This window comes from Streptomyces sp. NRRL F-2664, assembly GCF_000719345.1.
GTDB lineage: Bacteria > Actinomycetota > Actinomycetes > Streptomycetales > Streptomycetaceae > Streptomyces.
On the sequence record NZ_JOFX01000002.1, the window covers coordinates 111,330 to 169,000 of the forward strand.

At 72.3% G+C, this 57,671-nt stretch carries 47 protein-coding genes and 1 tRNA gene (2 of these 48 cut by a window edge); 18 read left to right on the forward strand and 30 right to left on the reverse strand.

Annotation, left to right across the window (positions count from 1 at the left end):
• Nucleotides 1-553 carry the 3' portion of a LacI family DNA-binding transcriptional regulator gene (locus tag IF89_RS0102800; protein WP_030760507.1) on the forward strand. Its footprint begins 491 nt before the window's first position, so 553 of the gene's 1,044 nt are visible here — the last part of the coding sequence; its start codon lies off the left edge, out of view; the stop codon is at nt 551-553.
• Between the two features lie 110 nt (nt 554-663).
• Here the strand turns inward: IF89_RS0102800 and IF89_RS0102805 are convergent.
• From IF89_RS0102805 to IF89_RS44430, 4 genes are all read right to left on the reverse strand, one after another.
• Nucleotides 664-736, reverse strand: a tRNA-His gene (locus tag IF89_RS0102805).
• 104 nt (nt 737-840) lie between these two features.
• Complete coding sequence (orn, locus tag IF89_RS0102810) at nt 841-1,443, reverse strand: oligoribonuclease (RefSeq protein ID WP_030760509.1); 603 nt, start codon at nt 1,441-1,443, stop codon at nt 841-843.
• Nucleotides 1,444-1,548: 105 nt separating this feature from the next.
• Nucleotides 1,549-2,721 carry a helix-turn-helix domain-containing protein gene (locus IF89_RS0102815; protein ID WP_030760512.1) on the reverse strand — a complete coding sequence of 391 codons (1,173 nt, stop codon included), beginning with the start codon at nt 2,719-2,721 and terminating at the stop codon, nt 1,549-1,551.
• 396 nt (nt 2,722-3,117) lie between these two features.
• Nucleotides 3,118-3,543: a hypothetical protein gene (locus tag IF89_RS44430; protein WP_324605292.1), complete on the reverse strand. Its 426-nt coding sequence runs from the start codon at nt 3,541-3,543 to the stop codon at nt 3,118-3,120.
• Nucleotides 3,544-3,866: 323 nt separating this feature from the next.
• Between IF89_RS44430 and IF89_RS0102825 the strand changes: the two genes are divergently transcribed.
• Nucleotides 3,867-4,400, forward strand: coding sequence for a universal stress protein (locus IF89_RS0102825; protein WP_030655530.1), 534 nt, complete (start codon nt 3,867-3,869; stop codon nt 4,398-4,400).
• Between the two features lie 98 nt (nt 4,401-4,498).
• Nucleotides 4,499-5,068: a GPR1/FUN34/YaaH family transporter gene (locus tag IF89_RS0102830; RefSeq protein ID WP_030760518.1), complete on the forward strand. Its 570-nt coding sequence runs from the start codon at nt 4,499-4,501 to the stop codon at nt 5,066-5,068.
• 71 nt (nt 5,069-5,139) lie between these two features.
• Here IF89_RS0102830 and glmS read toward each other — a convergent pair whose 3' ends face one another.
• The 3 genes from glmS to IF89_RS0102845 form a co-directional block, all read right to left on the reverse strand.
• On the reverse strand, nt 5,140-6,957 hold the full coding sequence (glmS, locus tag IF89_RS0102835; protein ID WP_030760521.1) for a glutamine--fructose-6-phosphate transaminase (isomerizing): 1,818 nt from the start codon (nt 6,955-6,957) through the stop codon (nt 5,140-5,142).
• Nucleotides 6,958-7,025: 68 nt separating this feature from the next.
• On the reverse strand, nt 7,026-7,301 hold the full coding sequence (locus IF89_RS0102840; RefSeq protein ID WP_030025937.1) for a hypothetical protein: 276 nt from the start codon (nt 7,299-7,301) through the stop codon (nt 7,026-7,028).
• A gap of 97 nt (nt 7,302-7,398) precedes the next feature.
• The gene (locus tag IF89_RS0102845) at nt 7,399-8,286 is read right to left on the reverse strand and encodes a DUF4429 domain-containing protein (RefSeq protein ID WP_030760529.1); all 888 of its coding nucleotides are present in this window, start codon (nt 8,284-8,286) and stop codon (nt 7,399-7,401) included.
• 51 nt (nt 8,287-8,337) lie between these two features.
• On the opposite strand from IF89_RS0102845, the gene IF89_RS0102850 reads away from it, so the two are divergent.
• A complete protein-coding gene (locus tag IF89_RS0102850; RefSeq protein WP_030760532.1) occupies nt 8,338-9,930 on the forward strand; it encodes a beta-N-acetylhexosaminidase in 1,593 nt (530 codons plus the stop codon).
• Between the two features lie 129 nt (nt 9,931-10,059).
• Here the strand turns inward: IF89_RS0102850 and IF89_RS0102855 are convergent, their stop codons facing one another.
• The 10 genes from IF89_RS0102855 to IF89_RS0102900 all read right to left on the reverse strand — a co-directional run bounded on the left by IF89_RS0102855 (nt 10,060) and on the right by IF89_RS0102900 (nt 23,322).
• Nucleotides 10,060-11,841, reverse strand: a complete 1,782-nt coding sequence (locus IF89_RS0102855; RefSeq protein WP_030760533.1) for an IucA/IucC family protein — start codon at nt 11,839-11,841, stop codon at nt 10,060-10,062.
• Complete coding sequence (locus tag IF89_RS0102860; protein ID WP_030760534.1) at nt 11,838-12,425, reverse strand: GNAT family N-acetyltransferase; 588 nt, start codon at nt 12,423-12,425, stop codon at nt 11,838-11,840. The genes IF89_RS0102855 and IF89_RS0102860 overlap by 4 nt, the downstream gene beginning before the upstream one ends.
• The gene (locus tag IF89_RS0102865; RefSeq protein ID WP_030760540.1) at nt 12,422-13,723 is read right to left on the reverse strand and encodes a lysine N(6)-hydroxylase/L-ornithine N(5)-oxygenase family protein; all 1,302 of its coding nucleotides are present in this window, start codon (nt 13,721-13,723) and stop codon (nt 12,422-12,424) included. Before IF89_RS0102865 ends, IF89_RS0102860 begins: the two co-directional genes overlap by 4 nt.
• Nucleotides 13,707-15,197, reverse strand: a complete 1,491-nt coding sequence (locus IF89_RS0102870; protein WP_030760545.1) for a pyridoxal phosphate-dependent decarboxylase family protein — start codon at nt 15,195-15,197, stop codon at nt 13,707-13,709. The genes IF89_RS0102865 and IF89_RS0102870 overlap by 17 nt, the downstream gene beginning before the upstream one ends.
• A 146-nt stretch (nt 15,198-15,343) precedes the next feature.
• Nucleotides 15,344-16,243, reverse strand: coding sequence for a siderophore-interacting protein (locus IF89_RS0102875; protein ID WP_030760548.1), 900 nt, complete (start codon nt 16,241-16,243; stop codon nt 15,344-15,346).
• 108 nt (nt 16,244-16,351) lie between these two features.
• Complete coding sequence (locus IF89_RS0102880; RefSeq protein WP_030760550.1) at nt 16,352-17,389, reverse strand: ABC transporter substrate-binding protein; 1,038 nt, start codon at nt 17,387-17,389, stop codon at nt 16,352-16,354.
• Between the two features lie 148 nt (nt 17,390-17,537).
• Complete coding sequence (locus IF89_RS0102885) at nt 17,538-18,698, reverse strand: acyl-CoA dehydrogenase family protein (protein WP_030760556.1); 1,161 nt, start codon at nt 18,696-18,698, stop codon at nt 17,538-17,540.
• A gap of 7 nt (nt 18,699-18,705) precedes the next feature.
• Nucleotides 18,706-19,623, reverse strand: a complete 918-nt coding sequence (locus IF89_RS0102890) for a hydroxymethylglutaryl-CoA lyase (RefSeq protein ID WP_030760559.1) — start codon at nt 19,621-19,623, stop codon at nt 18,706-18,708.
• Between the two features lie 11 nt (nt 19,624-19,634).
• A complete protein-coding gene (locus IF89_RS0102895; protein ID WP_030760562.1) occupies nt 19,635-21,671 on the reverse strand; it encodes an acetyl-CoA carboxylase biotin carboxylase subunit in 2,037 nt (678 codons plus the stop codon).
• Nucleotides 21,672-21,705: 34 nt separating this feature from the next.
• Nucleotides 21,706-23,322 (reverse strand): carboxyl transferase domain-containing protein, encoded by a 1,617-nt coding sequence (locus tag IF89_RS0102900; RefSeq protein WP_030760565.1) that lies wholly within the window; start codon nt 23,320-23,322, stop codon nt 21,706-21,708.
• 112 nt (nt 23,323-23,434) lie between these two features.
• On the opposite strand from IF89_RS0102900, the gene IF89_RS0102905 reads away from it, so the two are divergent.
• Both IF89_RS0102905 and IF89_RS0102910 read left to right on the forward strand, forming a co-directional pair.
• Nucleotides 23,435-24,013: a TetR/AcrR family transcriptional regulator gene (locus IF89_RS0102905; RefSeq protein ID WP_030760569.1), complete on the forward strand. Its 579-nt coding sequence runs from the start codon at nt 23,435-23,437 to the stop codon at nt 24,011-24,013.
• A gap of 56 nt (nt 24,014-24,069) precedes the next feature.
• Complete coding sequence (locus IF89_RS0102910) at nt 24,070-24,876, forward strand: phosphatase (RefSeq protein ID WP_030760571.1); 807 nt, start codon at nt 24,070-24,072, stop codon at nt 24,874-24,876.
• Between the two features lie 185 nt (nt 24,877-25,061).
• On the opposite strand, the gene IF89_RS45790 is transcribed toward IF89_RS0102910, so the two are convergent.
• From IF89_RS45790 to IF89_RS0102935, 4 genes are all read right to left on the reverse strand, one after another.
• On the reverse strand, nt 25,062-25,475 hold the full coding sequence (locus IF89_RS45790) for a hypothetical protein (protein ID WP_158717789.1): 414 nt from the start codon (nt 25,473-25,475) through the stop codon (nt 25,062-25,064).
• A 321-nt stretch (nt 25,476-25,796) separates the two neighbouring features.
• Nucleotides 25,797-26,672, reverse strand: a complete 876-nt coding sequence (gene tesB, locus IF89_RS0102925) for an acyl-CoA thioesterase II (RefSeq protein ID WP_030760574.1) — start codon at nt 26,670-26,672, stop codon at nt 25,797-25,799.
• Nucleotides 26,673-26,678: 6 nt separating this feature from the next.
• A complete protein-coding gene (locus IF89_RS0102930) occupies nt 26,679-27,836 on the reverse strand; it encodes an acyl-CoA dehydrogenase family protein (protein WP_030760576.1) in 1,158 nt (385 codons plus the stop codon).
• Nucleotides 27,837-27,963: 127 nt separating this feature from the next.
• On the reverse strand, nt 27,964-29,334 hold the full coding sequence (locus tag IF89_RS0102935) for a PucR family transcriptional regulator (RefSeq protein WP_030760579.1): 1,371 nt from the start codon (nt 29,332-29,334) through the stop codon (nt 27,964-27,966).
• Nucleotides 29,335-29,451: 117 nt separating this feature from the next.
• On the opposite strand from IF89_RS0102935, the gene speB reads away from it, so the two are divergent.
• The 3 genes from speB (at nt 29,452) to IF89_RS0102950 (ending at nt 36,137) form a co-directional block, all read left to right on the forward strand.
• Nucleotides 29,452-30,414: an agmatinase gene (gene speB / locus IF89_RS0102940; protein ID WP_030760582.1), complete on the forward strand. Its 963-nt coding sequence runs from the start codon at nt 29,452-29,454 to the stop codon at nt 30,412-30,414.
• Between the two features lie 18 nt (nt 30,415-30,432).
• Nucleotides 30,433-32,118, forward strand: coding sequence for a thiamine pyrophosphate-binding protein (locus IF89_RS0102945; RefSeq protein WP_030760589.1), 1,686 nt, complete (start codon nt 30,433-30,435; stop codon nt 32,116-32,118).
• Between the two features lie 164 nt (nt 32,119-32,282).
• Nucleotides 32,283-36,137 (forward strand): ABC transporter ATP-binding protein, encoded by a 3,855-nt coding sequence (locus IF89_RS0102950; protein WP_030760592.1) that lies wholly within the window; start codon nt 32,283-32,285, stop codon nt 36,135-36,137.
• Between the two features lie 40 nt (nt 36,138-36,177).
• Here the strand turns inward: IF89_RS0102950 and IF89_RS0102955 are convergent, their stop codons facing one another.
• On the reverse strand, nt 36,178-36,732 hold the full coding sequence (locus IF89_RS0102955) for an EF-hand domain-containing protein (protein WP_030760594.1): 555 nt from the start codon (nt 36,730-36,732) through the stop codon (nt 36,178-36,180).
• Nucleotides 36,733-37,128: 396 nt separating this feature from the next.
• On the opposite strand from IF89_RS0102955, the gene IF89_RS47435 reads away from it, so the two are divergent.
• Together IF89_RS47435 and IF89_RS0102965 are read left to right on the forward strand one after the other, a co-directional pair.
• Nucleotides 37,129-37,383 carry a hypothetical protein gene (locus IF89_RS47435; protein WP_234327644.1) on the forward strand — a complete coding sequence of 85 codons (255 nt, stop codon included), beginning with the start codon at nt 37,129-37,131 and terminating at the stop codon, nt 37,381-37,383.
• A gap of 84 nt (nt 37,384-37,467) precedes the next feature.
• On the forward strand, nt 37,468-38,901 hold the full coding sequence (locus IF89_RS0102965) for a S28 family serine protease (protein ID WP_030760600.1): 1,434 nt from the start codon (nt 37,468-37,470) through the stop codon (nt 38,899-38,901).
• 81 nt (nt 38,902-38,982) lie between these two features.
• On the opposite strand, the gene IF89_RS0102970 is transcribed toward IF89_RS0102965, so the two are convergent.
• Both IF89_RS0102970 and IF89_RS0102975 read right to left on the reverse strand, forming a co-directional pair.
• Nucleotides 38,983-40,806 carry a glycoside hydrolase family 3 protein gene (locus IF89_RS0102970; RefSeq protein WP_030760604.1) on the reverse strand — a complete coding sequence of 608 codons (1,824 nt, stop codon included), beginning with the start codon at nt 40,804-40,806 and terminating at the stop codon, nt 38,983-38,985.
• Between the two features lie 75 nt (nt 40,807-40,881).
• Nucleotides 40,882-41,820: a LysR family transcriptional regulator gene (locus tag IF89_RS0102975; protein WP_051806739.1), complete on the reverse strand. Its 939-nt coding sequence runs from the start codon at nt 41,818-41,820 to the stop codon at nt 40,882-40,884.
• A gap of 88 nt (nt 41,821-41,908) precedes the next feature.
• Here IF89_RS0102975 and IF89_RS0102980 point away from each other — a divergent pair, with 88 nt between their 5' ends.
• Entirely contained in the window at nt 41,909-42,883 is a 975-nt protein-coding gene (locus tag IF89_RS0102980) for an EamA family transporter (RefSeq protein ID WP_051806740.1), read from the forward strand.
• Between the two features lie 37 nt (nt 42,884-42,920).
• On the opposite strand, the gene IF89_RS0102985 is transcribed toward IF89_RS0102980, so the two are convergent.
• Nucleotides 42,921-43,430 (reverse strand): DUF937 domain-containing protein, encoded by a 510-nt coding sequence (locus tag IF89_RS0102985; protein ID WP_043192755.1) that lies wholly within the window; start codon nt 43,428-43,430, stop codon nt 42,921-42,923.
• A 265-nt stretch (nt 43,431-43,695) separates the two neighbouring features.
• Between IF89_RS0102985 and IF89_RS0102990 the strand changes: the two genes are divergently transcribed.
• On the forward strand, nt 43,696-45,966 hold the full coding sequence (locus IF89_RS0102990) for an ATP-dependent RecD-like DNA helicase (RefSeq protein WP_051806741.1): 2,271 nt from the start codon (nt 43,696-43,698) through the stop codon (nt 45,964-45,966).
• Nucleotides 45,967-46,148: 182 nt separating this feature from the next.
• Nucleotides 46,149-47,438, forward strand: a complete 1,290-nt coding sequence (locus IF89_RS0102995; RefSeq protein WP_030760619.1) for a citrate synthase — start codon at nt 46,149-46,151, stop codon at nt 47,436-47,438.
• 383 nt (nt 47,439-47,821) lie between these two features.
• Here IF89_RS0102995 and IF89_RS0103000 read toward each other — a convergent pair whose 3' ends face one another.
• The 5 genes from IF89_RS0103000 to IF89_RS0103020 form a co-directional block, all read right to left on the reverse strand.
• A complete protein-coding gene (locus tag IF89_RS0103000) occupies nt 47,822-50,083 on the reverse strand; it encodes a heavy metal translocating P-type ATPase (protein ID WP_030760630.1) in 2,262 nt (753 codons plus the stop codon).
• A 115-nt stretch (nt 50,084-50,198) separates the two neighbouring features.
• Nucleotides 50,199-50,432: a heavy-metal-associated domain-containing protein gene (locus tag IF89_RS0103005; RefSeq protein ID WP_030760633.1), complete on the reverse strand. Its 234-nt coding sequence runs from the start codon at nt 50,430-50,432 to the stop codon at nt 50,199-50,201.
• Between the two features lie 141 nt (nt 50,433-50,573).
• A complete protein-coding gene (locus IF89_RS0103010; RefSeq protein ID WP_030760636.1) occupies nt 50,574-50,774 on the reverse strand; it encodes a helix-turn-helix transcriptional regulator in 201 nt (66 codons plus the stop codon).
• Nucleotides 50,775-51,015: 241 nt separating this feature from the next.
• Nucleotides 51,016-52,029, reverse strand: coding sequence for a Gfo/Idh/MocA family protein (locus IF89_RS0103015; RefSeq protein ID WP_030760639.1), 1,014 nt, complete (start codon nt 52,027-52,029; stop codon nt 51,016-51,018).
• A gap of 19 nt (nt 52,030-52,048) precedes the next feature.
• Nucleotides 52,049-52,963, reverse strand: a complete 915-nt coding sequence (locus IF89_RS0103020; protein ID WP_030760642.1) for a sugar phosphate isomerase/epimerase family protein — start codon at nt 52,961-52,963, stop codon at nt 52,049-52,051.
• Between the two features lie 26 nt (nt 52,964-52,989).
• On the opposite strand from IF89_RS0103020, the gene iolC reads away from it, so the two are divergent.
• The 4 genes in view from iolC to IF89_RS0103040 are tightly spaced (at most 13 nt apart) and all read left to right on the forward strand, a layout consistent with a single transcriptional unit that may run on beyond the window.
• The gene (gene iolC, locus IF89_RS0103025; RefSeq protein WP_267882085.1) at nt 52,990-53,976 is read left to right on the forward strand and encodes a 5-dehydro-2-deoxygluconokinase; all 987 of its coding nucleotides are present in this window, start codon (nt 52,990-52,992) and stop codon (nt 53,974-53,976) included.
• A gap of 7 nt (nt 53,977-53,983) precedes the next feature.
• Nucleotides 53,984-54,940, forward strand: a complete 957-nt coding sequence (gene iolB, locus IF89_RS0103030) for a 5-deoxy-glucuronate isomerase (protein ID WP_030760648.1) — start codon at nt 53,984-53,986, stop codon at nt 54,938-54,940.
• Complete coding sequence (iolD, locus tag IF89_RS0103035) at nt 54,937-56,820, forward strand: 3D-(3,5/4)-trihydroxycyclohexane-1,2-dione acylhydrolase (decyclizing) (protein WP_030760650.1); 1,884 nt, start codon at nt 54,937-54,939, stop codon at nt 56,818-56,820. Before iolB ends, iolD begins: the two co-directional genes overlap by 4 nt.
• Before the next feature lie 13 nt (nt 56,821-56,833).
• On the forward strand, nt 56,834-57,671 hold the 5' portion of the coding sequence (locus IF89_RS0103040; RefSeq protein WP_030760652.1) for a CoA-acylating methylmalonate-semialdehyde dehydrogenase. It continues 662 nt past the right edge of the window; 838 of the gene's 1,500 nt are visible here — the first part of the coding sequence; its start codon is at nt 56,834-56,836; its stop codon lies off the right edge, out of view.

The following is a 57,671-nucleotide window of genomic DNA, read 5'->3' on the forward strand; positions in this document are numbered from 1 at the left end:
GACGCTGCCCTGCGTGGACTCCGACAACCTGGAGGGCGCCGCAGAGGCCGTACGCCACCTGCTCGACCGGGGGCGCCGTACGATCGCCACGATCACCGGCCCGCTGGACGTGTACGGGGCCCACTGCCGGCTCGACGGCTACCGGCAGGCCCTGGCCGCCGCGGGCCGGCCCGTCGACGAGCGGCTGGTCGCGGTCGCCGACTTCACCGAGGAGGGCGGCCGCCGGGCCATGCGCGAGCTGCTGGAACGCAGCCCCTCCCTCGACGCGGTCTTCGCCTCCTCGGACGTCATGGCGGCGGGGGCCCGGCGGGAGCTGCGTGCGGCCGGCCGAAGGATCCCGCAGGACGTGGCCCTGGTCGGCTTCGACGACTCGGTGCTGGCCCGGCACATGGACCCGCCGCTGACCAGCGTCCGCCAGCCGATCGAGGAGATGGGCCGGACCATGGCGAGGATGCTGCTGGAGCGCGTCGCGGGGCGGCGGGGGAGCTCCGCCGGCGCGGGCGGGCCCGCGGTCGTCCTGCAGAACAGACTGGTGGTCCGGGAGTCGTCCTGACCGTAGCGGCGCCGGACTCGCGGCAGGCGACCACTCCCCGGCCCGCGGACGGCAACCCCCGACATGCAGAAGGCCCCGGTCCGCTTTCGCGTACCGGGGCCTTCCCGCAGGGTGAGTGACGGGACTTGAACCCGCGGCCACCTGGACCACAACCAGGTGCTCTACCAGCTGAGCTACACCCACCATGTCCGGTCGGAAACCGACCGGCCGAAGAAAAGGGTACAGGGTCCGGGAGGGTGCTCGCTCCACCCTTTCCCGCACCCCCTCCGGATGGACGGCGGGCGGAGCTACGCGCCCGGCGCCGTGTGCTTGGCGGCGATGCTGCGGGCGGTGTCCGAATCGGGCCCCGGCTGCGGCACGAAGACCGCCTCCCGGTAGTAGCGCAGCTCGGTGATGGAGTCCTTGATGTCCGCCAGCGCCCGGTGGTTGCCGTTCTTCGGGGGGCTGTTGAAATACGCCCGCGGGTACCAGCGGCGCGCCAGCTCCTTGACCGAGGACACGTCCACGATCCGGTAGTGCAGATAGCTCTCCAGCGCGGCCATGTCGCGGAGCAGGAAGCCGCGGTCGGTGCCGACCGAGTTCCCGCAGAGCGGCGCCTTGCGCGGCTCCTTCACGTGCTCCCGCACGTAGGCCAGGACCTGCGCCTCGGCATCCGCGAGGGTGGTCCCGCCGGCCAGCTCGTCGAGCAGGCCGGAGGCGGTGTGCATCTCGCGCACCACGTCGGGCATGGTCTCCAGGGCCGCGTCCGGCGGGCGGATCACGATGTCCACGCCCTCGCCGAGCACGTTGAGTTCCGAGTCGGTGACCAGCGCGGCCACCTCGATAAGTGCGTCGTCCGTCAACGAGAGCCCGGTCATCTCGCAGTCGATCCACACCATGCGATCGTTCATGTGTCCCACCTTATGCGGTCCCCTGCGGAGCGGACCGCATATGCGGAAGGTCCCCCATCGGCGGTGACCGGTGGGGGACCTTCGCTGTCGTACCCGTGGTGCGCCCTACGCGTGTTCCCGCAGGACCCGGCCCGGGGAGTAGAGCTCCGTCACCGTCGGACCCGCCGCCGCCAGGGCCGCCGCGGCCCGGTGCGGCTGCGGAGTGCGCTGGTGCGGGACCGGTCCGCCCGAGATCTCCGAGACCTGCGCCACGTCGGCCTGCGGGCGGCGCGCACGGTAGGCGGAGCGGTAGGCGGCCGGGGAGGACCCCAGCTGCCGCCGGAAGTGGCCGCGCAGGGCGACCGGCGAGCGGAACCCGCAGCGGCCGGCGACCTCGTCGACCGAGTAGTCGGAGGTCTCCAGCAGCCGCTGTGCCTGGAGCACCCGCTGGGTGATCAGCCACTGCAGCGGCGCGCTGCCGGTGAGCGAGCGGAACCGCCGGTCGAAGGTGCGCCTGCTCATGTACGCGCGGGCGGCGAGGGTCTCCACGTCGAACTGCTCGTGGAGGTGTTCCAGCGCCCAGGCGACCACCTCGGCCAGCGGGTCGGCGCCGATCTCCTCCGGCAGCGACCGGTCGAGGTAGCGCTCCTGGCCGCCCGTACGGCGCGGCGGTACGACGAGCCTGCGGGCCAGGGCCCCGGCCGCCTCGCTGCCGTGGTCGGTGCGCACGATGTGCAGGCACAGGTCGATGCCGGCCGCCGTGCCCGCGGAGGTGAGCACGTCGCCGTCGTCGACGAACAGTTCGCGCGGGTCGACATGGACGGACGGGTAGCGCTTGGCCAGCGTCGGCGCGTACATCCAGTGCGTCGTCGCGGGCCGGCCGTCCAGCAGACCGGCGGCCGCGAGCACGAAGGCCCCGGTGCACAGTCCGACGATCCGGGCCCCCTCCTCGTGCGCCAGACGCAGTGCGTCCAGCGCCTCGGGAGGCGGCGGTGAAGTGATGGAGCGCCAGGCGGGAACGACGACCGTGCCTGCCCGGGCGATCGCCTCCAACCCGTACGGCGCGGTCAGTTCGAGTCCGCCGGTGGTCCTCAGCGGACCGTCCTCACCGGCGCACACGAGCAGTCGGTAGCGTGGAACTCCCGCGTCCTGCCGGTCGATGCCGAACACGGAGAGTGGAATGGAACTCTCGAAGATCGGTCCGCCGCTGAAGAGCAGCACCGCGACGATCTCCCTGCGGCGACGCCCCGCGAGCTTCCTGCCGGCGTCCGCGACGACGGCGGTGGAATCCTGGCTCATGGCGCTAAGCCCCCCTTGGGTGTCGCGACTCCTTGGTCTGGTCGCACCTGCACGTTTCCCCTCGGCCTTGCACGTGGATCCCCCGCCGTAAATACATGATCGAATCTACTGCGTCCCGTGGTGTCGGCGTGACAAGTTCAGCACGCAGCGCTATGTCGACTTCTCAACTTGGCGAAAAGCATTCGATCAGGAAGGGTTCCACTCCGCTACCCGGGTGGGAAGCGCGGAGCGCGGCTGTGGCCAGTACCCGTAGGGCCGGAACGCCCCCCGTCGAATGTCGTCGCTGGTGGTGGGCGGGTCGGGGGAACATTCCGGCAAGGAGGCCACCCTGCCGGGAAGTTGGCTGAAAACGAGCGGGTGTGGGTGTGCGAATGAGTCAGCCGTGCGGGGCCCGGGTCACTCGTGCGGGGAGGCGGACCCGGAGGTGCGGCAGCCGTGGCGGCCCCCGCCCGCTGCGCGCGAGTGCCGGCGGCGGTGCGCCGACAGGGGCCGCTCCTGCGCCCGGACCCGGGCCGCGGCCCGTTCCGAATGGCGCAGGAGGACCAGGCAGGCCGCCGTGACGACGAACAGGCCGAGGGTGGCGACCGCCGCCCCGCCGAGGGACGTCCCGTAGACGACGAGGACGACCGGTACGAGCAGGCAGCTGAAGGCGGCCCAGCGCACGACGTCGCCCGCGGGGTCGTCGTCGGGGCGCCCCGAGGGCCGCACGGACGGGTGAAGCGACCGGCGCGCAGGGGCGGCGAAGCGCGGGCCCGGGTCGGGGAAGTGGACGGACTGGGTCGGCTGAGCTGGCTGGTCGGGGTGAACCGGATGGCCGGACACGGCGTACTCCCTGCGGGCTCTTCCTGAACGGTCGGACGCGTGTCCAACGCCGCTCGAAGGGCCTCGGTCACTGCGCGCACGGGTGGCAACGGGGCGCTGCCGTCACTGGCTGTAGGGGACAGCCGACATTGCCAAGGCGCGCTCGCTCCGGCATGCTCCCTGGGACGCTCTCCAAGTGCGGCAAGCCCTGGGCAGGACAGGAGTGTCGCCGTACCCTGGTGGGTAAGGGCTTGGGAAGATGCTTCCCGGACAGAGCTCGGTCACCCTGCGTCGCTGATTTCGCCCCTGTTGCTTCCTCCAAGGACCTCCTCGCCGAGACACCCATGGCCGGTCACGAATTCTCCGAACCCGCGGACCGCAAGCGCAAACGCCTCGCCGACCCCGCGTCGGCCGCCGAGCTGCGCGCGGTGGAACAGACACGCTCGCCCTGCGACCCGGCCTTCCGGCACGGCGTCGTGGTGGGATTCGACGGCTCGACGTCCAGCGAGCGCGCGCTCGCCTACGCGATCGGCATGGCCCGCCGCTCCGGATCGGGGCTGATCATCGTCCATGTGGCCAACCGGCTGCCCACCACCGTGTGGGCCGGCTGCGAGCCGCCCGTCTTCGTGGACGTGCCGGACCACCGCACCGAAGTGCTCGGGCTGGAGCTGGCCTGCGCCGACTACCTGGCGGAAGTGCCGTGGATCCTCGTCGAGCGCGGTGGTGACATCTGCCATGAGCTGGAGGAGGTCGGCCGGGAGTATTCGGCCGACGCCATCGTGGTCGGCTCCACCCACGGGATCGTGGGCCGGATCTTCGGCTCGGTGGCCGGCCGGCTCGCCAAGCGCGCACAGCGACCGGTCGTTGTCATTCCGTGACCGGTTGTCACGTCGATTGTGCGGTTGTGCCCTCGTGTAAAGGGTAGATAAATGCTGCTGGGATGCAGCAAACAACTGCAGATCGAAGGGAGCCCGCCGTGGACAATGGTGTCTCTGCGGGAAGCACGGCATCGACTTCGACCCTTGGGAACATCGCCCTGGGTCTCACCCTTCTCGCATTCGGTATCGGCCACACCGGTGTCATCGACGGCGTGTCCGCTGCCGGCTCCGTGTCGCTCGCCATGTACGTGGGCGGCGCCGCCCTCTTCCTCCTCGGCCTCCTGGAGTACCGCGGCGGCAACGGATTCAACGGCACCGCGTTCGCGGGCCTCGGCGTCTTCTGGTTCACGTGGGCCAAGGGGGCGGGCGGTTCGGCCTCCGACGAGGCCGCCGGAACGTTTCTGGTCCTGTTCGCCATGCTCGCGCTGACCCTCACGGTCGCCGCCGCGAGCGGCGTGTTCGGCCAGGGGCTGTACGGCCTGCTGACCCTCTCCCTCGTCCTGCTGGCCATCGCGTCCTTCGTGGACAACGGCATGCTGGCCAAGGCGGGCGGCTGGGTCGCCGCGGTCGCCGGTCTGCTGGCCTGGTACGGCGCCACCGCCGCTCTGGCCCACTGGCCGATGGCCTTCGGCCGGGCCCGGCGCAGCGACGCGGTCGCCGCGGGCTGAGCACCACGCGAAGAGCCCCCGTGCGCGGTGCGCACGGGGGCTCTTCGCTGTCCGGCGGCAGCCCGGGGCTGCTACTCGACGGTGACCGACTTCGCCAGGTTGCGCGGCTTGTCGATGTCCCGGCCCATGGCCAGGGCGGTGTGGTAGGCGAGCAGCTGGAGCGGGATGCCCATGAGGATCGGGTCCAGCTCGTCCTCGTTCTTCGGAACCACGATGGTGTGGTCCGCCTTCTCCTGCTCGCGGTGGGCGACGGCGAGGATCCGGCCGCTGCGCGCCTTGATCTCCTCGAGCGCGGCGCGGTTCTTCTCCAGCAGGTCGTCGTCCGGGACGATCGCGACGGTCGGCAGCGACGGCTCGATCAGGGCCAGCGGACCGTGCTTCAGCTCGGAGGCCGGGTAGGCCTCGGCGTGGATGTAGGAGATCTCCTTGAGCTTGAGGGAGGCCTCCAGCGCCACCGGGTAGCCGCGCACCCGGCCGATGAACATCATCGACTTGGCCTCGGCGAACTCGGCGGCGAGCTTCTTGATGTCCTCCTCGCCGTCGAGGATCTCCTGGATCTGCGCGGGCAGCTTGCGCAGGCCCTCGATGATGCGCTTCCCGTCGGTGACCGACAGGTCCCGGATGCGGCCCAGGTGCACGGCGAGCAGGGCGAACGCCACGACCGTGTTGGTGAAGCACTTGGTGGAGACGACGCAGACCTCGGGGCCGGCGTGGACGTAGACGCCGCCGTCGGCCTCGCGGGCGATCGCGGAGCCGACCACGTTGACGACGCCGAGGACGCGGGCGCCCTTGCGCTTGAGCTCCTGCACGGCCGCGAGCACGTCGTAGGTCTCACCCGACTGGGAGACCGCGATGTAGAGGGTGTCGGGGTCCACGACGGGGTTGCGGTAGCGGAACTCCGAGGCCGGCTCGGCGTCCGCGGGGATGCGGGCCATGCCCTCGATGAGGCCGGCGCCGATCAGGCCGGCGTGGTACGAGGTACCGCAGCCCAGGATCTTGACGCGGCGGATGCCGCGGGCTTCCCGCGGGTCGAGGTTCAGGCCGCCGAGGTGGACGGTGCTGAAGCGGTCGTCGATCCGGCCGCGCAGCACGCGGTCGACCGCGTCGGGCTGCTCGGAGATCTCCTTGTGCATGTAGGTGTCGTGACCGCCCATGTCGTAGGAGGCGGCCTCCCACTCCACGGTCTCCGGGGTGGCGTTCGTCGTCGTACCGCTGGTGGTGTACGTGCGGAAGTCGTCGGCCTTGAGGGTGGCCATCTCGCCGTCGTTCAGGGTGACGACCTGGCGGGTGTGGGCGATGAGCGCGGCGACGTCGGACGCGACGAGCATCTCCTTCTCGCCGATGCCGAGGATGACGGGCGAGCCGTTGCGGGCGACGACGATGCGGTCGGTGAAGTCGGCGTGCATGACGGCGATGCCGTACGTGCCCTCGATCACCTTCAGGGCCTCGCGGACCTTCTCCTCCAGGGAGTCGGCCTGGGAGCGGGCGATCAGGTGGGTGATGACCTCGGTGTCGGTCTCGGAGGCGAAGACCACGCCGTCGGCCTCCAGCTTGGCGCGGAGCTCGGCGGCGTTGTCGACGATGCCGTTGTGGACGACGGCGACCTTGTTCTCCGGGTCCAGGTGCGGATGCGAGTTGACGTCGCTCGGGGCGCCGTGCGTGGCCCAGCGGGTGTGGGCGATGCCGGTGGTGCCGGCGAAGCGCTTCGGGACGCGGGCCTCCAGGTCGCGGACGCGGCCCTTGGCCTTGACCATCTTGAGCGCGCCGGCCTTCGGGCTGTTCACGACGATGCCCGCGGAGTCGTACCCGCGGTATTCCAGCCGTGCCAGGCCCTCCAGCAGCAGCGGTGCGACATCACGCTTTCCGATGTATCCGACGATTCCGCACATACGGTCCTGCCCCTCCTGAAGTTCGGTTCCTGTACCCGTTCCCGCCCGGCCGCGCCTGCGGCGGCCGGTCAGCCGTAGACGATGCGGCGCAACTGCCGGAGCGAGAGCTCCGGGGGCGCCACGGCGCGGTGCGGCAGCTCGGCCGCGATCCGCTCGAAGATCTCCGCGTTCACGGCTCCGCCGGCCTGCAGTTCGCGGTGGCGGCGGCGGACGAAGTCCTCCGTCGTCTCGTCGAAGTAGGCGAGCACGTCGAGGACCACCCGGGCCGCTTCCCCCCGCTGCAGCGAGGTGCTGCGCACCAGGTGTTCGACGAGGTCGTCATAGGACGGGCGGCGGTCGAGCACCCGTAGATATTGACTGCTCCCGCCGCCCAAAGCAAAGATCCTGCCCGATTCCGGGCAGGATCCCTCAGGTCTGGACCAGCGGAATGGATGCATCCGGTCAGAATCTACGCAAAACGGCCTGCTTGGCCGCGGCGAACTCGTCGGCCGTGAGCACCCCCGTCTGGTGCAGCTCCCCCAGTTCCCGCAGCCGCCGCAGCAGGGCGTCGTGGTCCTCCGCGACGCCGGCGCCCGGCCCGGCGAGCTCCTTCGGCGGCGCGTCCTCGACGGCCCGGTCCTGCACCGGCGCGGCCGGGTGCGGCAGCCGCACCGCCACGGCCGCGGCGACCAGCGCCATCAGCGGGTCCTTCTTGAAGCCGAACAGCTCCACCGTGTACGGGTCGTACTTGGGCGCGGCGGGCTGGGAGGAGCCGGCCAGGCCGAAGCGCAGCCAGCCGTTGTCGAGTCCCTTGGCGGGGGCCCACTCCACGGCGCGCAGATCCGTGACCCGGAACTCGCGCGGCCCGCCCGAGCGCTTGGCCTCCTCGGTCGTCCAGTTCCACTCCAGCGCGATGCGGTCGCCGTCGAAGGTGACGGTCCCGTCACCCGCGCCCACCGCTATCGGCACGCTCGGGCCCGGCAGCAGATAGCTCTCCGACGGGCCCGGGTCCACCTGGTCCAGCAGCAGGGCGTTGCGCACCTCGTCCACGAAGTACTCCGCCACCCCCGTCCGGTCCGGCTCCACGCTCAGCCGGTACGGGTCGGACGCCTCCGGCAGCCGTCCCCCCGTCACCTGGGTCAGCGGGTCGGCGCCCTCCCGCAGGCGCAGCCGGAGCCGTCCCGCCTTGCGGCCCGGCTCGTGGCTGATGCCCGCGAGCGCGCCCAACGGCACGACGACCTCGCCCAGGGTCTGTCGCAGCAGCCCCACCCCCTTGTCGCGGCCGGGCACGATGCGCACCGCGTCGCCGTCGAACGTCCAGGTTCCGTCCTTCTGGATGATTTCCGCCATTCGGCGATTCTCCCACCGCGCAGCACGGGCCAGTTGGCCTATACCTGGCACATGAGAGTCCTGCGACGCGCGCTCGGCACCCTCCTCGTCCTCGGTGCGGTCTCCTGCACCACCGCCCACGGCGACGACGCGAGCGCCGGCGACGACCCGCCCGCCGCCCTCGCCCCCTTCGAACGCCTCCTGCCGGCGCCGCTCTCCGCACGCGCCGAAGGCCCCGGCTACTCCTTCGGGCCCGGCACGGTCATCCGTACGGGACCGGGCGCGGACGGGGAGGTCCGCCGGCAGGTCCGCCGGGTCGCAGAGCTCCTCGCGGAGCAGCTGCGCGGCCCCAGTGGGCTGCCGCTGCCGGTCGTCGACGGCGCGCGGGGTGAGGGGATCCGGCTCCGGATCGACGCGGCGGCCGAGGGGGTGGGCGAGGAGGGCTACCGGCTGCAGTCCGGGCCGAGCGGGGTCGACCTCGTGGCGCGGACCCCGGCGGGCCTCTTCCGCGGCGGGCAGACCCTGCGCCAGCTGGTGCCCGTGGCCGGTCCCGGGACGGTGCCGGGCGGCACGGTCACCGACCGGCCGCGCTTCGCCCACCGGGGCGCCATGGTCGACATCGCCCGGCACTTCTTCACCGTGGAACAGGTGAAGAGGTACGTGGACCAGCTCGCCCAGTACAAGGTCAACACGCTGCACGTGCACCTCACCGACGACCAGGGCTGGCGCCTGGTGATCGACTCCTGGCCCCGGCTGGCGCAGTACGGGGGCGCCGGCGAGGTGGGCGGCGGCCCCGGCGGCCACTGGACGAAGGCCGAGTACCGCGAGCTGGTGGCGTACGCGGGCGAACGGTACGTCGAGGTGGTCCCGGAGATCGACATGCCGGGGCACACCAACGCGGCCCTGGCCTCCTACGCCGAGCTGAACTGCGACGGGAAGGCCCCCGAGCGGTACACCGGGACCAAGGTCGGCTTCAGCTCCCTGTGCGTCGGCAAGGAGCGGACGTACGAGTTCGTCGACGACGTGCTCGGGGAGCTGGCGGAGCTGACCCCCGGCCGGTACCTGCACATCGGCGGCGACGAGGCGCACGTGACGCCGGCCGCGGACTACGCGGCCTTCATGGACCGGGCGCAGGAGGCGGTGGGCCGCCACGGGAAGACGGTGGTGGCCTGGCACCAGCTGGCCTCGGCGCGCCCGGCGGCCGGGGCGGTGCTCCAGTACTGGGGCCACGACAAGACCTCCGCCGCGGACCGGGCGGCCGTGGCGGCGGCCGCGAAGGCCGGACACCCGCTGATCCTGTCCCCGGCGGACCGGGTGTACCTGGACATGAAGTACGGGGCGGCGACCAAGCCCGGACTGGCATGGGCCGGCTACGTCCCGGTGTCGCGGGCGTACTCCTGGGACCCGGGGGCCTACCTGGCAGGGGTGCCGGAGTCCGCGGTGCTCGGGGTGGAGGCCCCCCTGTGGACGGAGAACGTCGCGACGCGGGCCGATTGGGAGCTGATGGCGTTCCCGCGGGTGCTGGGCCTGGCGGAGCTCGGCTGGTCCCCGGCGGCCGCCCTCGACTGGACCTCGTACAGCCGCCGCCTCGCCGCCCAGGCGCCCCGCCTGGACGCCCAGGACATCGGCTACTTCCGCTCCCCGGAGGTCCCGTGGACCCGGTGACGGGCAGGGCCGCGGACATGGCGAAGGCGTGACCGCGAAGAGGGCCTTTGGCTTCGCGGTCACGCCGTCACACGGGCGGGGCGGGGCGGGTGTCGGGGGACCGTCCCGACGCCCGCCCCGCCCCGTGTCTCACCGTCGGGCGAAGGGCGCGACGGGGTTCTCGAGGGTGCCGATCAGCTGGAGCGCGGCGGAGGGGTCGGAGAGGTCGACCATCTGCTTGTTGTTGCGCAGCTGGAGGCGGTTGAGGCAGGACAGCTGGAACTCCTCTGCGAAGAAGTCGTAGCGCTCGAACTTCTCCTTGAGGGCCGGCATGGACTCCTGGTAGTCGTGGGCGCAGTCGGCCACGGCCCGCCAGAAGGTGTCCTCCGTGCAGATGCCCTCGGTGACGAGGATGGAGGACAGGAAGCGGAAGAAGCAGTCGAAGACGTCCGTGAAGATCGACAGCAGCTTCATGTCCTCCGGGACGTCCGCCCGGATCCGCTCGACCGCGGGCGGCAGTACCGCGTCCGCGTCCATGATGACGATCTCCTCGGCGATGTCCTTGAAGATCGCCCGCTGGACCACGCCGTCCTTGATGACCAGGATGGTGTTCTCGCCGTGCGGCATGTAGGCCAGGTCGTACTGGTAGAAGCAGTGCACCAGCGGCAGCAGGTAGGCGCGCAGGTAGGGCTTCAGCCACTCGGCGGGGGTGAGCCCGGATTCCTCGATGAGGGCGCCGACGAACGACCTGCCCTCGGCGTCCACGTGCAGGAGCGAGGCCATGGTGGCCAGCCGCTCGCCGTCCCGGAGGGAGTTGACCGGGGACTCGCGCCACAGGGCCGCCAGCATCTTGCGGTACGGCGAGTAGCGGTCGGTGGCGCGCTCGTACTGCAGGTGCCGGTAGCCGATGGCCGCGCGCTCGCGGATGATCGAGAAGTCGACGGACCGCAGGACCTCGTCGGACTCGATCAGCTGGTGCAGCCAGTCGTTGATGGCGGGCGTGGCCTCCATGTAGGCGGCCGACAGGCCCCGCATGAAGCCCATGTTCAGGACGGAGATGGCCGTCTTGACGTAGTGCTTGGTCGGGGTGGTGGTGTTGAAGAACGTACGGATGGACTGCTGCGGGAGGTAGGCGTCCTCGCCCTCGCCGAGCAGCACCAGCCGGCGATTGGCGATCTCCGCGGCGAAGGTGATCGTGGTCTTGTTCCACCACTGCCAGGGGTGGACCGGGAAGAGCAGGTAGTCCGCCGGGTCCAGGTCCATGGAGCGCAGTTTCGCGGCGAACAGCTCGACCGCCGCGTCGCCCAGCTCGGCGCGCATGAAGCTGTCGTGCTCCAGGCCGGCGCCCGCCGTGAAGGTGGCGACGTCCTTGTGCGCGGCGGCCCAGATCAGGTTCACGGGGTGGGCGGCCTCGGGCGCGTACGCGTGGTACTCGTGCACGCCGAAGCCGAGCCGGCCGTTGTTGGCGACGAAGCACGGGTGGCCCTCGGTCATGCCGGTCTCGATGTCCTGGAAGGACGACTTCGCCAGCACGGCGGCAGGGACCTGCGGCTTGGTGTACTTGAAGGCCGAGCCCGCCAGGGTGGAGGAGATCTCCTCCAGGTAGACCGGCAGGACCTCCGCGCTCAGCCCCAGGGTCTGCTGGAACTCGATGTGGAAGTCGAGGGCGTCCAGCGGCAGGGACTCGCCGTCCCGGAGCCGGGTGATGCCGGCCTCGTCCACCGCCCAGTGGTCCAGGGTCTGGCGGGTCGCTTCGAAGTGGTACTCCACCGTGCCGTCGTCGGAGACGACCGAGTAGCGGCCGCCGCCGAGGGAGACGGGGCTCAGCAGGCGCTCGTGCGCGAACTCGGCGAGGGCCTTGCGGACCAGGGCGCGGTTGGCGCGGGCCCACAGCTCGGGGGAGAGGTGGGAGACGGCGTCGGAGAGGCTCATATCGACACTCCCTGGGCGATGCCGGTCGCGGCCTCGAACTGCGCGCGGGTGCAGAAGCTCAGCAGCGCTTCCTTCTCCGGCTTGGTGACCTTGCGCTCCGGCACGAAGCCGACGGCCTCGTTCAGGGCGTGCACGGCGGTGTTGGCGACGTCCGGCTCCACCACGACGCGGGCGGTGGCCGGGTCGGCGAAGATCGCGGCCATGACGGTCGTGATGACCGCACGGGTGAATCCGTGCAGCGGCCGGTCGCTGGGTGCGACCAGGAAGTGCATGCCGACGTCGCCCGGCCGGGCGTCGTACAGGCCGACCAGCTCCAGCTCGCTCGGGTCGTAGGTCTCCATCAGGAAGGCCGGACGCCCCTGGTGCAGGCCGATGTAGGCCTGGTGGTGCTCGTGGGCCGCTATGCGCATGTACTCGCGCTCGACGTCCGGCAGCGAGGCGTCCTGCATCATCCAGAACGCGGCCTTGGGGTGCGTGACCCAGCCGTGCAGCAGCTCCGCGTCGGCGAGGGGATCCAGCGGACGGATGGCGAAGTCCCCGAGGACGGAGTCCGTCCGGGAGTAGAGGGTGTCGGTGGTGCTCATGCGTGGGTGCCTTCCGGGGCGGCGAACTGCTGGAACGCGATGGACTTCTCGACCTTGTAGTACTCGCGGCCGAGCAGCTCACCGACGATGTACGCGTTGCGGTACGCGGCCATGCCCAGGTCGGGGGAGGTCAGGGAGTGGTTGTGGGTGGTGCCGTTCTGCAGGTACACCTCGCGGCCGGCGGTGTCGACGCTGTAGTTGCGGGCGGCGTCGAGGCGGCCGCGGCCGTCGAAGTTCAGGCGGTCGCGCACCGGGGCGAGGAAGTCGGGGGTCCGGTACTTGTAGCCGGTGGCGAGGACCAGGCCCTCGGTGGTGAGCGAGAAGTCCCGCTCCTGCTCCTCCTGGCGCAGGCCCAGGGTGTACGTGCCGCTGGTGGTGTCGTACGCCGTGCTGTTCAGCGAGGTGTTGGTCAGCAGGGTGGTGGGCACGGCACCCGGCATGCTGATCCTCTTCTGGTAGAGCAGGTCGAAGATGGCGTTGATCAGGTCGCCGTCGATGCCCTTGAAGAGGTTCTTCTGCTGGGTCTCCAGCCGGTAGCGGGTGTCCTCCGGGAGGGCGTGGAAGTAGTCCACGTACTCGGGGGAGGTCATCTCCAGCGTCAGCTTGGTGTACTCCAGCGGGAAGAAGCGCGGGGAGCGCGTGACCCAGTTGAGCTGGTAGCCGTACACGTCGATCTCGGCGAGGAGGTCGTAGTAGATCTCCGCGGCGCTCTGGCCGGAGCCGATGAGGGTGATGGACTTCTTCTTCTGCAGCTCCGCCTTGTTCGGCATGTAGGCGGCGTTGTGCAGGAAGTCGCCGCCGAGGCCGGCGCAGGCGTCGGGGACGTACGGCGTGGTGCCGGTGCCCAGGACGATGCGGCGGGCGCGGTGCGTCCCGCCCTTGTCGGTGCGGACCTCGTACAGACCGGCGGCCTCGTCGTAGGTGACCTCGGTGACGGAGGTCGAGTACAGGACGTTGTCGAGCCGGTCGGCGGCCCAGCGGCAGTAGTCGTTGTACTCGGCGCGCAGCGGGTAGAAGTTCTCCCGGATGTAGAAGGAGTACAGGCGGTCCTGGTCCTTCAGGTAGTTCAGGAAGGAGAAGGGCGACGTCGGGTCGGCGAGGGTGACCAGGTCCGACATGAAGGGCGTCTGGAGGTGCGCGCCGTCCAGGAACATCCCCGCGTGCCACTCGAAGTGCGGCTTCGACTCGATGAACAGGCCGCTCAGCTCGTCGATCGGCGCGGTCAGGCAGGCCAGTCCCAGGTTGAAGGGACCGAGGCCGATGCCGATGAAGTCGTGGGGCTCAGTGGTGGACGGCAAGGGATTCTCCCAGGAACTGCTCGGCGTGTGCGGCGAGGAGGTCGAGGACGGCGGTGATGTCGGCCGTCGTGGTCTGCGGGTTGAGGAGGGTGAACTTCAGGTACTGCTTCCCGTCCACCTTGGTGCCGGCGACGACGGCCTCGCCGGACGCGAAGAGCGCCTTGCGGGCGTGGAGCTGCGCCTCGTCGAGGAGTTCGGCGGGAACGTCCTCGCCGGGCAGGAAGCGGAAGACCAGGGTGGAGATCTGCGGGGCGACGACGACCTCGAAGCGCGGGTCGGCGGTGATGACGTCGTAGCCGGCGGCGGCGAGGTCGATGACCTGGTCGAAGAGCGATCCGACGCCGTCGGCGCCCATGATGCGCAGCGTCATCCAGAGTTTGAGGGCGTCGAAGCGGCGCGTGGTCTGGATGGACTTGTCGACCTGGTTCGGGATCCGCTCCTCGGCCATGCGCCGCGGGTTGAGGTAGTCCGCGTGGTACGTGGCGTGCTTGAGGGTGTCGCGGTCGCGGACCAGCATGGCGCTGGAGCTGACGGGCTGGAAGAACGACTTGTGGTAGTCGACCGTGACCGAGTCGGCGTGCTCGATGCCGTCGAGGAGGTGCCGGCGGGTGGGGGAGACCAGCAGTCCGCAGCCGTAGGCGGCGTCCACGTGCATCCACGCGGAGTGCTCGGCGGTGAGGCGGGCGATCTCGGGGAGCGGGTCGATGGACCCGAAGTCGGTGGTGCCGGCGGTGGCGACGACGGCCATGGGGAAGAGGCCCTCGGCGGCGCAGTTCTCCAGCTCCAGCGCGAGGACGGAGGTGTCCATGCGGCGGTTGCGGTCGACCGGGACGGAGATGACGGCCTCGTAGCCCATGCCCAGCATGGCGGCGGACTTCTGCACGCTGAAGTGGCTGGCCTCGGAGGTGAAGATGCGCAGCTTCGGCAGGAGTTCGGCCTTGGTCAGGCCGATGCCGGCCTCCATGGCGCGCTGCATGACGGTGCGGCAGGCCTCGTCGCGGGCCAGCAGCAGCGCGTGGAAGTTGGACTGGCTGCCGCCGGAGGTGAAGATGCCGTCCGCCTTCTCCCCGAGGCCGATGCGGCGCGTGGTCCAGTCGATGAGGCGGCGCTCGATGAGCGTGCCGCCGATGGACTGGTCCCACGTGTCGAGGGAGGAGTTGACGGCGGCCATGACGGCCTCGCCGACCACCGCGGGTATGACGACCGGGCAGTTGAGGTGGCCCAGGTAGCGCGGGTGGTGGAAGTAGACGGCGTCGCGGAGGTAGACGTCCTCCAGCTCGGCCAGCGCCGCGGAGGAGTCACCGAGCGGGGTGTCGAGGTCGATCCCGTTGATGACCGGGGCGAGTTCGTCGACGGATATACCGGTGTGGGGCCGTTCGGTGGTGGCGAGCTTGGCGGCGACGCGGTCGACGCCCTCGGTGACAGAACGGCGGTAGATATCCGCGGTCGTCTCGTTCAGCAGATGCTGGCGCATCAACTTTCCTCCGGGCAGGGGGAGAAGGGGAGGGTGGGGTGTGTGATGTTTAGGTTAGCCTAACCTAAACAGAATGACCAAATGGCGATGGGCCCTGGCCGGAACCAGGGCCCATCGCGAACTGCTGCGTGAGGGAACGGAGCTGACTACAGCTCGGAGGCCGGGTCCTCGCTGGGCGCCTTGCCCGCGTAGGCCTCGGCGAGGAGCTGCTCCTCGCTCGCACCGAGCCGCCAGTAACCGGTGAAGCGCACCGAGCGGCGGTCGACGGATCGTTCCTGCACGAAGTGGCGCCGTGCGGCGCGGACGGTGCCCGCCTCGCCCGCCAGCCACACGTACGGCGCCCCGGCGGCCGGCGGCTGCGCCGCGCGCAGCACGTCCAGCACCCGGCCGGTGCGCTCCCGGCCGTCGCCCGCGCGCACGATCCATGTGATCTCCGCGTCGGCGGCGGTGTCCAGGGGGAGCCGGTCCTCCTCGTGCGGGACCTCGAACCAGGCCCGGACCGGGATACCGGCGGGCAGCCGGTCAAGGATCGCGGCCGCGGCCGGCAGGGCGGTCTCGTCCGCGTACATCCACACCGCGTCGGCGTCGGCCGGGGCCTGGAAGCGCACGGACTTGTTGTCGGCGACGGCCGGGCCGATCGCCAGGATCCGGCGGCCGGCGGCCGCGCGCCCGGCCCAGTGCGAGGCGGGGGAGGTGTCGCCGTGCAGAACGAAGTCGATGTCGACCTCGACGGCGCCCTCGTCGTCGCGGCGCTGCTCGCGCACGGTGTAGGAACGCATCACCGGCCGCTCCTCGTCCGCCATCGCGCGCCATGCGCCGAACCAGGTGTCCTCGTCCGTGGACGGCAGCACCGTGTGCTCCACGCCGGACGGCGGCAGGAAGAGCGAGAGGCTCTGGTCGAAGCCGCCGGAGCGGAAGTCCGCGAGGGACTCACCGCCGAACGTGACCCGCAGGAACGAGTGGCCCAGGCGGCGGGTGCGGAGCACTTCGAGCGTGAAGAAGCGGAAGTGCGCCACGGCCGGGGTGTCGGACGCGGTGGCGGTCATGCGGAGGGTCCCCCTGGAAGTCGGTACGGCCTGAGGCGGGTCCAGGGCGCGTCCGTTCGGACACGCCCTGGGGGTGGGCGCCCGGGGTCACCGGGCGCCGCGCGAGGGTCAGGCGACCTTCTTGGCGTTCTGGAGGGCCTTGGCCAGGTCCTCGAGGATCTGGGCGCACTTGTCGTACGAGTAGATCGGCTCGGTGGTGCGCGGGGCGACCTGGCCGGCCTTCACGGCGGGCATCTCGGCCCAGGTGGCCTTGGCCTTCAGCTCCTCCGGCTGCAGGGTGCCGGTGCGGTTGTCGAGCAGGACCAGGTCGGCCTTGTACTTGCCGGCGTTCTCCCAGCTCAGGCTCTCGAAGAAGCCGCCCTCGTCGAGCTTCTCCGGGGTGATGAACTCGACGCCCAGGGACTTGAAGTACTTGAGGTCGGCCGAGGTGTCCGGGGTGGAGGCGTAGAACAGGTCGGCGGAGCCGGAGCCGACGAGGACCTTGATGCCCGGGTTGGCCTTGGTGGCCTCGCGGACCTTGGCGGCCGCGGCCTCGAAGCGGGCCTTGCCGTCCACGGCGGCCTTGGCGTTCATGTCGGCACCCAGCGACTTGGCGAGGTCCGCCGTGCGCTCCAGCGCCTTGTCCATGGAGACGTTGCCGCCGACGCCGACCGCGGCGGCCGGGGCCAGCTTCAGGATCTTGTCCTTGGAGGCCTCGGGCACGTACCAGTAGGAGCCGTCCCAGGTGTTGGTGACGAGGAGGTCGGGCTGGAGGGCGGCGTACTTCTCGACGTTGAACTCGTCGTAGACGTTGCCGATGATCTCGACCTTGGAGATGTCCATCGAGCCGGCCTGGACGTCGGGCTTGCCGTCGGCGGTCTTGGTCGGGCCGAAGACGCCCTTGACGGAGACGCCGTAGTCGTGGAGCGCGGCGGCGGTGCCGGTGAAGGCGACGATGTTCTTCGGCGTGGACTTGGCGCTGACGTCGTTGCCGAGGTCGTCCTTGAAGGTCCAGGGGCCGGAGGACGCGGCTGCGGTGCTGCCCTTGTCGCCGTCCTTCGCGGAGTCGGTGCCTCCGCACGCGGCGAGCGCGGCGACGAGGCCGAGGGCGCCGCCCGCGGCGACGAAGCCGCGACGGGTGAAGGAGAAGCTGCGGGACTTGGGCATAATCGATGTCCGTTTTCGTGCGTACCGGGGCGGCCACCAGCGTGCCGTTCGTGGGGAAGGTTAGCCTAACCTTGGCCGAAATTGGTAAGGGGGCCCTAAGTTTTTTTCGGGACCCCTCACGTCGCCCGCACCGGCACGGGCGTGCGGACTAGCCTGCGAAGCCCAACTCGCGTGCGATCAGCATGCGCTGGACCTCACTGGTGCCCTCACCGATCTCCAGGATCTTCGAGTCCCGCCACATTCGAGCCACCGGGTACTCGTTCATGAAGCCGTAGCCGCCGTGGATCTGCGTCGCGTCACGGGCGTTGTCGACGGCCACCGTGGAGGAGTACAGCTTCGCGATCGCCGCCTCCTTCTTGAACGGCTCCCCGGCCACCAGGCGGGAGGCCGCGTCGCGCCAGCCGATGCGGGCCATGTGGGCGCGCATCTCCATGTCCGCCAGCTTGAACTGGATGGCCTGGTTGTCACCGATCGCCTTGCCGAAGGCGTGCCGCTCCTGGGCGTACTTCACCGACTCGTCCACACAGCCCTGCGCGAGGCCCGTGGCGAGCGCGGAGATGGCGATCCGGCCCTCGTCCAGGATCCGCAGGAACTGGGCGTAGCCGCGGCCCTCCTCGCCCACCAGGTTCGCCAGCGGGACCCGTACGTCGTCGAAGGACAGTTCCCGGGTGTCCGAGGAGTTCCAGCCCACCTTGGAGTACGGGGCGGCCACCGTGAAGCCCGGTGTGCCGGACGGGACGATGATCGAGGAGATCTCCGGGCGGCCGTCCGCCTTGCGGCCCGTCACGGCCGTGACCGTCACCAAAGCGGTGATGTCCGTACCGGAGTTGGTGATGAAGCACTTCGAGCCGTTGATGACCCACTCGTCGCCGTCCTTGACGGCGGTCGTACGGGTGCCGCCGGCGTCGGAGCCGGCGCCGGGCTCGGTCAGGCCGAAGGCGCCCAGCACCTCGCCCGAGCACAGCTTCGGCAGCCACTGGCGCTTCTGCTCCTCGGTGCCGAACAGGTACAGGGGCATGGCGCCGAGCGAGACGCCGGCCTCCAGGGTGATGGCGACCGAGGAGTCGACGCGGGCCAGCTCCTCCAGGGCGATGCCGAGGGCGAGGTAGTCCCCGCCCATGCCGCCGTACTCCTCGGGGAAGGGCAGGCCGAACAGGCCCATGCGGCCCATCTCGGCGACGATCTCGTAGGGGAACTCGTGCCGCTCGTACAGGTCGCCGATCTTCGGGGCGACGACGTCGTGGGCGAAGGCCTCGACGGTGCGGCGGAGTTCCTCGTGCTCGGGGGTGAGCCGGTGGTCGAGGGACATGGTGTGACTACTCCTTGTGGGAGAGGGCGCGGACGGTACGGGAGGGGCTGGGACGGCCCAGCCGTTCGGCCATCCACACGCTCGTGGCGGTGAGGGCGGCCAGGTCGACCCCGGTCTCGATGCCGAGGCCGTCGAGCATCCACACCAGGTCCTCGGTCGCGAGGTTGCCGGTGGCGCTCTTCGCGTACGGGCATCCGCCGAGGCCGCCCGCGGAGGCGTCGACGGTGGTGACGCCGTGCTGGAGCGCGGCGAGGGTGTTGGACAGGGCCTGGCCGTAGGTGTCGTGGAAGTGCACGCCGATGCGGTCGGTGGTGACACCGGCCTCGTTCAGTGCGGTGAGCAGGGCCTGGACATGGCCCGGCGTGGCGACGCCGATCGTGTCGCCGAGGCTCAGCTCGTCACAGCCGAGGTCGAGCAGGGCCTTGGCGACGGAGACGACCTGGTGGACCGGGACGGCACCCTCCCAGGGGTCGCCGAAGCACATGGACAGATAGCCGCGCACGTGCGCCCCGCCCTGCCGGGCCCGGGCCACCACGGGCGCGAACATGGCGAGGGACTCGGCGACGGTGCGGTTGAGGTTGCGGGAGGCGAACGTCTCCGTCGCCGACCCGAACACCGCGATACGGGTGGCCCCGAGGGCGAGCGCCCGGTCCAGGCCGCGCTCATTCGGCACGAGGACGGGCAGCGCGGCGTCCACGTCGGCGAGCAGCGGGAAGAGCTGCTCGGCGTCGGCGAGCTGGGGCACCCACTTGGGGTGCACGAAACTCGTCGCCTCGATCGTGGTCAGGCCGGCGCCGGCGAGGCGGCGGACGAACTCCGCCTTGACCTCGGTGGGGACGGCCGTCTTCTCGTTCTGCAGACCGTCGCGGGCACCGACCTCGTGGATGCGGACCCGGGCCGGCAGGCCGGGGGCCGGAACGTTCATGGGCAGCCCGATCACGCGCCCTCCTCCTCGTCCGGGGTGACGACGGCCAGCACCTGGTCCATGGCGACGGTGGTGCCGGGCGAGACGTCCAGCTCGGTGACCGTGCCGGCGTGCGGGGCGGAGATGACGTGCTCCATCTTCATCGCCTCGACCACCAGCAGGCTCTGTCCGGCCGTCACCTTGTCGCCGACGGCCACCTTGACGACCGTCACGGTGCCGGGCATGGGGGCGGCGAGGGTGTCGGCGCCGGCCCGGCCCGCGCCGCTGAGGTTCGCGACGACCGGGTCGTGGTGCTGGACGTGCCAGGAGTCGGCGTCGCGGCCGAGCCACGTCCCTTCCGGGGATGCGGCGTGGCTGAACCGGTGGGTGGCGCCGTCGACTTCGACGGTGACGGTGTCGGGGGTGCGGGCGACGATCCGGGCTCGCGCCGGTGCGCCGGGGCTCTGCCCCGGACCCTCGAGCGCCGGCGGGGCTGAGAATGCGAGCTCGGTGTCGGAGCCGGAAGGCCGGGTACGGATCTCCACCGGGTCCTGGCCCGGGAGGCGGAAGTGGTGGACCGTCCAGGCCGGGGTGCCACCGAGGCGCCAGCCGTCGGCGGCGTCGAACGGATCGACCCACCCGGTCGCGCGCGACTCCGGGGCGGTGCCCGCCAGCAGGGCGGCTGCCGCGTACACCTCGGCCGGGACCCCCTCCGGGAGGAGCCCGGCGAGGTCCCGTTCGACCAGCCCCGTGTCCAGGTCCCCGGACACCACGTCCGGGTGGGCGAGCAGCCGCCGCAGGAAGCCGGCGTTCGTCTGGACGCCCAGGATCACCGTGTCGGCGAGAGCGGCCCGCAGCATGCGCAGCGCGGCCGGCCGGTCGGGCCCGTGCACGATGACCTTCGACAGCATCGGGTCGTAGGTCGACCCCACCGGGACGCCCGCCGTCAGGCCCGAGTCCGTACGGACCGCGCCGCCCGAGGGCTCCGACAGGGCCAGGACCGTACCGCCGGACGGCAGGAAGCCGCGCGCCGGGTCCTCCGCGCAGACGCGGGCCTCGATCGCGTGCCCGGTCAGGCGGATGTCGTCCTGGGTGACGGGCAGCGCCTCGCCGGCGGCGACCCGCAGCTGGAGCTCCACCAGGTCCAGGCCGGTGATCAGCTCCGTCACCGGGTGCTCGACCTGGAGGCGGGTATTCATCTCCATGAAGTAGTACGAGGAGGGGTCGCCGCCGGGGACGATGAACTCCACCGTGCCGGCGCCGACGTACCCGCACGAGCGGGCCGCGTCGACCGCCGCCGCGCCCATCGCCGCCCGGGTCTTCTCGTCGAGCAGGACCGAGGGGGCCTCCTCGATGACCTTCTGGTGCCGGCGCTGCAGCGAGCACTCGCGCTCGCCCAGGTGGACCACATGGCCGTGGGCGTCCGCCAGTACCTGGATCTCGATGTGCCGGGGCCGGTCCACCCAGCGCTCCACGAGCAGGGTGTCGTCGCCGAAGGAGGAGCGGGCCTCGCGGCGGGCCGCCGCGATCTCCTCGGCCAGTACCGCCTCGTCCCGGACGAGGCGCATGCCCTTGCCGCCGCCGCCCGCCGAGGGCTTCAGCAGCACCGGCATGCCGATCTCCGAGGCCGCCGCGACCAGTTCGGCGTCGGTCAGGCCGCTGCCGGAGGAGCCGGGAACCACGGGCACGCCCGCCGCCTTCACCGTCTCCTTCGCGCGGATCTTGTCGCCCATGAGGGAGATCGCCGAGGCGGGCGGCCCGATGAACGCCAGGCCGGCGTCCGTGCAGGCCTGCGCGAAGGCCGCGTTCTCCGCGAGGAAGCCGTAGCCGGGGTGCACGGCCTCGGCGCCCGTCCGCCGCGCGGCATCCAGCAGCCGCTCCACCGACAGGTAGCTCTCCGCGGCGGCGGCCGGGCCGATGCGGACGGCCGTGTCGGCCTCCCGTACGTGGCGGGCGTCGGCGTCCGCGTCGCTGAAGACGGCCACGGAGCGGATGCCGAGCTCCCGCAGGGTGCGGATGACGCGTACCGCGATCTCGCCGCGGTTGGCGACCAGAACAGTGCTGAACATCGAAGAGGTCCTCATGTCACTCACGTCACTCACGTCACATTCGGAAGATGCCGAAGCCCGAGTCGCCCAGCGGGGCGTTCGCGCACGCGGTCAGGGCCAGTCCCAGCACCTGCCGGGTCTCCATGGGGTCGATGACCCCGTCGTCCCACAGCCGCGCCGTGGCGTAGTAGGCGTTGCCCTGCTCCTCGTACTGGGCGCGGACCGGGGCCTTGAAGGCCTCCTCGTCCTCCGCCGGCCACTCCTGGCCGGCGCCCTCGATCTGGTCGCGCTTGACCGTCGCGAGGACGGAGGCCGCCTGCTCGCCGCCCATCACGGAGATCTTGGCGTTGGGCCACATCCACAGGAAGCGGGGCGAGTACGCCCGCCCGCACATGGAGTAGTTGCCGGCGCCGTACGAGCCGCCGACGACCACCGTCAGCTTCGGGACGCGGGCGCAGGCCACGGCGGTGACCATCTTGGCGCCGTGCTTGGCGATGCCGCCGGCCTCGTAGTCCCGGCCGACCATGAAGCCGGAGATGTTCTGGAGGAAGAGGAGCGGGATGCCGCGCTGGTCGCACAGCTCGATGAAGTGCGCGCCCTTCTGGGCGGACTCGGCGAACAGAATGCCGTTGTTCGCGATGATGCCGACCGGGTGGCCGTGGATCCGGGCGAAGCCGGTGATCAGCGTCTGGCCGAACTCGGACTTGAACTCCTGGAAGCGCGAGCCGTCCACGACGCGCGCGATGATCTCGCGGGCGTCGTAGGGGGTGCGCGAGTCGACGGGGACGGCGCCGTACAGCCCGGCCGGGTCCACCTTCGGCTCCTCCGGAGCCTCCACCGACCAGGGCAGGGCCCCGCGCTCGGGCAGGGTCGCCACGATGTTCCGTACGATCCGCAGCGCGTGCGCGTCGTCCTCCGCGAGGTGGTCCGTCACGCCGGAGACGCGGGAGTGGACCTCGCCTCCGCCGAGCTCCTCCGCCGTGACGACCTCGCCGGTCGCGGCCTTCACCAGCGGCGGGCCGCCGAGGAAGATCGTGCCCTGGTTGCGGACGATGACGGCCTCGTCGCTCATGGCCGGTACGTACGCGCCGCCCGCGGTGCAGGAGCCGAGGACGGCGGCGATCTGCGGGATGCCGGCGCCCGACATGCGCGCCTGGTTGTAGAAGATGCGGCCGAAGTGCTCCCGGTCGGGGAAGACCTCGTCCTGCATGGGCAGGAAGGCACCGCCGGAGTCGACCAGGTAGAGGCAGGGGAGACGATTCTCCAGCGCCACCTCCTGGGCGCGCAGGTGCTTCTTGACCGTCATCGGGTAGTAGGTGCCGCCCTTGACGGTGGCGTCGTTCGCGACGATCACGCACTCGCGGCCGCTGACCCGGCCGATGCCCGCGATGACCCCGGCGGCGGGGGCGGCGCCCCCATACATCCCCTCGGCGGCCAGCGGGGCCAGCTCCAGGAAGGGGGATCCGGGGTCGAGGAGGGTGTCCACGCGGTCGCGCGGGAGGAGCTTCCCGCGGGCGGTGTGGCGGGCGCGGGCCTTCTCGCCGCCGCCGAGCCGGGCCGCGTCGAGCCGGGCCCGCAGACCCTCGGTCAGCTCGCGGTGGGCGGCCTCGTTGGTCCGCCAGGCCTCGGACGCCGGGTCCGCGGCGCTCGTCAGCACTGGTGCCTGCTGCATCGGTCGAGCTCCCTTGCTCGTTCCACTTGCTCGGTACACGTTGTTAATCAGCGTTAACGCGTCTACGGCTCAGGTTAACGACCGCTAACGGCCCTGTCTAGAATGGTTTCCCATGAGCACCAGAGCGGCCGCCCCGACCCGACGCGAGCAGATCCTCAGCGAGGCCGCCCGCCTCTTCGCAGCGCGCGGCTTCCACGGCGTCGGCGTGGACGAGATAGGGGCCGCGGTCGGCATCAGCGGCCCCGGCCTGTACCGGCACTTCGCGGGCAAGGACGCGATGCTCGCCGAGCTGCTCGTCGGCATCAGCGAGCGGCTGCTCACCGGCGGCCGGCACCGGGTCGCCGAGGCGGCGGGGGACCCGGCCCGGGTGCTCTCCTCCCTCATCGACGGCCATATCGACTTCGCGCTCGACGACCGGGCGCTGATCACCCTGCACGACCGCGAGCTCGACCGGCTGCGGGAGGGCGACCGCAAGCTCGTACGGCAGCTGCAGCGGCAGTACGTGGAGCTGTGGGTGGAGGTCGTACGCGAGCTGCACCCCGAGGTCGGCGAGGCGGAGGTACGGGTCGCCGTGCACGCGGTCTTCGGCCTGTTGAACTCCACCCCGCACCTGGCGGCCCTCGGCCGGGAGGCCGTCGAGTCGCTGCTGCGCAGGCTCGCGCACGGCGCCTTCGGGGCGCTGTCGGCATGACCCGGGGCGTCCGCCGACCGGAATGGACGCGCCGCCTCCGGCCCGGCGGCGGCAGAATGGCCCGCATGCCGAAGCCGATAGAGACGTCCGTACCCAGCCGCGCCGAACTCATCGACCACCTGGTCCGCACCCGGATCGCGGGGCAGGTCGCGACGCCGCGCGAGAACAACCTCTCCCACTACCGCAAGCTCGCCAACGGCGACCGGCACTACTGGCTCGGCCTCGAACTGGGCGAGCGCTGGACGGACGAGCAGGACGTCCTCGCCGTCATGGCGGAGCGCTGCGGTGTCGTGGACGACCCGGAGTTCCGCCACGGCCAGGACACCATCGACCCCGAGCTGACGGTGGCCGGCCTGGACCGGCTGGCGGCGCGGCTGCGCAAGGCGGCGGCCGACCGGCAGAGCGTCCTGCTGGCCACCGGGCACCCGGGCGGGCTGCTGGACGTCCACCGCGCAACGGCGCAGGCGCTGCGCGCGGCGGGCTGCGAGATCGTGGTGATCCCGCAGGGGCTGGTGGCGGCCGAGGGCTCGGTGTGGCAGTTCGCGGACGTCGCCGTCCTGGAGCGGGGCGCCACCCTGTGGCACACCCATTCACCGGAGCCGATGGCCGCGATCCTGGACGCCCTGGCGGCCGAGGGCCGCCCGCAGCCGGACTTGGTCGTCGCCGACCACGGCTGGGCGGGCTGCGCGGCCCAGCGCGGCCTGGACGCCGTCGGCTACGCCGACTGCAACGACCCGGCCCTCTTCCTCGGCGAAGCCGAGGGCACCCTCCAGGTCGCGGTCCCCCTGGACGACCACGTCCGCGACCCGCGGTACTACGACCCGCTGGTGGCGTACGTGCTCAATGCGGCGGGGCTGCACTGACGCGACGGCACGGGACACGAAAAGGCCCCGGCCGGGAACTCCCGGCCGGGAACTCCCGGCCGGGGCTTCCTCGTGCGCAGCCTCCGGGAACCCGGCGCGGCGTGAGAACCAGCGCGCGCCCATGTAGCCCCGGGAGCCCCAAGGCGGTTCGGTGGGGAGTGCCCGCCGGACCGCCCCCCCCGTGATCACTGGCCGGCCAGCATCCCGATCAGGCATAGGACGAAGAAGATGGCAGAGGCGAATTCCGGTGCGAGGCTGGACCGCTGCTGGCGCATCGGCCCTCCCGGCGCCCCGGACGCGGCATGTCGCATGGCTTCCATGTCGACCAAGAGTCGCCTTCTTGCATCTTTTCCGTCCAGCGCCCCTTGAAATGCCCGAGGGTGAAATTCTCCGCCGCCGGCTGCTCTATTTACCAGGCAAAGATGATACCCAAGGGGAGTTCGTCGCCATTTCGGTTCAGAAATCTCCGACCATGGAATCCATGCTGTGCGATAGGGCTCGCGAACAACGAGGTACGCCGTCTCGATGCGCAATCCAGGGGTGAATTGGAATCGCCATATGATGCACGCGAAGGCGGGGCAGGCCATCAATGCTGCCATCAGTGGGCGGTACGAGTCATGCGTTGAGCTTATGGCTTCAACCAGGACGATCGCCGGAATAGTGAGGAATATGCCAGAGCAGAGCAGCCCTTTCAGTATATTGCTTATCGACCTCTTCATTCTCGCCAAAGCCCCCTGAATCCGAAAGTCGACACGACCCTGTCGGCTATGCCTTGCGGAACGCTGTATCGGCTAGGTCTCCCACCAAGCCGAGACTCTGCTCGACACAACCCTTGGTTCCGCTGGAATGACGCCCCCTGTCCAATCCCCTTCGTGCGAAGTGGCGCAGGTCACGGTGGTCCGTGCAGAGCGTCCCGCGGGTCACGTGCGCGGGATGCGGACCACGCCCTCCTGGATGACCGTGATCGCCAGGCGGCCGTCCTGGGTGTAGATGCGGGCCTGGCCGAGGCCCCGGCCGCCGTGGGCCGAGGGGGACTCCTGGTCGTACAGCAGCCACTCGTCCGCGCGGAACGGCCGGTGGAACCACATCGCGTGGTCCAGCGAGGCGCCGACCACGTCGCCCACCGCCCAGCCGCCGCGGCCGTGCGCCAGCAGGACCGCGTCGAGCAGGGTCATGTCGGAGACGTACGTGGCCAGGCACATGTGCAGCAGCGGGTCGTCCGCGAGCTTGCCCTGCGTGCGGAACCAGACCTGCGAGCGCGGCTCCAGCGGTTCGCCGACCGTGCCCCAGGGCGGGGTGGTCGCGTACCGCAGGTCCACCGCGCCGCGCGCCTCCAGCAGCCGCTCCACGGTGCCCGGGTCGCGGAAGGTCTCGCGGTACGGCGGCAGCGCCTCGGCGGCCGTCGGCAGCGACTCGGGGTCCGGTGCGGCCGGCATCGGGACCTGGTGCTCCAGCCCCTCCTCGTACGTCTGGAAGGACGCGGAGAGGTGGAAGATCGGCTGCCCGTGCTGGACGGCGACGACGCGCCGGGTGGTGAAGGAGCGCCCGTCGCGGATCCGGTCCACGGAGTAGACGATCGGCGCGCCGGAGTCGCCGGTGCGCAGGAAGTACGAGTGCAGCGAGTGCGGCAGACGGTCCGCGGGCACCGTGCGCCCGGCGGCGACCAGGGCCTGCGCGGCCACCTGGCCGCCGAACACGCGCGGCACCAGGGAGGTGCGGCTGGTGCCGCGGAAGATGTTCTCCTCGATCTGCTCCAGGTCGAGCAGATCGAGGAGGTCCGTCAGTGCCTCGTTCAAGGGGACTTACAGGCCCATCGACTTGGCGATGATGGACTTCATGATCTCGCTGGTGCCGCCGTAGATGCGGTTGACGCGGTTGTCGGCGTACAGGCGGGCGATCGGGTACTCGTTCATGTAGCCGTAGCCGCCGTGCAGCTGGAGGCAGCGGTCGATGACGCGGTGCGCGACCTCGGTGGTGAAGAGCTTCGCGGACGCGGCCTCGGCCGGGGTCAGCTCACCGGCGTCCAGGGCCTCCAGGGCGCGGTCGGCGACGGCCTCGGCGGCGTCCACCTCCGCCTGGCAGGCGGCCAGTTCGAACTTGGTGTTCTGGAAGTGCGCGACGGGCTTGCCGAAGACGGTGCGCTCCTGCACGTACTGCTGGGCGAACCGGACGGCGGCCTTGGCCTGGGCGTACGCGCCGAAGGCGATGCCCCAGCGCTCGGAGGCCAGGTTGTGGCCGAGGTAGTAGAAGCCCTTGCCCTCCTCGCCGAGCAGGTCCTCGACCGGGACCTTCACGTCGACGAAGGCCAGCTCGGCGGTGTCGGAGGTGCGCAGGCCCAGCTTGTCCAGCTTGCGGCCGATGGAGTAGCCCTCGGACTTGGTGTCCACGGCGAAGAGGGAGATGCCGAAGCGGCGGTCCTCGGCGCTGGGGGCGGAGGTGCGGGCGCAGACGATCACGCGGTCGGCGTGGACGCCGCCGGTGATGAAGGTCTTGGCGCCGTTGAGGACGTAGTGGGTGCCGTCCTCGGAGAGCTTGGCGGTGGTCTTCATGCCCGCGACGTCGGAGCCGGTGCCCGGCTCGGTCATCGCCAGCGCCCACATCTCCTCGCCGGAGACGAAGTTCGGCAGGTAGCGCTTCTTCTGCTCGTCGGAGGCGAGCATCTTGATGTAGGGGAGGGCGAGCAGCACGTGCACGCCGGAGCCGCCGAAGTTGACGCCGGCGCGGGAGGTCTCCTCGTAGAGGACGGCCTCGAACTTGTGCGTGTCCAGGCCGGCGCCGCCGAACTCCTCGGGGACGTTGATGCCGAAGACACCCAGCTCGCCGAGCTTGTAGTAGAAGTCGCGCGGCGCCTGGCCTGCGGCGAACCACTCGTCGTAGATGGGGACGACCTCGGCCTCGATGAAGGCGCGGATGGTCTCGCGGAACGCCTCGTGGTCCTCGTTGAACACCGTACGGCGCACGGCCGGCTCCCTTCGTCGCGGCAGTCCGCCGCCTAAATTAAGCGCTTGCTCAGACTAAGTTACCGACGAGTTGACCTGGCTGTCCAGATCCGGTCGCACGCGCGTACGTCACATCGGGCCCGCGGGGTCATCCGTCCGCGCGTCGCAGCGCGAACCACAGCTCCATCCGGACCTCCGGGTCGTCCGGATCCCGGTCCAACAGGGCCGCACAGCGGGCCACGCGCTGGCGCACGGTGTTGCGGTGCACCCCCAGCGCCACCGCCGTGCGGTCCCAGCTGCCGTGGTGCGCCAGCCAGGCCCGCAGGGTCGCGCGCAGCGCCGGGGAGAGCGGGCCGAGCAGCGCCTCGGCATGCGCGCGTGCCTCGGCCTCCCCGACCAGACCCGCGAAGCCGGCGTCGGCGGCGTGCCGGGCCAGCGGGGCACGGGCCGCCTCCGCGCGCTGCAGGGCCCGTCCGGCCTGGGCGTCGGCCGCGGCCAGGGCGTCCGGCGCCGCGGGGGCGCTCACCCCCAGCCGCCACCCCGGCTGGGCGTCGGGCTCCCGGTCGGTCACCAGCCGTACGACGGGCCCGCGCGGGTCCAGCAGTACGGTGCCCAGCGCGCCGGCGAGGGCCCGCGGGTCGCCGCCGCCCCGGGCGTGCACCGCGTACCACGGCCCCGGCCGGTCCAGTGCCTGCGCCGCGGGATCGCCCAGCAGCAGACGGGCCAGCGCCGCGGCCTCGGTCCCGGTGGGCCGGTCGGCGGTGAGCAGGGTCAGCAGGACGGCGGCGACCGAGGCGACCGTGTGGTCGCCGGCGGCGCGGGCCGCGGTGGCGGTGCCGAGCGCGGCGCCGGGTCCCAGGGCGTACGCGGCCAGATGCCGGCCCCCGGCCTGGTCGGTCGCGGTGGCCGGACCCCCGGCCCGGCCGACCTGGGCCAACAGCGCCTCCAGCGCGGACGCCGCCGCGGCGGGCGAGAAGCCGCCCGCGGCCCGGCCGTCCGGCCACAGCACGACGTGCCCGCCCAGGCCCGCGGCCAGGCGGGACAGCACCGCCGGGACCGGATCCGGGCGGGCCGCGGCCGCCGCCAGCGCCTGCTGGGCCTCGGTGACCCGGCGCAGCTCGCGCGTGCGGGCCTCCGCCATCAGCCGGCCCACGCCGCGGGCGACCGCGGTGAAGGGGGTCCCCGGCGGGACCTCGACGAGCGGCAGCCCCGCCTCCTCGCACGCCTCGGCCAACCCGGCCGGCACCACCTCGTGCACCGGCGTCACGCCGAAGCCCAGCGCGGCGGCCCCGGCGCGGGCCAGCCGGCCCACGTACGCCGCCGCCTGCCCGGCCCCCGTCAACTCGGCCCCGGCGGTCAGCAGCAGCTCCCCGCCGAGCAGGTACGGCGAGGGGTCCGCCATCTCGGAGGCGTGCACACCGTGCACCTCCGCCGTCGCCGGCCCCGCCAGGTGGCGCAGGCCCAGCGCGCGCTCGCCGAGGAGCCGGTCGAGCAGTACCGGCGGAGTGAGCGGCTCCATGGATACTCCGTACACACCAGTAGGGCCAGATGGATGAAACGTACACTCCCCAGTCTTCCGAGGCCCGCTTACGCTCGAAGGACCGCACACGTCAGGCCATCAGAAAGAGGCACAGCCATGAGCACGCAGCCGCGCGGACCCGTCGACTCCTCCCGCATCCCGCGCTACGCGGGCCCGGCGACCTTCGCCCGGCTGCCCCGCCTCGACGAGGTCGGCTCCGCCGACGTCGCCGTGGTCGGCGTGCCCTTCGACTCCGGCGTCTCCTACCGCCCCGGCGCCCGCTTCGGCGGCAACGCCATCCGCGAGGCCTCCCGCCTCCTGCGCCCCTACAACCCCGCGCAGGACGCCTCCCCCTTCGCCCTCGCGCAGGTCGCCGACGCCGGTGACATCGCCGTGAACCCCTTCAACATCAACGAGGCCGTGGAGACGGTCGAAGCCGCCGCCGACGAGCTCCTCGCGAGCGGCTCCCGCCTGATGACCCTCGGCGGCGACCACACCATCGCCCTCCCGCTGCTGCGCTCGGTGGCCAAGAAGCACGGCCCGGTCGCGCTGCTGCACTTCGACGCCCACCTCGACACCTGGGACACCTACTTCGGCGCCGAGTACACCCACGGCACCCCGTTCCGCCGCGCCGTCGAGGAGGGCATCCTCGACACCGAGGCCCTCTCCCACGTCGGCACCCGCGGCCCGCTGTACGGCAAGCAGGACCTCGACGACGACGCGAAGATGGGCTTCGGCATCGTCACCTCGGCGGACGTCTACCGCCGCGGCGCCGACGAGGTCGCCGACCAGCTGCGCCAGCGCATCGGCGACCGCCCGCTCTACATCTCCATCGACATCGACGTCCTGGACCCGGCGCACGCCCCCGGCACCGGCACCCCCGAGGCGGGCGGCATGACCTCCCGCGAGCTGCTGGAGATCATCCGCGGACTCTCCTCCTGCAACCTCGTCTCCGCCGACGTGGTCGAGGTGGCCCCGGCGTACGATCACGCCGAGATCACCTCGGTCGCGGCCTCGCACACCGCGTACGAGCTCACCACGATCATGAGCCGCCAGATCGCGGCGGCGAAGGCGAAGTAGGAAGGGCACCGCGCACCCGTGACGCACGACCACGACCTGGTACTCCGTCCCACCGAGGCCCAGACGGCCGCCGCCCTGGCCCCGCCGCCGGGGCGGACGGGCGGGGACCTGGTCGTGGAAACGCTGCGTTCGCTGGGCGCCACCACCGTGTTCGGGCTGCCGGGGCAGCACGCCCTCGGCCTCTTCGACGCGGTGGGGCGCTCCGACCTGCGGCTGGTCACCCTCCGCGTGGAGAACAACGCGGGCTTCGCGGCGGACGCGTACGGCCGTGTCACCGGCGAGGCGGCGCCCCTGCTGCTGTCCACCGGCCCCGGCGCGCTGACCGCCCTGCCCGCCCTCGCGGAGGCGGCGGCCGCATCCGCACCCGTCCTCGCGATCTCCTCGCAGGTCCCGGTCGCGGGCCTCGGCGGCGGGCGGCGCGGCCACCTGCACGAGCTGCGCGACCAGGCCGCCTCCTTCCGGGACGTGGTCAAGTCCGTCCACCAGGCGCGCACCGCCTCCCAGATCCCGTCGGTGGTCGCCGAGGCCTGGGAGTCCGCGCTCACGGCCCCGCACGGCCCGGTCTGGGTGGAGATCCCCGAGGACGTCCTGCGGGCGGAGACGATCGTCCCGCAGGTCACGGGCATGGACGCCACCCCGCACGAGCTCGCCCCCCGCCCCGAGCTGACCGCGGTGGCCGCCCACTGGCTGTCGCAGGCCGCCCGCCCGGTGATCGTCGCCGGCGGCGGGGTCGTCCGTGCGGACGCGTCCGGCAAGCTCCGGCAGCTCGCGGAGCGGCTGAACGCCCCCGTGGTCACCACCTTCGGCGGCAAGGGCGCATTCCCCTGGACGCACCCGCTGTCCCTGCAGTCCTGGCTGGAGGACCGGCACATGACGGACTTCCTGGAGGACGCCGACGTGCTGCTCGTCGTCGGCTCGGGCCTCGGGGAACTGTCGTCGAACTACCACACGTTCTTCCCCACGGGCCGGGTCGTCCAGATCGACGCGGACCTCGGCAAGCTGGAGTCCAACCACCCGGCCCTGGGCATCCACGCCGACGCCCGCCTCGCCCTCCAGGCCCTGCTGGAGACCGTGGGCGAGCGGCAGGACGACCAGGCTCCCGAGCGCGTCCGCAGGGTCCTTCAGGACATCGCGGCCCGCCTCGCGGACCAGGACCTTGCCCTGGAACAGTCCCTGCTGACCTCGATCCGGTCGGCGCTGCCGGCCCGCTCCCCGTCCTTCTGGGACATGACGATCCTGTCCTACTGGGCATGGTCGGCCTTCGACGCCAAGCACCCCAACACCATGCACTCGGCGCAGGGCGCCGGCGGGCTGGGCTACGCCTTCCCGGCGGCCCTCGGCGCGTGCGTGGCCGAACCGGGCACCCCCGTGCTCGCCGTCTCCGGGGACGGCGGCGCCATGTACTCGCTGGCGGAACTGGCCACCGCCCGGCAGCACGACCTGGACGTCACATGGCTGATCGTGGACGACGGCGGCTACGGCATCCTGCGCGCGTACATGGCCGACGCCTTCGAGGGCCGCACCACGGGCACCGAACTCACCCGCCCCGACTTCACCGCCCTGGCGGAGTCCTTCGGCGTCCCGGCGGCCACCACCACCCCGGAGACCCTGACGGCCGACCTCCGCGCCTCCCTCGCCACCCCGGGCCCCTGCGTCCTCGTCCTGCCGGCCACCCTGCGCATGTTCGCCCCGACCCACCTCTGACGCCCGGCGCCGGGCGGCGCGGGGCCCCGGACGGCCCCATGGCAGAGCTCCCGAGATGCGCCGGAGGCTCCCTGCGTACACGTTCGAATCGTTGCGGCGGGATGAAATCCGCCGGTCGGGGCGTTCCCGCTTCCGGCAGCACAGGACCGAACGGGGAGGCCTACGTGGCGGCGGCTGAGACAGCGGCGGGGGAGAAACAGGGCTGGGCGAGGAGGCTGGCCGCCTACACCTGGCGGTACAGGGCCAACGTGCTGCTCGCGCTCGGCTCCTCGCTGGCGGGCATGGCGGTCATGGCGATCGTCCCCCTGGTCACGAAGGTGATCATCGACGACGTCATCGGGGACCGGACCCGGCCCATGGGCCCCTGGGCCGGAACGCTCATAGCCGCGGCCCTGCTCGTGTACGCCTTCACCTACGTACGCCGGTACTACGGCGGGCGCCTCGCCCTGGACGTGCAGCACGACCTGCGCACGGACATGTACGACACCATCTCCCGCCTCGACGGGCGGCGCCAGGACGAGCTGTCCACCGGGCAGGTCGTCGGCCGCGCCACCACCGACCTCCAGCTCATCCAGGGCCTGCTCTTCATGCTCCCGATGACGATCGGGAACTTCCTGCTCTTCGGGATATCCCTCGGGATCATGCTGTGGCTCTCGCCGCTGCTGACCGTCGTGGCGCTGCTGATGGCGCCCGCGCTGTGGTTCATCGCCAAGCGCAGCCGCAAGAAGCTCTTCCCCGCCACCTGGTACGCGCAGGGCCAGGCCGCCGCCGTCGCGGGCGTCGTCGACGGGGCCGTGACCGGTGTCCGCGTCGTCAAGGGCTTCGGCCAGGAGGAGCAGGAGACCGGCAAGCTCCGCGAGGCCGGCCGCCGGCTCTTCGCCGGACGGATGCGCGCCATCCGGCTCAACTCCCGCTACACCCCCGCCCTGCAGGCCGTGCCCGCGCTCGCCCAGGTCGCCATGCTGGCGCTCGGCGGCTGGATGGCCACCGAGGGGCGGGTCACCCTCGGCACCTTCGTCGCCTTCTCCACCTACCTCGCGCAGCTCGTCGGCCCCGTCCGGATGCTCGCCATGGTCCTGACCGTGGCCCAGCAGGCCCGTGCCGGCGTGGAGCGCGTCTTCGAGCTCATCGACACCGAGCCCGCCATCGCGGAGGGCGGCCGCGAACTGCCCGCCGACGCGCCCGCCACCGTCGCATTCGAGGACGTCCACTTCGGCTACGACCCCGAGCGGCCCGTCCTCGACGGGTTCTCGCTGTCCGTGGCGGAGGGTGAGACCGTCGCCGTGGTCGGCGCCTCCGGCAGCGGGAAGTCCACCGTCTCGCTCCTCATGCCGCGCTTCTACGACGCCGACCGCGGCACCGTCCGCATCGGCGGCCACGACGTCCGCGAGCTGACCTACGCGTCCTTGCGCGGCGCGATCGGGCTGGTCCCCGAGGACTCCTTCCTCTTCTCCGACACCATCCGCGCCAACATCGCCTACGGGCACCCCGGCGCCACCGACGAGCAGATCGAGGCCGCCGCCCGCGCCGCCCAGGCCGACGGGTTCGTCCGGGCCCTGCCCGCCGGGTACGACACCAAGGTCGGCGAACAGGGCCTGACGCTCTCCGGCGGCCAGCGCCAGCGCATCGCCCTGGCCCGGGCCATCCTCACCGACCCCCGGCTGCTGCTCCTGGACGACGCCACCTCCGCCGTGGACGCCCGCGTCGAGCACGAGATCCACGAGGCCCTGCGCGCGGTCATGGCCGGCCGGACCACGGTGCTGATCGCCCACCGCCGCTCCACGCTCGCGCTGGCCGACCGGATCGCCGTACTCGACCGCGGCCGGCTCGCCGAGATCGGCACGCACGAGGAGCTGGAGAAGCGCTCACCGCTCTACCGCAGGCTGCTGACCGATCCCGACGCGCTCGGGGCCGGGTCGCCGCGGACCCCGGACGCCCTCGCGATGGCCGAGTTCGAGAGCGACCTCGACCGCGACCTCGAACGCGACATCGAGCTCGAGGCGGAGATCGACTCCGAGCCCGTCAACGCCAAGCGCCGGGTTCCCGCGGGGATCACCCCCGAACTGTGGCGCCGTCGGGAGGAGCCCGACCCGGCCGGCACCCCCGCGGCACCCGCCGCCGCGGGCAGGGCCCCCGGAGCCGGCCACTCCATGGCCGGGGCGGTCGCCGGGATGCCCGCCACCCCCGAACTGCTCGCCCAGGTCGCAGCGCTGCCGCCCGCCGACGACCGGCCCGATGTGGACGAGACCCGCGCCGCGGCCGCGGAGGAGAGCTACGGCCTGCGCCGCCTGCTGAGGGGCTTCTGGGCTCCGCTCGCCATCAGCCTCGCCCTCGTCGCGGCGGACGCGGGCGCCGGACTGCTCCTGCCGATCCTGATCCGCCACGGTATCGACCAGGGCGTCGAGCAGGCCGCGCTCGGCGCCGTCTGGGTGGCCGCCGGCCTCGCCCTCGCGGTCGTCCTCGCCCAGTGGGCCGCGCAGTTCGCCGAGACCCGGATGACGGGCCGCACCGGCGAGCGCGTCCTGTACTCCCTCCGCGTCAAGATCTTCGCCCAGCTCCAGCGGCTCGGCCTCGACTACTACGAGCGCGAGCTGACCGGCAAGATCATGACCCGGATGACGACGGATGTGGACTCGCTGTCCACGTTCCTGCAGACCGGTCTGGTCACCGCGGTGGTCTCGCTCTTCACCTTCTTCGGGATCCTCGTCGCGCTGCTCGTCCTCGACGTCGAGCTCGCACTGATCGTCTTCGCGACCCTGCCCGTCCTGGTCGTCGGCACGATCGTGTTCCGCCGCAGGTCCGTCGCCGCCTACGAGCTCGCCCGCGACCGGGTCAGCCTGGTCAACGCCGACCTCCAGGAGTCCGTCTCCGGCCTGCGGATCGTCCAGGCCTTCCGCCGCGAGGGCTCCGGCGCCACCCGCTTCGCCGAGCGCAGCGACTCCTACCGCCGGGCCCGGGTCCGCGGCCAGTGGCTGATCTCGGTGTACTTCCCGTTCGTGCAGCTGCTGTCCTCGGCCGCCGCGGCCGCCGTGCTCATCGTCGGCGCGGGCCGGGTGGAGGCCGGGACGCTCACCACCGGCGCGCTGGTGGCGTACCTGCTCTACATCGACCTGTTCTTCGCCCCGGTCCAGCAGCTCTCCCAGGTCTTCGACGGCTACCAGCAGGCCACCGTCTCCCTCGGCCGCATCCAGGACCTGCTGCGCGAGCCGAGCACCACCCCCAGGCCCGACGCCCCGCGCGAGCTGCCGGAGCTGCGCGGTGAGATCGCCTTCGAGGACGTCCGCTTCCGGTACGGGACGGCCGCCGAGCGCGGCGAGCAGGGCGAGGCCCTGGCCGGCATCAGCCTGCGCATACCGGCCGGGCAGACCGTCGCCTTCGTCGGCGAGACCGGCGCCGGGAAGTCCACCCTGGTCAAGATGGTGGCCCGGTTCTACGATCCGACGTCCGGCCGGGTCACCGCCGACGGCACCGACCTGCGGGAGCTCGACCTGACGGCGTACCGCCACCGGCTGGGCGTCGTCCCCCAGGAGTCCTACCTCTTCCCGGGGACCGTCCGGGACGCCATCGCCTACGGGCGGCCGGGGGCGACCGACGCCGAGGTCGAGGCCGCCGCCCGCGCGGTCGGCGCGCACGCCATGATCGCCACCCTCGACGGCGGCTACCTGCACACCGTCGCCGAACGCGGCCGCAACCTCTCCGCGGGGCAGCGCCAGCTGATCGCGCTGGCCCGCGCCGAGCTCGTCGACCCGGACGTCCTACTGCTCGACGAGGCCACCGCCGCGCTCGACCTGGCCACCGAGGCACAGGTCAACCGGGCGACGGACCGGCTCGCGGGCAGGCGCACCACCCTGGTGGTGGCCCACCGGCTGACCACGGCCGCACGCGCCGACCGGGTCGTGGTCATGGACCGCGGCCGCGTCGTCGAGGACGGCTCCCACGCCGAACTCCTGGCGCGCGGCGGCCGGTACGCCGAGCTGTGGCGCACCTTCGTCGGCGAGGACGAGCGCGCCGCGGCCTGAGCGGCCCGAGCCGCCCGAGCGGGGGGCCCGGCCCCGGGGATCAGAACTCGCCGAACAGCAGGTTCCCCGGGGCGTCCTCGTCGGTGCCGGTGTAGTACTCGCGTACCGCGCCGAGGAGTTCGTCCACGGTCAGCGTGCCGTCCCCGTCCGCGTCGATCCGCCGGAACAGGGCCTCGGTGTGGGCGGGGCTCAGGTTCGTGTCGAAGGCCTCCTGCGCCCGGTGGAACTCCTCCGGGCTGATGCGGCCGTCGCCGTCGGTGTCCACGATCGTCAGGATCGCCCGCATCATCGGGCGGAACGAACGGTCGTAGGCGGGCCCGCCCTGGGCGTACAGCCGCGTCATGCCCTGCTTGTACTCCTCCGGCGTGACCTTGCCGTCCCGGTCCGCGTCCAGCTCGGTGAAGAGGTCCTGCCAGAAGTCGGCCAGCCCGCCCATCACCAGCGTGGCCTTCGGCGAGTCCGCGGGCTCCTTGAGGGCGGTCAGCAGCCGGGAGCCGAGCGCGATGATGTCGTCCGCGTCGATCACCCCGCTCCGGTCGGCGTCCAGGTGCGTGAAGGCGCGGGCCAGCTTGCGGTCGAGCAGGTCGTTGGTCATGCGGGTGCCTTTCACGGCTGCGTCCGCACCGGCGCGGACAGGGTGAGCGGGCTTGCGCCACCCAGCGTAGGCCTCCCGGCGGAGCCCGAACTTCCGCTGTGCTCCCGGGGAGTTGCGGATGCACCCGTACGAGGGAGGCCGTCGTCGGCGGGGCGGCCAGGTCCTCGGCCGGGCGCAACCTTCCGGAGCCTCCGGGCGTCGTACGTCCGTGCGTACTTCGTCCGTGCGCACGAGCGATCGGGGGACCGGATGAGGCAGGGGTGGAGTGGGCGCAGTCGCCGCGCCGCGTCGCTGGGAGCGCTCACAGCGGCCCTGTGGCTCTGCGTCGGCGGTCTGTTCGCCGGGCCGCCCGTCCAGGCCGCGGGCGGCGGCTGTACCGGACGGCTGGCGCGGACCGTGCCCTTCGACGCGGGTGAACTGCGTATCTACAAGAGCCGCAACCAGGCCTGCGCGGTGACCGTGGCCCGGACCCCCGGCGGGCGGCGCGGGATGGCGGTGAGCATCCAGCCGCGCGGCGGTGCGCCGGTGCGCGATGTCGGGCGGTTCACCCGATATGCCGGGCCTGTCACGGTCGGGGCGATCAGCCGCTGTGTGTATGTAAAAGGGGGCGTGGGAACCGCCTCGATCGACTCCGGCTGGATCCTGTGCTGAGGGTCGGTCCCAACTGGGTCTGTTCAGCGGCGTGTTCGCCCGGCTAGGTTCACGGCGACCGAAGTGAACCCAAGGGGAGGGCGAATGCGCAAGACGCTCGGATGGCTGCTGTCGCTCGTGGTGCTGATCGGCACCATGGGCGCGGCCGGCTCCACGGCACAAGCGGCGACCGCCGCGGAGCCGGCGGCCGCCGCGGACATCAAGGACCAGATCCTCGGCATTCCCGGCATGAGCCTGATCGAGGAGAAGCCGTACCCCGGCTACCGATTCTTCGTGCTGAACTACGAGCAGCCCGTCGACCACCGGCAGCCGTGGAAGGGCACCTTCAAACAGCGCCTGACCCTGCTGCACAAAGACGTCTCACGGCCGTCGGTGTTCTTCACCTCCGGCTACAACGTCAACACCAACCCGCGCCGCAGTGAGCCGACGACCATCATCGACGGCAACCAGGTGTCCATGGAGTATCGATTCTTCACACCCTCCCGGCCCGACGCGGCCAACTGGGCCAACCTGGACATATGGCAGGCCGCCAGCGACCAGCACCGCATCTTCACCGCGCTGAAGAAGATCTACAAGAAGAACTGGCTGGCCACCGGCGGCAGCAAGGGCGGCATGACGGCGACGTACTACGAGCGCTTCTACCCGCGTGACATGGACGGTGTCGTCGCGTACGTCGCGCCCAACGACGTCGTCAACAAGGAGGATTCGGCCTACGACCGGTTCTTCGCCAAGGTCGGCACCAAGGAGTGCCGCGACAGGCTGAACGCCGTGCAGCGCGAGGCGCTGGTCCGCCGGGAGCCCCTGGAGGCCAAGTACGCGGCCGCCGCCGCCGAGAACGGCTGGACCTTCACCACCGTCGGCAACCTCGACAAGGCCTACGAGGCCGTCGTCCTCGACTACGTGTGGGCGTTCTGGCAGTACAGCCTGCTGGCCGACTGCGCCTCCGTCCCGGCCGCGGCCACCGCCACCGACCAGGAGATCTGGGACTCGATCGACGCGATCTCCGGCTTCTCCGCGTACAGCGACCAGGGCCTTGAGACGTACACGCCGTACTACTACCAGGCGGGCACCCAGCTCGGCTCCCCGGACATCAAGCAGCCGCACCTGGGTAACCTCAGCCGCTACGGCTACCAGCCGCCGCGCAACTTCGTGCCCCGCGACATCCCCATGACCTTCCAGCCGGGCGCCATGGCCGACATCGACGCATGGGTGCGCGACCACGCCCACCAGATGCTGTTCGTGTACGGGCAGAACGACCCGTGGGGCGCCGAGCCGTTCCGCATCGGCTACGGGGCCCGCGACAGCCACGTGATGATCGCCCCGGGCGCCAACCACGGGGCGAACGTCGCCAAGCTCATGGACGGCGAGAAGGCCCTGGCGACCGCCAAGATCCTCCAGTGGGCCGGGGTGGCTCCGGCCGCCGCGCTCGCCGACGCCGGCCGGGCGGCCCCGCTGGCCGCGCCGGACGCCGAGCTCGACCGGCGCGACCTGGAGCGCGAGCCGCAGCTGCGTCCGTAAGGGGCCAGTGCGCCTGCGACGACGAGGGCGTGTCCGCACCGGTGCGGACACGCCCTCCGTCGTCTGCGCGGCCGGCCGGGCTCAGGTGTCGAGGGAGAGCCCGTGGCCCAGCGGGTAGCGGCCCGGCACCGGCACGGGCAGCCGGCCCGCCGGCCGGGCCGCCCCGGTCAGGACCCGGGCCGCCGCCCGCATCTCCGCGTCCCCCCACGAGTACGTCGCGACCTCCGCCGCGCAGGCCGGCAGCCGGGCCGGGTCGTAGGGGTTGCGCAGCGCGACCAGGATCACCGGCACGCCGGTGGCGACCAGGTCGGCCACCAGGGTGCGCTGCGGATCGTCCCCTTCGGGGACGTTGTAGGTGCACACCAGTACCGCGGCGTGGTCCGCCGCCGCGGCCACGGCGCGCACCGGCGCCACGGCCGTCGCCCGGCAGCCCAGCGCGGTCAGCTCCCGGGCCAGGACGACGGTGGGCGGGCCGGTGGTGCCGCTGGGGGAGGCCGGGTCCGCCCCGGTGACCAGCAGCTGCGGCGCGGCCCCGGCGTCGATCGGCACCACGGCGCCGGGATTCGCCAGCAGCGTCGTGGTGGGCGCCGCGATCCGGTCGGCGGCGTCGAGGTGCTCGCGGACGCCGACAACCGCGTCCACCGCCGCGGACGAGGGGGACGCCTCGTCGAACAGGCCCCGGCGGGACTTGAGTTCCAGGATCCGCAGCACCGACTCGTCGATCCGGGCCTGCGTCAACTCGCCCGACTCCACGGCCGCCAGCACGCTGCGGTGGGCGACCGGCAGGTCCGGCGGGTTCAGCAGCTGGTCACAGCCTGCCAGCAGGGCCAGTACGGGCACGCGTTCGGGACCGTACTTCTGGCGTACCCCGGCCATGTCCAGGGCGTCGGTGACCACCACGCCCCGGAAGCCCAGGCGTTCGCGCAGGATGCCGGTGACGATCGGCCGGGAGAGGGTCGCCGGGTCCCCCGAGGGATCCAGCGCGGGGAAGACGATGTGCGCCGTCATGATCGCGTCCACGCCGGCCTCCACCGCGGCCCGGAAGGGCGGCTCGTCCAGCGCCTCCCACTCGGCACGGGTGTGCCGCATGACCGGCAGGCCCACGTGGCTGTCGGTCTCGGTGTCCCCGTGGCCGGGGAAGTGCTTGGCGGTGGCGGCGATCCCGGCCCCCTGGTAACCGCGCACCTGGGCGGCGACGAGCTCCGCCACGGCGTGCGGGTCGGAGCCGAAGGAGCGTACTCCGATGACCGGATTGGCCGGGTTGACGTTGACGTCGGCGACGGGGGCGTAGTCCTGCCGGATGCCCATGGCGGCCAGCTCGGAGCCGGCGATGCGGGCCGCGCGCCGGGCGTCGGCGGCGGAACCGGAGGCGCCGAGCGCCATCGCCCCCGGAAAGAGCGTCGCGGGCCTGCCGATCCGGGCGACCGCGCCGTGCTCCTGGTCGGTGGACAGCAGCAGGGGGATCCGGGCGCCGGAGCCGAGGGCCGCCTGCTGGAGCCCGGACGAGAGCGCGGCGATCTGCTGGGGGGCACGGGTGTTGTGCGCCCAGGCGAAGTAGACGATCCCGCCGAGGTGGTAGTGGGAGACCAGCTCGGCGGCGGTGCGCACGCCGAACAGGGCCTGGTTCTGTTCGGCGTCCGCGGGGTCGGGGTCGGTCGCGGAATGCCCGTACGCACGGGAGACGAAGAGCTGCCCGACCTTCTCGGCGAGGCTCATCCGGTCCACGACGCGCCGGAGGGCGGCCCGGTCGGGCCGGCGTCCCGCAGACCCGTCGGGGTTGCGGGCGTCGTCGGCGGCCGTGGCGGTCCGGGGGGTGCCCGAGGCGGCGGCGACCGCCCCCGCGGCCGTGGCGGTGGCCGCGGCGGCCGCGGCGAGCAGGGTCCGGCGGGAGGCGTGGTTCGGCACGGGCCGGACCCTACCGCTGCGGTCCGGGCGCCACCGGGCCGCGGCGCGGTCTCGGCGTGTCGGCGCGCGGCGGTTCTACGGCCTCCCCGGCGGGGCGGCGGGCCGGCCGACTCCGTGCCGGGGCGGCCAGTGCGCCTGGAGGGTGCGGACCGTCTCGGTGATGGCCGGGCGGCGGGCGGCGCCGGTGCGCCACAGGGCGTACAGCCTGCGGACCGGTCCCGGCTGCAGCGGTACGGCCACCGCCCCCGGCGGCAGGGTGCCGGTGCCCAGCCGGGGCACGACCGCCACCCCGAGCCCGGCCGCGACCAGGGCGACGATGGTGTGGTTCTCCTCCGCGACGTGCGCGATGTCGGGCTCGAACCCGGCGGTGCGCAGCGTCCGCATCAGCCAGTCGTGGCAGACCCGGCCGGGCGGCTGGCACACCCAGCGCTGGCCGCCGAGGTCCGAGCGGCGGACGGCCCCGCGGGTGGTGAAGGGGTGCCCGGCCGGCACCACGAGGTCGCACAGGTCGTCCCCGACGAGGGCCTGTTCCACCCCCTCCGGCGCCGGCAGCGGGGCGATGTCCCAGTCGTGGGCCACCGCCAGGTCGGTGACGCCGCGGGCCACCAGGTCCACCGACAGGTGCGGGTCGACCTCGGTGAGGCGCACGTCCAGCGCCGGGTGCCGGCCGGCCAGGTCGGCCAGCACCCCCGGCAGCAGCCCGCGCGCGGCCGACGCGAAGGCGGCCACCGTCAGCAGCCCGCTCGGCCGGCCCCGGCGCTCCTCCAGAGCGGTCTCGGCGCGCTCCACGATCGCCAGCAGCTCCTGTGCGGTGTCGGCCAGGTGCCGGGCCTCCTCGGTGAGTGCCACTCCGCGCCCGCGCCGTTCCAGCAGGGTGGTGCGGGTCTCCCGCTCCAGCTTGGCGATCTGCTGCGACACCGCCGAGGGGGTGTAGCCGAGGGCGGCCGCCGCGCCTGCGACCGAGCCGTGGACGGATACGGCGTGCAGGGCGCGCATCCGGGCGAGATCGAGCATGCTGCCATCCTATTCGGTAGCGGTGCTTCATCCATGGGTGAAGACATCCGCGCTGGTGCTACATGGTCGGGCGGTCGATGCTCGGTGCATGCGTCCCGTACACACCGCCCTCGCCGTGCTCGTCGCCGCCGTCTGGGGCGTCAACTTCGTCGTCATCGAGATCGGACTCGACCACTTCCCGCCCCTGTTGCTGTCGGCCCTGCGCTTCCTCGTCGCCGCCCTGCCCGCCGTGTTCTTCGTCGGGCGTCCCAAGGTCGCCTGGAAGTGGATCGCCGGAGTCGGGATCGCCCTCGGCATCGCCAAGTTCGGGCTGCTCTTCACCGGCATGGACGCGGGCATGCCGGCCGGGCTGTCCTCCCTCGTCCTGCAGATCCAGGCCGTCTTCACCGCCGTACTCGCCGCGGTCCTGCTCCGCGAGCGGCCGGGCCGGGTGCGGGTGGCGGGCATGGCCGTGGCGCTGGCCGGGATCGCCGTCGCCGCCGTGGACGGGGGCACCTCCGGGCCGGTGCTCGGCTTCACCCTGGTCGTGGCGGCCGCCGCCTGCTGGGGCGTCTCCAACGTCCTGACCCGGAAGGCCTCCCCGCCCGACGCGCTGAACTTCATGGTGTGGGTCTGCACCGTGCCGGTGCTGCCGCTGCTCGCGCTGTCGCTGCTGCTGGAGGGGCCGGACCGGGACCTGGCCGCGCTGCGCTCCCTGGACTGGTCCGCAGCGGGCGTCATCGTGTACGTCGCCTGGGTGTCGACCGTCTTCGGCTTCGGCGCCTGGGGCTATCTGCTGCGCCGCTACCCGGCCTCGTCGGTGGCGCCGTTCAGCCTGCTCGTGCCCGTGTTCGGGATGTCCTCGGCGGCCCTGGTCCTCGGCGAGGAGGTGTCCGCCCTGCGCTGGCTGGCGGCCGTACTGCTGGTGGGCGGGGTGGCCCTGACGTCGCTGGCTCCTCCGCGGGCCGCGGCCCCCGGAGCGGGCGTCACCGCGGCGAGTCGTCGGCCGGCAGGGGCAGGCGCCGGTCCTGCCCGACGAGGAACACCCCGTACGAGCGGTGCGGGCGCTCGGCGACCAGTGTGAGGCCGGCCCGCCCTGCGCCGTCCGGGTGCCCGTCGGGCTACTTTCCGCCGCCGCCGAGGATCCGGCCCAGCAGATCGGCGAGTCCGCCGCCCGCGCCCCCGGGACCGGCGGGGCCCGCGCCGGAGGCTCCGCCCGCAGGGGTGCCGGCGCCCGTCGGGCCGCCCGCGGTCCCGCCGGCGCCCGCACGCTTGGCGAACACGGCCAGCACCACGGGGATGAGGATCTCGACGAGCCGGCCGACCGTCGGCGCGGGAATGCCGGTCTTCTTCGCGACGGCGTTCGCGACGGGCCGGCTCAGGCCGGTCGGCACCCCTGCCGTCGTCCCGCGCGGGGGCTCGGAGACCTCGGCGAAGGCCCGGCGCACCGCGGCGCCGTCCTCGTCGTCGGCGGCGGCCCTCTGCCGCAGGTCGCCGGTCATGGCGGCGACCGTGGTGGCGACGGTGTCGCGGGCACCGGCGGTGTCCGTCCCGAGCAGCGAGGCGATCTCGGTCAGCCGGTCGTCGCCGAGCTCGCCCAGCACCTCGTCCTCGAAGGAAGACTCGTTCATGCCCGAAACGCTACTTCCGTACCGTTTCGCCAGCACCTCGGGTAGGCGCCGGGTAACAGAAACGTAAATCCGGGGCTCCAGGTGCAACCCTTCCGGGCGGCCGCGGGTCGTATGGGGCGTCGGTACTTCCGGGGAGGGATCTGGGGGGATCGGGAAGTCCGACGAGGGAGGGGTAACCGTGAGGGGGTCCGGCCGCGAGGCGGGACCCCCTTCGCGCTGTCCCCGGGCCTGACGGGATGTCGGCGCCGCCCGGTAGCTTCGGGTCATGGCAACGGACGGGGTACGGGCCGCGGCGGAGCGGCCCGCGGTGCAACTGGCGGTGGTCGAGGGTGTGCTCGAACGCATCACGTATGCCAACGAGGACACCGGCTACACGGTCGCCCGCGTCGACACCGGCCGCGGCAGCGGCGACCTGCTCACCGTCGTCGGGTCCCTGCTCGGGGCGCAGCCCGGTGAGTCCCTGCGCATGGAGGGCCGCTGGGGCTCCCACCCCCAGTACGGCAGGCAGTTCACCGTGGAGAACTACCGCACCGTGCTGCCGGCCACCGTCCAGGGCATCCGGCGCTATCTGGGCTCCGGCCTGATCAAGGGCATCGGCCCCAAGATCGCCGACCGGATCGTGGAGCACTTCGGCACCGACACCCTGGACGTGATCGAGGCCGAGCCGCAGCGGCTGATCGAGGTGCCGGGGCTCGGCCCCAAGCGGACGAAGCTGATCGGGGCCGCCTGGGAGGAGCAGAAGGCCATCAAGGAGGTCATGGTCTTCCTCCAGGGCGTCGGCGTCTCCACCTCCATCGCGGTGCGCATCTACAAGAAGTACGCCGACGCCTCCATCTCCGTCGTCCGCAACCAGCCCTACCGGCTCGCCGCCGACGTGTGGGGCATCGGCTTCCTCACGGCCGACCGCATCGCCCAGGCCGTCGGGATCCCCCACGACAGCCCCGAGCGGGTCAAGGCGGGGTTGCAGTACGCCCTGTCCCAGTCCACCGACCAGGGCCACTGCTTCCTGCCCGAGGAGAAGCTCATCGCGGACGGCGTCAAGCTCCTCCAGGTCGACACCGGGCTGGTGATCGAGTGCCTGGCCGAGCTGGCCGCCGACCCGGAGGGAGTCGTACGGGAGTCCGTGCCGGACCCGCAGGGCGGGCCGGACCCGCTGACCGCCGTGTACCTGGTGCCCTTCCATCGGGCCGAGCTGTCACTGGTCGGCCAGGTCCGCCGGCTGCTGAACGCCGAGGACGACCGGATGCCGTCCTTCCAGGACGTGGACTGGGACAAGGCGTTCGGCTGGCTCGCCGGGCGCACGGGCGCCACGCTCGCCCCCGAGCAGCGCGACGCGGTCCGGCTGGCCCTGACCCGCAAGGTCGCCGTCCTCACCGGCGGGCCCGGCTGCGGCAAGTCCTTCACCGTGCGCTCCGTCGTCGAGCTGGCCCGGGCCAAGAGGGCCAAGGTGGTGCTGGCCGCGCCGACCGGCCGGGCGGCGAAGCGGCTCTCGGAGCTCACCGGGGCCGACGCCTCCACGGTGCACCGGCTGCTGGAGCTCAAGCCGGGCGGGGACGCCGCGTACGACCGGGACCGGCCGCTGGACGCCGACCTCGTCGTCGTCGACGAGGCCTCGATGCTGGACCTGCTGCTGGCCAACAAGCTGGTCAAGGCGGTCGCGCCCGGCGCCCACCTGCTGCTGGTGGGGGACGTGGACCAGCTGCCGTCGGTCGGCGCCGGCGAGGTGCTGCGGGACCTGCTGGCGCAGGGCGGCCCGGTGCCCGCGGTGCGCCTCACGCGGATCTTCCGGCAGGCCCAGCAGTCCGGCGTGGTCACCAACGCGCACCGGATCAACACCGGGGTCCAGCCCATCACCGACGGTCTGCCGGACTTCTTCCTCTTCGCCGAGGAGGACACCGAGGCGGCGGGCGTGCTGGCCGTGGATGTGGCGGCCCGCAGGATCCCGGCCCGCTTCGGTCTGGACCCGAGGCGGGACGTGCAGGTCCTCGCGCCCATGCACCGGGGCCCGGCGGGCGCCGGGAACCTCAACGGGCTGCTGCAGCAGGCGATGACGCCGGCCCGGCCGAATCTGCCGGAGAAGCGGTTCGGCGGCCGCGTCTTCCGGGTGGGCGACAAGGTCACCCAGATCCGCAACAACTACGAGAAGGGGGCCAACGGTGTCTTCAACGGCACCGTCGGCGTCGTCACCGGCCTGGACGTCGACGAGCAGCGCCTGACGGTGCGGACGGAGGAGGACGAGGAGATCGGCTACGAGTTCTCCGAACTCGACGAGCTGGCCCACGCATACGCCGTCACCATCCACCGCTCGCAGGGGAGTGAATATCCCGCGGTGGTGATCCCGGTCACCACCGGCGCCTGGATGATGCTCCAGCGGAATCTGCTGTACACGGCGGTGACCAGGGCCAAGAAACTGGTCGTGCTCGTCGGGTCCCGGAAGGCCCTCGGCCAGGCGGTGCGTACCGTTTCCGCAGGCAGGAGGTACACGGCGGTCGCGCCGCGGCTGTCCGGACGGATACCGGTGGGAAACATCACCTAGATGATCGATCATTTGGGGTTCCCGCCGCCGTGCGGAGGGGGCAGGATGAGCAGGTTGGCGGCACTCAGTGCCGTCGACGAGACCGAAGGCCGACCCCGAGTGCACTCTCCTGCGCCAAATGGGGGAAGGTAGAGGCAGTCAGGGCACCTCGAAGAAGAGGCACTACGTCGGTGAGGGATGACGTGAGCGACAACTCTGTAGTACTCCGGTACGCGGACGGCGAATACACCTACCCGGTGGTCGAGAGCACCGTCGGCGACCAGGGCTTCGACATCTCGAAGCTGCGGGCCCAGACCGGGCTCGTGACGCTGGACAGCGGCTACGGCAACACCGCGGCCTACAAGTCCGCGATCACCTACCTCGACGGTGAGCAGGGCATCCTGCGCTACCGCGGCTACCCGATCGAGCAGCTGGCCGAGCGTTCGTCCTTCATCGAGGTGGCGTACCTGCTGATCAACGGCGAGCTGCCGACCGTCGACCAGCTCGCGTCGTTCCGCAACGAGATCACCCAGCACACGCTGCTGCACGAGGACGTCAAGCGCTTCTACGACGGCTTCCCGCGCGACGCGCACCCGATGGCCATGCTGTCCTCCGTGGTCAGCGCGCTGTCGACGTTCTACCAGGACAGCCACAACCCGTTCGACGAGAAGCAGCGCCACCTCTCGACGATCCGGCTGCTGGCCAAGCTCCCGACGATCGCGGCCTACGCGTACAAGAAGTCGGTCGGCCACCCGGTGGTCTACCCGCGCAACGACCTCGGCTACGTCGAGAACTTCCTGCGCATGACCTTCTCCGTGCCGGCCCAGGAGTACGACCTGGACCCGGTCGTGGCGTCCGCGCTCGACAAGCTGCTGATCCTGCACGCGGACCACGAGCAGAACTGCTCCACCTCCACCGTGCGCCTGGTCGGCTCCTCGCAGGCGAACATGTTCGCCTCGATCTCCGCCGGCATCTCGGCCCTGTGGGGCCCGCTGCACGGTGGCGCCAACCAGTCCGTCCTGGAGATGCTGGAAGGCATCAAGAACGACGGCGGCGACGTCGACGCCTTCATCCGCAAGGTGAAGAACAAGGAGGACGGCGTCCGCCTCATGGGCTTCGGACACCGTGTCTACAAGAGCTTCGACCCCCGCGCGAAGATCATCAAGGCGGCGGCGCACGACGTCCTCTCGGCGCTCGGCAAGAGCGACGAGCTGCTCGACATCGCGCTCAAGCTGGAGGAGCACGCGCTCGCCGACGAGTACTTCGTCTCGCGCAACCTCTACCCGAACGTGGACTTCTACACCGGTCTGATCTACCGGGCCATGGGCTTCCCGACCGAGATGTTCACCGTGCTGTTCGCGCTCGGCCGCCTCCCCGGCTGGATCGCCCAGTGGCAGGAAATGATCAAGGAGCCGGGTTCCCGCATCGGCCGCCCGCGCCAGATCTACACGGGCGAGGTCCTGCGCGACTTCGTGCCCGTCGAGGCCCGCTGACCCGAGGCCCTCTCCGGCGCCCCCTACGACGGTGCGGCGCCGCAGGAGACATACGAGAAGCGCCCCGCCGTCGATCCCCCCACGGGTCGACGGTCGGGGCGCTTCCCTTTTCCCCCCGAAGCGGATTCCCCCCACGGGACCCGGATCGGGGCGTCCTTGAGCCGGGACCCGTTCGGGTCGGGAGGGCCGCTCAAAGCCTCCCGCGGGCACGTGTCCCGGCCGGCGGATGCCACGGAAAACCCCCAAGGTTTCCGTGGAACGTCCCCCAAGACGTTCCTGGCATCGCCCCATTAGACCCGCCGCGACCCCGGATGGTTACGTTGAGGTCACTGTGATCTGCGTCTCCCGTGAAGGAAGTGTGGGAACGATGCGAAGGCGATCCACTAGCGGAAGGAACGCAACCGCAGGCTGTTGGTCACCACGAAGACCGAGGAGAAGGCCATCGCCGCTCCGGCGATCATCGGGTTGAGCAGGCCGGCCGCCGCCAGCGGCAGGGCGGCGACGTTGTAGCCGAAGGCCCAGAAGAGGTTCCCCTTGATGGTGGCCAGGGTCCGCCGCGACAGCCGGATCGCGTCCGCCGCCACCCGCAGGTCGCCCCGTACGAGGGTCAGGTCGCCGGCCTCGATGGCGGCGTCGGTGCCGGTGCCCATGGCGAGCCCCAGGTCCGCCCGGGCCAGCGCGGCCGCGTCGTTGACGCCGTCGCCGACCATGGCGACCGTACGGCCCTCGGCCTGGAGGCGGCGGACGACGTCCACCTTGTCCTGCGGGAGGACCTCGGCGATCACCTCGTCGATGCCCACCTCGCGGGCCACCGTCTCGGCGACGGCCCGGTTGTCACCGGTCAGCAGGACCGGGGTCAGGCCCAGTTCCCGCAGCCGGACGACGGCCTCGGCGCTGGTCTCCTTGACCGCGTCGGCCACGGTCAGGACACCGCGCGCGGCGCCGTCCCAGGCCACCAGCACGGCGGTGCTCCCCTCGGCCTCCGCGGCGGCCTTGGCCCGCGCGAGCCCGGCCGGCAGGGTGATCGACCAGTCCGCCAGCAGCTGCTCACGGCCCACCAGGACGGCGCGGCCGTCGACCACGCCCTGCACACCGAGGCCGGCGACGTTCTCGAAGCCCTCCGGCACGGGCAGGGCGCCCGCCCGTGCGGCGGCGGCGGTGGCCACGGCCCGGGCGATCGGGTGTTCCGAGGCGTGCTCCAGGGAACCCGCCAGGCGGAGCAGTTCGAGCTCGTCGACCCCCTCGGCGGCGATGACGCCGGCCAGCGTCATGCGGCCGGTGGTGACCGTGCCGGTCTTGTCCAGGACGACGGTGTCCACCCGGCGGGTGGACTCCAGCACCTCGGGGCCCTTGATCAGAATGCCGAGCTGCGCGCCCCGCCCGGTGCCGACCATCAGCGCGGTCGGCGTGGCCAGGCCCAGGGCGCACGGGCAGGCGATGATCAGGACGGCGACGGCCGCGGTGAAGGCGGCCGTCGCATCGCCGGTCACCAGCAGCCAGGTGATCCACGTGCCGAGCGCGAGGACCAGGACGACGGGCACGAAGACACCGGAGATCCGGTCGGCGAGGCGCTGCACCTCGGCCTTGCCGTTCTGCGCGTCCTCCACCAGCTTGGCCATCCGGGCGAGCTGGGTGTCCGCCCCGACCCGGGTGGCCTCGACGAGCAATCGCCCGGAGGTGTTGACGGTGGCGCCGGTGACGGAATCGCCCACCGACACCTCGACCGGGACGGATTCCCCGGTCAGCATCGAGGCGTCCACGGCGGAGCTGCCTTCGACGACGCTGCCGTCGGTGGCGATCTTCTCGCCGGGGCGGACCACGAAGCGGTCGCCCACGGTGAGGGAGGACACCGGGATGCGCACCTCTTGGCCGGCCCGCAGGACGAAGACGTCCTTGGCGCCCAGCTCCATCAGGGCTTTCAGGGCCGCGCCGGCCTTCCGCCGGGAGCGGGCCTCCAGGTAGCGGCCGAGCAGGAGGAAGGTGACGACCCCGGCGGCGACCTCCAGGTAGAGGGCGGAGGAGCCGTCCGTGCGCGAGATGCTGAGGTCGAAGCCGTGCCGCATGCCGGGCATGCCCGCGTCGCCGAAGAACAGGGCCCACAGCGACCAGGCGAACGCGGCCAGCGTGCCCACGGAGACCAGGGTGTCCATGGTGGCGGCGCCGTGCCGGGCGTTGGTCCATGCGGCCCTGTGGAAGGGGAAGCCGCCCCAGACCACCACGGGGGCGGCGAGGGTCAGCGAGAGCCACTGCCAGTTGTCGAACTGCAGGGCGGGGACCATCGCGAGCAGGACGACGGGCAGGGCGAGCACGGCGGAGACGAGCAGTCGCTGCCGCAGGGCGGACAGCACCGGGTCGGGCGCCTCGGGCCGTTCCTCCGCAGCGCCCGCCGCAGGGGCGGGCGGCGCGGGCGGTGCCGGTTCCTCGGCGGTGTAGCCGGTCCTGACGACGGTCGCGATCAGGTCCGCGACCTGGACGTCGCCGCCGTAGGAGACGTGGGCCTTCTCGGTGGCGTAGTTCACCGTGGCCTCGACGCCGTCCATCCGGTTGAGCTTCTTCTCGATGCGGGCCGCGCAGGAGGCGCAGGTCATCCCGCCGATCGAGAGTTCGACCGCCGTTATCGGTCCGTCGTGCACTGTGCTGGTCATGTTCCGGCTCCAGGGGGATGGCCGGGCCGTACGGGTCCAGTATGAGCTGGCCGGCACGGCCCGGCGGGGTGCTGCGAAGTGCCGCGGGTGCTGCCGAAGGGAATGCGGGTACCGCTCAGACCTGTCCGGCGAACTCGTAGCCGGCCTCGTCCACGGCGGCGCGGACGTCCTCGTCGGCGAGCGGGGCGGCGGAGACCACGGTGACCTCGCCCGACGCGGCGACGGCCTTGACCGAGGTGACGCCCGGCAGGGCGGCGATCTCGCTGGTCACCGCGCCCTCGCAGTGGCCGCAGGTCATGCCGGTCACCCGGTAGACGGCGGTGGTCTGGGTGTCCGTCTCGGCACTCATGTCGTTCTCCTCTTCAGGGGCGTGTCGGTCACCGGGAGGGGCGGCCGATGACTCCAACCGTCCTCCCGACGATCCGAGCCTATACCCCTAGGGGGTATTAAGCGAGCACGGGCGTGCGGACTTTCTCCGCCGTCGCGCGGTTCAGTTCTCACGGCGCCCCCGATTGCCCGGCCTGCGGGCCACCCAGGCGCGGACCGTCTCGGCGTACCAGTAGGGCTTGCCGCCCTCCACGTGGTCGGGCGGCGGGAGAAGTCCGTGCTTGCGGTAGGAGCGCACGGTGTCCGGCTGGACCCGGATGTGCGCAGCGATCTCCTTGTACGACCACAGCTGTCGGTCGCTCATGCGGACACCTCCTGGTCCACGCCGCCGGGCCGGCCGGGCGGCCGTCGGGGGAGCCGGCGCGTGGACGCTGACGATCACTCGCGTTGTGCCCGGGGAACGACGCGCGACGAGGGCCGGGGAGGGGCTGTCGACCTCCTGTGACGCACCACCCGCGTAACGCGGACATCCGTGACACGAGGGCGACCCCTGTGACCGGAGAGTCACAGGGGTCGCCGGAGGTTGCGTGGGGCTCAGCCGCGGGTCAGCGGTACAGGACGGGCCGCTCCACCAGGGACACTTCGGTCCGTGCACCGCTGCGCGCGGCCGCGAGCCCCGCCTCGGAGACGGCGGCCGCCGCGTAGCCGTCCCAGGCGTCGGGGCCCGCCACGCCGCCGCGCGCGGCGGCGGCCACCCAGCGCCGCAGCTGCCGGTCGTAGGCGTCGGCGAAGCGCACGGTGAAGTCCTGGTCGATCGCACCGCCCCAGCGGCCCGCCGCCTGCACCACCATCGCGTGCCCGTCACCGATCCGGGCGCTGCCCGCCTCGCCGACCGCCTCGCACTGCACCTGGTAGCCGAAACCGCAGTTGACGAAGATCTCCACGTCGACGACGGCGCCCCCCGACGTCTCCAGCAGCACCAGACGGGGATCGGCGAGCCCCTCGGGCGCGGCCGACGACGGCCGCGGCGAGAGCACCGTGACCGCGGTGACCTCCTGGCCCAGCAGCCAGCGCGCGGCGTCCACCTCGTGCACCACGGAGTCGCTGATCAGCATGTCGCTGGTGAAGAAGGACGGCGACGAGGCGTTGCGGTGCCGGCAGTGCAGGAAGAGCGGACGGCCGATCCCGCCCCCGTCCAGCAGCTCCTTGAGCCGCTCGTACTCGGCGTCGTGGCGCCGCATGAACCCCACCTGCACCAGGCGTCGCCCCAGTCGCTGCTCGGCCTCCATGATGCGCAGCGCCCCCGCCGGCTCCGGGGTCAGCGGTTTCTCGCACAGCACCGGCAGCTCGCGCTCCAGGGCCTGCAGGATGGCCTCCTCGTGGGCGGGCCCGGGGGAGGCGACCAGTACGGCCTGCACCCCGGGCGCGGCTATCGCCTCCGCCGGGTCCGTGTGCGCACTCGCACCGTCGAGCGCGCCCGCGACCTCCTTGACCCGGTCCCCGTCCGGGTCGGCCACGGCCACCACCCGGGCCCCTCCCACGGTCCGCCCGAACCGGCGCACGTGGTCCGCGCCCATCCTCCCGGTGCCGATGACGGCGATGCCGAGCGTGCTGGTCATGTCGGGTACCTCCGGAAGGTCAGCGGGCGCCGCAGGAGCGCAGGTAGGCACGGGTACGGCGGGCGATCGGCAGCGGCCGGTCGGGCGGGCAGGGATACATGTCCTGCTCCACGATGGCGAACAGGTCCACCCCCAGCCGCTGGGCCGCGGCCAGGACGGGCTCCAGCGCGGGCACCCCCGACGGCGGCTCGCACATCACGCCGCGGCCCACGGCCGGCCCGAAGGGCAGCCCCTCGGCGACGACTTCGGCGAGAATCCGCGGGTCGACCTGCTTGAGGTGCAGGTAGCCGATCCGCTCACCGAAGGCCTCCACGGCCCGCACGCTGTCGCCGCCGCAGTACGCGTAGTGGCCGGTGTCCAGGCAGAGGGAGACGAGGCCGGGGTCGGTGGCGTCCAGGAAGCGGGCCACGTTCTCCGGGGTGTCGATGTGGGTGTCGGCGTGCGGATGGACGACGATCCGCAGCCCGTACCGGTCCTGCACCTCGCGACCCAGACGCTCGGTCTGGGAAGCGAGGTCGCGCCACTGGGCCGGGGTGAGGGTGCGGTCCTCCAGCACCTTCCCCGTCCTGTCGTCGCGCCAGAAGGAGGGGATGACCACGAGGTGGGCCGCGCCCACGGCCCGGGTCAGCGCCGCGATCCGCGACACGTGGTCCCAGGTCTCCTCCCACACGGCGGGCCCGTGATGGAGTCCGGTGAACACGGTCCCGGCCGACACCCGCAGGCCGCGTGCGGCCGTCTCCTCGGCGAGCCGGACGGGATCCGTGGGCAGGTAGCCGTACGGTCCGAGCTCGATCCACTCGTAGCCCGCCTCGGCCACCTCGTCGAGGAAGCGCCGCCACGGGGTCTGCTGCGGGTCGTCGGGAAACCAGACACCCCAGGAGTCCGGGGCCGAACCGATGCGGATACGGGTCAACGCGGGCGGGGAGGACGTCATAACGGCCACCTTAGGGTGGAGGACGAGTGGGAGGACTGACTGTGACCGGCACCGGCGATCCGTATCCGTTCGACCTGATCACGATGGGCCGGATCGGGGTGGATCTCTACCCGTTGAGGACCGGCGTACCACTGGCCGAGGCCGACACCTTCGGCAGGTTCCTGGGCGGCTCCCCGGCGAACGTGGCCGTCGCGGCGGCCCGCCTGGGCCGGCGGACGGCGGTGATCAGCCGCACCGGGGCGGACCCGTTCGGCGCGTACCTGCGGACCGAGCTGCGCGGTTTCGGGGTGGACGACCGGTGGGTGACCGAGGCCCCCGGGCTGCCCACGCCGCTCACCTTCTGCGAGATGTTCCCGCCCGACCGCTTCCCGTTGTACTTCTACCGGCTCCCGAAAGCACCGGACCTGGAGATCACGGCGGACGAGGTGGACCTGGAGGCGGTACGGGCGGCGCGGATGTTCTGGGTGACGGGCACGGGCCTGAGCGAGGAGCCCTCGCGGACGGCGACGCTGGCGGCGCTGGCGGCCCGCGACCGCGAGGGCGCGGGGACCACGGTGTTCGACCTCGACTGGCGGCCGATGCTGTGGCGGGAGAAGCCGGAGCCCTTCTACGAGCGGGCCCTGGAGCACGCGACGGTGGCCGTCGGCAACCAGGAGGAGTGCGAGATCGCCACGGGCGAGTCCGACCCGCACGCGGCGGCCCGGGCGCTGCTCGCCGCGGGGGTGGAACTGGCGGTGGTCAAACGGGGCCCGGAGGGCGTGCTGGCGGTCCACCGCGACGGAACGGTGGCGCAGGCCGAGCCGGTCGCGGTGGACGTGGTCAACGGACTCGGCGCGGGCGATGCGTTCGGCGGGGCCCTGTGCCACGGACTGCTCGCCGGTTGGGAGTTGGGGCGTGTCGTGCGGTACGCGAACGCGGCGGGGGCCATCGTGGCCTCGCGGCTGGCGTGCTCCAGCGCGATGCCGTTCCCGCACGAGGTGGAGGAGGTGCTGGGGCGTGCCGGTGCTGTCTGAGTGGGCGATGGAGTGGACCCGGCTGCGGGTGCTGGCGCTGGAGCCGGGCGAGACGTACGCATTCGCCTGCGGCGACGCGGAATGGATCGTGCTCCCGCTGTCGGGCGCCTGCGAGGTCCGTTGCCGGGCTCTGGCCGGACCCGCGCCTCACACGCCGGCGGGGATGGGACTTCCTGCGGAACTCGCCGAGAGCGGGCGGCGGCCGGATGCAGCCCCGCCGGCGTTCGAGGCGCGGGGGTTCGGGGGCGGCGCCCCCGCAGCGGAGCCGCAGTTCTTCCGACTGCGGGGGAGGACGGGGGTGTTCCACGCCGTCACCGACTTCGCCTACGTGCCCCGGGACGCGCACACCGAGGTCGGCTCCGCCGCAGGCGGCAGGTTCGCGCTCCTCGGGGCGCGGTGCGAGCGGCGCCTGCCCGCACGCTACGGCCCCGCCGAGACCGTTCCCGTCGAGCTGCGCGGCACGGGCCACTGCTCGCGCCAGGTCAACAACTTCGCCGCCGCCGGCCCCACCGGCTTCGCATGCGACCGGCTGATCGCCGTCGAGGTCCTCACCCCCGGCGGGAACTGGTCCTCGTACCCCCCGCACAAGCACGACGAGCACCACCCCGGCGAGGAGTCCCGCCTGGAGGAGATCTACTACTTCGAGATCGCCCCGCACGGGGACACCCCCGGCCTCGGCTACCAGCGCGTCTCGCCCTCCCCCGCCGGCAGGACCGACGTCCTGGCGGAGGTGCGCACCGGCGACGCCGTACTGGTCCCGGACGGCTGGCACGGCCCGTCCATGGCCGCCCCCGGTCACGACATGTACTACCTGAACGTGATGGCCGGACCGGACACCGGCAGCCCGCGGGAGTGGCTGATCCGCGACCACCCGGACCACGCCTGGATCCGCGGCAGTTGGGAGGGACAGGACGTCGACCCCCGGCTGCCCTTCCCCCGGGCGGAAGCGGAGGACCACCGATGAGGCTCACCGTCGCACAGGCACTCGTACGCTTCCTCGCCGCCCAGTACACCGAGCGCGACGGCCGCCGCCACCGGCTGGTCGCCGCCACCTGGGGGATCTTCGGGCACGGGAACGTCGCCGGCATCGGCCAGGCACTCCTGGAGACCGGCGCCGACGGCCCGGACGGCATGCCCTTCCTCCAGGGCCGCAACGAGCAGGCCATGGTGCACGCCGCCGTCGGGTACGCCCGGCAGAGCGGCCGGCTGTCCACCCACGCCGTCACCACCTCCATCGGCCCCGGCGCCACCAACCTCGTCACCGGCGCCGCCCTCGCCACGATCAACCGGATCCCGGTGCTGCTGCTGCCCGGGGACACCTTCGCCACCCGCCCCGCCGATCCCGTGCTCCAGCAGCTCGAAGTGCCCTACGCCGGGGACGTCTCCGTCAACGACGCCCTGCGGCCCGTCTCCCGCCACTTCGACCGGATCACCCGCGCCGAGTCGCTCGTACCGGCCGCCCTCCAGGCGGTCCGCGTGCTCACCGACCCGGTGCAGACCGGCGCCGTCACCCTGGCGCTGCCCCAGGACGTGCAGGCCGAGGCGTACGACTGGCCCGAGGAGTTCTTCGCCGAGCGGGTCTGGCGAGTACGGCGGCCGCGGCCCGACCGCGCCGAGCTCGCCGCAGCCGCCGAGGCGCTGCGCGGCTCCGCGCGCCCCCTGATCGTCGCCGGCGGCGGGATCCGGCACAGCGCGGCCCAGGCCTCCCTCGCCGCCCTCGCCGAGGCGACCGGAATTCCGGTCGCCGTCACGCAGGCGGGCAAGGGCGTGCTCCCGCACGGCCATCCCGCCGACATCGGCGGGATCGGCCACACCGGCACGGCCACGGCCGCCGGCCTGGCCCGGGAGGCCGACGTGGTCCTCGCCGCCGGGACCCGGCTCAGCGACTTCACCACCGCCTCGGCGACCCTGTTCCGGCATCCCGGCGTCCGGTTCGTCGGCCTGAACCTGGACCCGTACGACGCCCACAAGCTCGCCGCCCGCCCCCTGGTCGCAGACGCCCGCGAGGCGCTGGACGGGCTGCGGGAGGCGCTGGCGGGCCACCGGGTGGACGCCGCGTACGAGGCGGCGTACCGGCAGGAGGCCGTCCGCTGGGACGGCCTCGTCGACCGGGCGTACGCCGTGCCCGCGTCCGAGGAGGACCTCCCCCCGACCCAGGCGCAGGTGCTCGGGCTCCTCGACGGCCTCGTCGACGCCTCCGACGTCCTGGTCAACGCCGCCGGCTCGCTCCCCGGCGACCTGCACAAGCTGTGGCGGGCCCGGTCCGCGGACCAGTACCACGTGGAGTACGGCTACTCCTGCATGGGCTACGAGATCCCGGCCGCCCTCGGGGTCGCGCTCGCCGCACCCGGCCGGCCCGTGTGGGCGCTGGTCGGCGACGGGACGTACCTGATGAACCCGACCGAGATCGTCACGGCCGTCCAGGAGGGCGTCCCGATCCGGGTGGTGGTCCTGGACAACCACGGCTACGCCTCCATCGGCGGCCTCTCGGGAGCGGTGGGCGCCGAGGGCTTCGGCACCGCCTACCGCTTCCGGGCGCCCGACGGCACGTACACCGGCGATCCCCTCCCGGTGGACCTCGCGGCCAACGCGGCTTCCCTCGGCATGGCCGTCATCCGTGCCCGCACCGTACGTGACCTGCGGGAAGCTCTCGCCGAGGCCCGCTCGGCAACGCGTCCCACATGTGTCTACGTACAGACCCGAACGCCCGACACTGTGTCGGGCCCGCCCCCGGCACCGGCGTGGTGGGATGTTCCTGTGGCCGAGACCGCGACCCGTAAGGCGGCGGTGGAAGCCCGTGAAGAGTACGACCGGCAAGCCGCGCAGCGACGTCGCCATCTGTGAAGGAGCAAAAGGCATGAAGACCGTCAACCACTGGATCGGTGGCAAGACCGTCGAGGGCGCGTCGGGGAACTACGGCCCGGTCACCGACCCGGCCACCGGCGAGGTCACCACCCAGGTCGCGCTCGCGTCGGCCGAGGAGGTCGACGCCGCGGTACAGGTCGCGAAGGAGGCCTTCCTGACCTGGGGCCAGTCCTCGCTGGCCGCCCGCACCAAGGTGCTCTTCGCCTACCGGGCCCTGCTCGACGCCCACCGTGACGACGTCGCCGAGCTGATCACCGCCGAGCACGGCAAGGTCCACTCGGACGCGCTGGGCGAGGTCGCGCGCGGTCTGGAAATCGTCGAGCTGGCCTGCGGGATCACCACGCAGCTCAAGGGCGAGCTGTCGACATCGGTGTCCAACCGGGTCGACGTCTCCGCGATCCGCCAGCCGCTGGGCGTCGTCGCGGGCATCACGCCCTTCAACTTCCCGGCGATGGTGCCGATGTGGATGTTCCCGCTGGCGATCGCCTGCGGCAACACCTTCGTCCTCAAGCCGAGCGAGAAGGACCCCTCGGCCTCCAACAAGCTGGCCGAGCTGATGGCCGAGGCCGGCCTGCCGGCGGGCGTGCTGAACGTGGTCCACGGCGACAAGGTGGCCGTCGACGCGCTGCTGGCCCACCCCGACATCGCGGCCGTCTCCTTCGTCGGCTCCACCCCCATCGCCCGCCACATCCACACGACCGCCTCCGCCAACGGCAAGCGCGTGCAAGCCCTCGGCGGCGCCAAGAACCACATGCTGGTCCTGCCCGACGCCGACCTGGACGCGGCCGCCGACGCGGCGGTCTCCGCCGCCTACGGCTCGGCCGGCGAGC

Coding starts and splice junctions, on each gene's coding strand:
- IF89_RS0102895 (WP_030760562.1), bottom strand. CDS start 21,671: ATGTTCAGCACTGTTCTGGTCGCCAACCGCGGCGAGATCGCGGTACGC.
- IF89_RS0102905 (WP_030760569.1), top strand. CDS start 23,435: ATGAGCACCAGAGCGGCCGCCCCGACCCGACGCGAGCAGATCCTCAGC.
- IF89_RS0102980 (WP_051806740.1), top strand. CDS start 41,909: ATGCGTCCCGTACACACCGCCCTCGCCGTGCTCGTCGCCGCCGTCTGG.
- iolB (WP_030760648.1), top strand. CDS start 53,984: ATGGAGTGGACCCGGCTGCGGGTGCTGGCGCTGGAGCCGGGCGAGACG.
- IF89_RS0103015 (WP_030760639.1), bottom strand. CDS start 52,029: ATGACCAGCACGCTCGGCATCGCCGTCATCGGCACCGGGAGGATGGGC.
- IF89_RS0102825 (WP_030655530.1), top strand. CDS start 3,867: ATGGCCGGTCACGAATTCTCCGAACCCGCGGACCGCAAGCGCAAACGC.
- IF89_RS0102850 (WP_030760532.1), top strand. CDS start 8,338: ATGAGAGTCCTGCGACGCGCGCTCGGCACCCTCCTCGTCCTCGGTGCG.
- IF89_RS0102935 (WP_030760579.1), bottom strand. CDS start 29,334: ATGGAGCCGCTCACTCCGCCGGTACTGCTCGACCGGCTCCTCGGCGAG.
- IF89_RS0102860 (WP_030760534.1), bottom strand. CDS start 12,425: ATGAGCACCACCGACACCCTCTACTCCCGGACGGACTCCGTCCTCGGG.
- IF89_RS0102890 (WP_030760559.1), bottom strand. CDS start 19,623: ATGAACGTTCCGGCCCCCGGCCTGCCGGCCCGGGTCCGCATCCACGAG.
- orn (WP_030760509.1), bottom strand. CDS start 1,443: ATGAACGATCGCATGGTGTGGATCGACTGCGAGATGACCGGGCTCTCG.
- IF89_RS0103020 (WP_030760642.1), bottom strand. CDS start 52,963: ATGACGTCCTCCCCGCCCGCGTTGACCCGTATCCGCATCGGTTCGGCC.
- IF89_RS45790 (WP_158717789.1), bottom strand. CDS start 25,475: ATGGCAGCATTGATGGCCTGCCCCGCCTTCGCGTGCATCATATGGCGA.
- IF89_RS0102880 (WP_030760550.1), bottom strand. CDS start 17,389: ATGCCCAAGTCCCGCAGCTTCTCCTTCACCCGTCGCGGCTTCGTCGCC.
- IF89_RS0102975 (WP_051806739.1), bottom strand. CDS start 41,820: ATGCTCGATCTCGCCCGGATGCGCGCCCTGCACGCCGTATCCGTCCAC.
- IF89_RS0102985 (WP_043192755.1), bottom strand. CDS start 43,430: ATGAACGAGTCTTCCTTCGAGGACGAGGTGCTGGGCGAGCTCGGCGAC.
- IF89_RS0102900 (WP_030760565.1), bottom strand. CDS start 23,322: ATGCAGCAGGCACCAGTGCTGACGAGCGCCGCGGACCCGGCGTCCGAG.
- IF89_RS0102875 (WP_030760548.1), bottom strand. CDS start 16,243: ATGACCGCCACCGCGTCCGACACCCCGGCCGTGGCGCACTTCCGCTTC.
- IF89_RS0102990 (WP_051806741.1), top strand. CDS start 43,696: ATGGCAACGGACGGGGTACGGGCCGCGGCGGAGCGGCCCGCGGTGCAA.
- IF89_RS0102845 (WP_030760529.1), bottom strand. CDS start 8,286: ATGGCGGAAATCATCCAGAAGGACGGAACCTGGACGTTCGACGGCGAC.
- speB (WP_030760582.1), top strand. CDS start 29,452: ATGAGCACGCAGCCGCGCGGACCCGTCGACTCCTCCCGCATCCCGCGC.
- IF89_RS0102870 (WP_030760545.1), bottom strand. CDS start 15,197: ATGCGCCAGCATCTGCTGAACGAGACGACCGCGGATATCTACCGCCGT.
- IF89_RS0102815 (WP_030760512.1), bottom strand. CDS start 2,721: ATGAGCCAGGATTCCACCGCCGTCGTCGCGGACGCCGGCAGGAAGCTC.
- IF89_RS0102955 (WP_030760594.1), bottom strand. CDS start 36,732: ATGACCAACGACCTGCTCGACCGCAAGCTGGCCCGCGCCTTCACGCAC.
- glmS (WP_030760521.1), bottom strand. CDS start 6,957: ATGTGCGGAATCGTCGGATACATCGGAAAGCGTGATGTCGCACCGCTG.
- IF89_RS0103000 (WP_030760630.1), bottom strand. CDS start 50,083: ATGACCAGCACAGTGCACGACGGACCGATAACGGCGGTCGAACTCTCG.
- IF89_RS0102965 (WP_030760600.1), top strand. CDS start 37,468: ATGCGCAAGACGCTCGGATGGCTGCTGTCGCTCGTGGTGCTGATCGGC.
- IF89_RS0103010 (WP_030760636.1), bottom strand. CDS start 50,774: ATGAGCGACCGACAGCTGTGGTCGTACAAGGAGATCGCTGCGCACATC.
- IF89_RS0102885 (WP_030760556.1), bottom strand. CDS start 18,698: ATGTCCCTCGACCACCGGCTCACCCCCGAGCACGAGGAACTCCGCCGC.
- IF89_RS0102910 (WP_030760571.1), top strand. CDS start 24,070: ATGGCCCGCATGCCGAAGCCGATAGAGACGTCCGTACCCAGCCGCGCC.
- IF89_RS0102855 (WP_030760533.1), bottom strand. CDS start 11,841: ATGAGCCTCTCCGACGCCGTCTCCCACCTCTCCCCCGAGCTGTGGGCC.
- iolD (WP_030760650.1), top strand. CDS start 54,937: ATGAGGCTCACCGTCGCACAGGCACTCGTACGCTTCCTCGCCGCCCAG.
- IF89_RS0103005 (WP_030760633.1), bottom strand. CDS start 50,432: ATGAGTGCCGAGACGGACACCCAGACCACCGCCGTCTACCGGGTGACC.